49 protein-coding genes, 1 rRNA gene and 1 pseudogene are annotated in these 50949 nt (G+C 71.5%); 20 read left to right on the top strand and 31 right to left on the bottom strand.

Translation table 11 applies throughout. The features are described from left to right. The 14 genes from VKV23_04315 to trpC all read right to left on the bottom strand — a co-directional run. A 16S ribosomal RNA gene (locus VKV23_04315) occupies nt 1-1170 on the bottom strand; the annotation flags it as partial. Between the two features lie 504 nt (nt 1171-1674). Continuing rightward, complete coding sequence (locus VKV23_04320; GenBank protein HLI15261.1) at nt 1675-2301, bottom strand: DNA-3-methyladenine glycosylase; 627 nt, start codon at nt 2299-2301, stop codon at nt 1675-1677. Further along, nucleotides 2285-3667, bottom strand: a complete 1383-nt coding sequence (gene argH / locus VKV23_04325; GenBank protein HLI15262.1) for an argininosuccinate lyase — start codon at nt 3665-3667, stop codon at nt 2285-2287. Before argH ends, VKV23_04320 begins: the two co-directional genes overlap by 17 nt. Next, nucleotides 3664-4863 (bottom strand): argininosuccinate synthase, encoded by a 1200-nt coding sequence (locus VKV23_04330; protein HLI15263.1) that lies wholly within the window; start codon nt 4861-4863, stop codon nt 3664-3666. Before VKV23_04330 ends, argH begins: the two co-directional genes overlap by 4 nt. Nucleotides 4864-4897: 34 nt before the next feature. After that, nucleotides 4898-5371: an arginine repressor gene (gene argR, locus VKV23_04335; GenBank protein HLI15264.1), complete on the bottom strand. Its 474-nt coding sequence runs from the start codon at nt 5369-5371 to the stop codon at nt 4898-4900. Next, nucleotides 5368-6291 carry an ornithine carbamoyltransferase gene (gene argF, locus VKV23_04340; protein ID HLI15265.1) on the bottom strand — a complete coding sequence of 308 codons (924 nt, stop codon included), beginning with the start codon at nt 6289-6291 and terminating at the stop codon, nt 5368-5370. Before argF ends, argR begins: the two co-directional genes overlap by 4 nt. Then, nucleotides 6288-7460: an acetylornithine/succinylornithine family transaminase gene (locus VKV23_04345; protein ID HLI15266.1), complete on the bottom strand. Its 1173-nt coding sequence runs from the start codon at nt 7458-7460 to the stop codon at nt 6288-6290. The genes argF and VKV23_04345 overlap by 4 nt, the downstream gene beginning before the upstream one ends. 8 nt (nt 7461-7468) lie before the next feature. Beyond that, nucleotides 7469-8341 carry an acetylglutamate kinase gene (argB, locus tag VKV23_04350; GenBank protein HLI15267.1) on the bottom strand — a complete coding sequence of 291 codons (873 nt, stop codon included), beginning with the start codon at nt 8339-8341 and terminating at the stop codon, nt 7469-7471. Further along, entirely contained in the window at nt 8338-9501 is a 1164-nt protein-coding gene (gene argJ, locus VKV23_04355) for a bifunctional glutamate N-acetyltransferase/amino-acid acetyltransferase ArgJ (protein ID HLI15268.1), read from the bottom strand. Before argJ ends, argB begins: the two co-directional genes overlap by 4 nt. Further along, entirely contained in the window at nt 9498-10511 is a 1014-nt protein-coding gene (argC, locus tag VKV23_04360; GenBank protein HLI15269.1) for an N-acetyl-gamma-glutamyl-phosphate reductase, read from the bottom strand. The genes argJ and argC overlap by 4 nt, the downstream gene beginning before the upstream one ends. Nucleotides 10512-10566: 55 nt before the next feature. Continuing rightward, nucleotides 10567-11346 (bottom strand): tryptophan synthase subunit alpha, encoded by a 780-nt coding sequence (trpA, locus tag VKV23_04365; GenBank protein HLI15270.1) that lies wholly within the window; start codon nt 11344-11346, stop codon nt 10567-10569. Nucleotides 11347-11351: 5 nt separating this feature from the next. Beyond that, the gene (trpB, locus tag VKV23_04370) at nt 11352-12512 is read right to left on the bottom strand and encodes a tryptophan synthase subunit beta (GenBank protein ID HLI15271.1); all 1161 of its coding nucleotides are present in this window, start codon (nt 12510-12512) and stop codon (nt 11352-11354) included. Further along, nucleotides 12509-13165, bottom strand: coding sequence for a phosphoribosylanthranilate isomerase (locus VKV23_04375; protein HLI15272.1), 657 nt, complete (start codon nt 13163-13165; stop codon nt 12509-12511). The genes trpB and VKV23_04375 overlap by 4 nt, the downstream gene beginning before the upstream one ends. Further along, nucleotides 13156-13974: an indole-3-glycerol phosphate synthase TrpC gene (gene trpC / locus VKV23_04380; GenBank protein HLI15273.1), complete on the bottom strand. Its 819-nt coding sequence runs from the start codon at nt 13972-13974 to the stop codon at nt 13156-13158. The genes VKV23_04375 and trpC overlap by 10 nt, the downstream gene beginning before the upstream one ends. 89 nt (nt 13975-14063) lie before the next feature. On the opposite strand from trpC, the gene VKV23_04385 reads away from it, so the two are divergent. Together VKV23_04385 and VKV23_04390 are read left to right on the top strand one after the other, a co-directional pair. Then, nucleotides 14064-14771: a response regulator transcription factor gene (locus VKV23_04385; GenBank protein HLI15274.1), complete on the top strand. Its 708-nt coding sequence runs from the start codon at nt 14064-14066 to the stop codon at nt 14769-14771. 44 nt (nt 14772-14815) lie between these two features. Continuing rightward, nucleotides 14816-16198: a HAMP domain-containing sensor histidine kinase gene (locus VKV23_04390; GenBank protein ID HLI15275.1), complete on the top strand. Its 1383-nt coding sequence runs from the start codon at nt 14816-14818 to the stop codon at nt 16196-16198. An 18-nt stretch (nt 16199-16216) separates the two neighbouring features. Here VKV23_04390 and VKV23_04395 read toward each other — a convergent pair whose 3' ends face one another. Genes VKV23_04395 through hisD form a run of 10 tightly spaced genes read right to left on the bottom strand, consistent with a single transcriptional unit; the run spans nt 16217 to nt 24599 of the window. Beyond that, nucleotides 16217-17236 (bottom strand): glycine cleavage T C-terminal barrel domain-containing protein, encoded by a 1020-nt coding sequence (locus VKV23_04395; protein ID HLI15276.1) that lies wholly within the window; start codon nt 17234-17236, stop codon nt 16217-16219. After that, a complete protein-coding gene (gene trpE / locus VKV23_04400) occupies nt 17119-18684 on the bottom strand; it encodes an anthranilate synthase component I (protein HLI15277.1) in 1566 nt (521 codons plus the stop codon). The genes VKV23_04395 and trpE overlap by 118 nt, the downstream gene beginning before the upstream one ends. Nucleotides 18685-18688: 4 nt before the next feature. Then, nucleotides 18689-19051 carry a phosphoribosyl-AMP cyclohydrolase gene (gene hisI, locus VKV23_04405; GenBank protein HLI15278.1) on the bottom strand — a complete coding sequence of 121 codons (363 nt, stop codon included), beginning with the start codon at nt 19049-19051 and terminating at the stop codon, nt 18689-18691. Beyond that, a complete protein-coding gene (locus VKV23_04410) occupies nt 19048-19398 on the bottom strand; it encodes a co-chaperone GroES (protein HLI15279.1) in 351 nt (116 codons plus the stop codon). The genes hisI and VKV23_04410 overlap by 4 nt, the downstream gene beginning before the upstream one ends. Then, nucleotides 19395-20195 (bottom strand): imidazole glycerol phosphate synthase subunit HisF, encoded by an 801-nt coding sequence (gene hisF / locus VKV23_04415; GenBank protein ID HLI15280.1) that lies wholly within the window; start codon nt 20193-20195, stop codon nt 19395-19397. The genes VKV23_04410 and hisF overlap by 4 nt, the downstream gene beginning before the upstream one ends. Continuing rightward, nucleotides 20183-20923 (bottom strand): HisA/HisF-related TIM barrel protein, encoded by a 741-nt coding sequence (locus VKV23_04420; protein HLI15281.1) that lies wholly within the window; start codon nt 20921-20923, stop codon nt 20183-20185. The genes hisF and VKV23_04420 overlap by 13 nt, the downstream gene beginning before the upstream one ends. A gap of 9 nt (nt 20924-20932) precedes the next feature. Then, nucleotides 20933-21553: an imidazole glycerol phosphate synthase subunit HisH gene (gene hisH / locus VKV23_04425; protein ID HLI15282.1), complete on the bottom strand. Its 621-nt coding sequence runs from the start codon at nt 21551-21553 to the stop codon at nt 20933-20935. Continuing rightward, on the bottom strand, nt 21550-22194 hold the full coding sequence (hisB, locus tag VKV23_04430) for an imidazoleglycerol-phosphate dehydratase HisB (GenBank protein ID HLI15283.1): 645 nt from the start codon (nt 22192-22194) through the stop codon (nt 21550-21552). The genes hisH and hisB overlap by 4 nt, the downstream gene beginning before the upstream one ends. 33 nt (nt 22195-22227) lie before the next feature. Continuing rightward, nucleotides 22228-23301, bottom strand: coding sequence for a histidinol-phosphate transaminase (gene hisC / locus VKV23_04435; protein ID HLI15284.1), 1074 nt, complete (start codon nt 23299-23301; stop codon nt 22228-22230). Then, nucleotides 23298-24599, bottom strand: coding sequence for a histidinol dehydrogenase (gene hisD / locus VKV23_04440; GenBank protein ID HLI15285.1), 1302 nt, complete (start codon nt 24597-24599; stop codon nt 23298-23300). The genes hisC and hisD overlap by 4 nt, the downstream gene beginning before the upstream one ends. Before the next feature lie 60 nt (nt 24600-24659). Between hisD and VKV23_04445 the strand changes: the two genes are divergently transcribed. Then, nucleotides 24660-24851, top strand: a complete 192-nt coding sequence (locus VKV23_04445; protein ID HLI15286.1) for a hypothetical protein — start codon at nt 24660-24662, stop codon at nt 24849-24851. On the opposite strand, the gene nth is transcribed toward VKV23_04445, so the two are convergent. Next, entirely contained in the window at nt 24835-25533 is a 699-nt protein-coding gene (gene nth, locus VKV23_04450; protein HLI15287.1) for an endonuclease III, read from the bottom strand. The genes VKV23_04445 and nth overlap by 17 nt on opposite strands. A 53-nt stretch (nt 25534-25586) precedes the next feature. Here nth and mshD point away from each other — a divergent pair, with 53 nt between their 5' ends. Together mshD and rlmN are read left to right on the top strand one after the other, a co-directional pair. Next, entirely contained in the window at nt 25587-26507 is a 921-nt protein-coding gene (gene mshD, locus VKV23_04455; protein HLI15288.1) for a mycothiol synthase, read from the top strand. Then, nucleotides 26504-27601: a 23S rRNA (adenine(2503)-C(2))-methyltransferase RlmN gene (gene rlmN, locus VKV23_04460; protein ID HLI15289.1), complete on the top strand. Its 1098-nt coding sequence runs from the start codon at nt 26504-26506 to the stop codon at nt 27599-27601. The genes mshD and rlmN overlap by 4 nt, the downstream gene beginning before the upstream one ends. Before the next feature lie 110 nt (nt 27602-27711). Here rlmN and VKV23_04465 read toward each other — a convergent pair whose 3' ends face one another. After that, nucleotides 27712-28047, bottom strand: a complete 336-nt coding sequence (locus VKV23_04465; protein HLI15290.1) for a hypothetical protein — start codon at nt 28045-28047, stop codon at nt 27712-27714. Between the two features lie 214 nt (nt 28048-28261). Here VKV23_04465 and VKV23_04470 point away from each other — a divergent pair, with 214 nt between their 5' ends. The 6 genes from VKV23_04470 to VKV23_04495 all read left to right on the top strand — a co-directional run bounded on the left by VKV23_04470 (nt 28262) and on the right by VKV23_04495 (nt 34682). Then, on the top strand, nt 28262-29053 hold the full coding sequence (locus VKV23_04470; protein HLI15291.1) for a M48 family metallopeptidase: 792 nt from the start codon (nt 28262-28264) through the stop codon (nt 29051-29053). 48 nt (nt 29054-29101) lie between these two features. Next, complete coding sequence (locus tag VKV23_04475; GenBank protein ID HLI15292.1) at nt 29102-29464, top strand: hypothetical protein; 363 nt, start codon at nt 29102-29104, stop codon at nt 29462-29464. An 11-nt stretch (nt 29465-29475) separates the two neighbouring features. Continuing rightward, complete coding sequence (locus tag VKV23_04480; protein ID HLI15293.1) at nt 29476-30222, top strand: ubiquinone/menaquinone biosynthesis methyltransferase; 747 nt, start codon at nt 29476-29478, stop codon at nt 30220-30222. Next, nucleotides 30219-31538 (top strand): isochorismate synthase, encoded by a 1320-nt coding sequence (locus tag VKV23_04485; GenBank protein ID HLI15294.1) that lies wholly within the window; start codon nt 30219-30221, stop codon nt 31536-31538. Before VKV23_04480 ends, VKV23_04485 begins: the two co-directional genes overlap by 4 nt. A 213-nt stretch (nt 31539-31751) precedes the next feature. Further along, the gene (locus VKV23_04490) at nt 31752-32966 is read left to right on the top strand and encodes an IS110 family transposase (GenBank protein ID HLI15295.1); all 1215 of its coding nucleotides are present in this window, start codon (nt 31752-31754) and stop codon (nt 32964-32966) included. A gap of 489 nt (nt 32967-33455) precedes the next feature. After that, nucleotides 33456-34682 (top strand): anaerobic sulfatase maturase, encoded by a 1227-nt coding sequence (locus VKV23_04495; protein HLI15296.1) that lies wholly within the window; start codon nt 33456-33458, stop codon nt 34680-34682. A gap of 270 nt (nt 34683-34952) precedes the next feature. Here VKV23_04495 and VKV23_04500 read toward each other — a convergent pair whose 3' ends face one another. The 3 genes from VKV23_04500 to VKV23_04510 are packed head-to-tail and all read right to left on the bottom strand — an operon-like array spanning nt 34953 to nt 38892. Further along, nucleotides 34953-35837: a ribokinase gene (locus VKV23_04500; GenBank protein HLI15297.1), complete on the bottom strand. Its 885-nt coding sequence runs from the start codon at nt 35835-35837 to the stop codon at nt 34953-34955. Between the two features lie 50 nt (nt 35838-35887). Then, on the bottom strand, nt 35888-37474 hold the full coding sequence (locus VKV23_04505; protein HLI15298.1) for a sulfatase-like hydrolase/transferase: 1587 nt from the start codon (nt 37472-37474) through the stop codon (nt 35888-35890). Next, a complete protein-coding gene (locus VKV23_04510; GenBank protein HLI15299.1) occupies nt 37471-38892 on the bottom strand; it encodes a sulfatase-like hydrolase/transferase in 1422 nt (473 codons plus the stop codon). Before VKV23_04510 ends, VKV23_04505 begins: the two co-directional genes overlap by 4 nt. Nucleotides 38893-39001: 109 nt before the next feature. Here VKV23_04510 and VKV23_04515 point away from each other — a divergent pair, with 109 nt between their 5' ends. From VKV23_04515 to VKV23_04545, 7 genes are all read left to right on the top strand, one after another. After that, nucleotides 39002-39775 (top strand): GntR family transcriptional regulator, encoded by a 774-nt coding sequence (locus VKV23_04515; protein ID HLI15300.1) that lies wholly within the window; start codon nt 39002-39004, stop codon nt 39773-39775. After that, a complete protein-coding gene (locus VKV23_04520) occupies nt 39772-42003 on the top strand; it encodes an arylsulfatase (GenBank protein ID HLI15301.1) in 2232 nt (743 codons plus the stop codon). The genes VKV23_04515 and VKV23_04520 overlap by 4 nt, the downstream gene beginning before the upstream one ends. Next, the gene (locus VKV23_04525) at nt 42000-42860 is read left to right on the top strand and encodes an ABC transporter ATP-binding protein (GenBank protein HLI15302.1); all 861 of its coding nucleotides are present in this window, start codon (nt 42000-42002) and stop codon (nt 42858-42860) included. The genes VKV23_04520 and VKV23_04525 overlap by 4 nt, the downstream gene beginning before the upstream one ends. Then, nucleotides 42857-43606: an ABC transporter permease subunit gene (locus VKV23_04530; protein HLI15303.1), complete on the top strand. Its 750-nt coding sequence runs from the start codon at nt 42857-42859 to the stop codon at nt 43604-43606. The genes VKV23_04525 and VKV23_04530 overlap by 4 nt, the downstream gene beginning before the upstream one ends. Nucleotides 43607-43647: 41 nt before the next feature. Further along, nucleotides 43648-44358: an ABC transporter permease subunit gene (locus tag VKV23_04535; protein ID HLI15304.1), complete on the top strand. Its 711-nt coding sequence runs from the start codon at nt 43648-43650 to the stop codon at nt 44356-44358. Between the two features lie 198 nt (nt 44359-44556). Continuing rightward, nucleotides 44557-45516 carry an ABC transporter substrate-binding protein gene (locus VKV23_04540; GenBank protein HLI15305.1) on the top strand — a complete coding sequence of 320 codons (960 nt, stop codon included), beginning with the start codon at nt 44557-44559 and terminating at the stop codon, nt 45514-45516. Beyond that, the gene (locus VKV23_04545) at nt 45500-46498 is read left to right on the top strand and encodes a nucleoside hydrolase (GenBank protein ID HLI15306.1); all 999 of its coding nucleotides are present in this window, start codon (nt 45500-45502) and stop codon (nt 46496-46498) included. The genes VKV23_04540 and VKV23_04545 overlap by 17 nt, the downstream gene beginning before the upstream one ends. A gap of 548 nt (nt 46499-47046) precedes the next feature. Here VKV23_04545 and VKV23_04550 read toward each other — a convergent pair. Together VKV23_04550 and VKV23_04555 are read right to left on the bottom strand one after the other, a co-directional pair. Beyond that, nucleotides 47047-47298: pseudogene (locus VKV23_04550) on the bottom strand (transposase). 165 nt (nt 47299-47463) lie between these two features. Next, the gene (locus tag VKV23_04555; protein ID HLI15307.1) at nt 47464-48243 is read right to left on the bottom strand and encodes an FAD-binding oxidoreductase; all 780 of its coding nucleotides are present in this window, start codon (nt 48241-48243) and stop codon (nt 47464-47466) included. Nucleotides 48244-49223: 980 nt separating this feature from the next. On the opposite strand from VKV23_04555, the gene VKV23_04560 reads away from it, so the two are divergent. Further along, the gene (locus tag VKV23_04560; GenBank protein ID HLI15308.1) at nt 49224-49664 is read left to right on the top strand and encodes a riboflavin kinase; all 441 of its coding nucleotides are present in this window, start codon (nt 49224-49226) and stop codon (nt 49662-49664) included. A gap of 233 nt (nt 49665-49897) precedes the next feature. Next, complete coding sequence (locus VKV23_04565) at nt 49898-50806, top strand: trypsin-like peptidase domain-containing protein (protein HLI15309.1); 909 nt, start codon at nt 49898-49900, stop codon at nt 50804-50806. Nucleotides 50807-50949 lie beyond the last annotated feature (143 nt).

Genomic DNA, 50949 nt, shown 5'->3' on the forward strand with positions numbered 1-50949 from the left:
TCATCCCCACCTTCCTCCGAGTTGACCCCGGCAGTCTCCTACGAGTCCCCGGCATTACCCGCTGGCAACATAGGACAAGGGTTGCGCTCGTTGCGGGACTTAACCCAACATCTCACGACACGAGCTGACGACAGCCATGCACCACCTGTGTGGGACCCGAAGGTCAGCGTGTCTCCACGCCTTAACCCACATGTCAAGCCCAGGTAAGGTTCTTCGCGTTGCATCGAATTAAGCCACATGCTCCTCCGCTTGTGCGGGCCCCCGTCAATTCCTTTGAGTTTTAGCCTTGCGGCCGTACTCCCCAGGCGGGGCACTTAATGCGTTAGCTGCGGCACGGAATCCGTCGATAGGACCCCACACCTAGTGCCCAACGTTTACGGCGTGGACTACCAGGGTATCTAATCCTGTTCGCTCCCCACGCTTTCGCTCCTCAGCGTCAGTACCGGCCCAGACCACCGCCTTCGCTACTGGTGTTCCTCCTGATATCTGCGCATTTCACCGCTACACCAGGAATTCCATGGTCCCCTACCGGACTCTAGTCATGGCAGTATCGAGTGGCGTCTCCAGGTTGAGCCTGGAGGTTTCACACCCGACTTACCAAACCGCCTACGAGCTCTTTACGCCCAATAAATCCGGACAACGCTCGCCCCCTACGTATCACCGCGGCTGCTGGCACGTAGTTGGCCGGGGCTTCTTCTGTGGGTACCGTCAGATTCGTTCCCACTGAAAGGGGTTTACAACCCGAAGGCCTTCATCCCCCACGCGGCGTTGCTGCGTCAGGCTTTCGCCCATTGCGCAAGATTCCCTACTGCTGCCTCCCGTAGGAGTCTGGGCCGTGTCTCAGTCCCAGTGTGGCTGATCGTCCTCTCAGACCAGCTACCCGTCGTCGCCTTGGTGAGCCGTTACCCCACCAACAAGCTGATAGGCCGCGAGCCCCTCCCGGAGCGGAAACCCATTTCCTCACGGGCCCATGCGGGCCCGTGGGGGCATCCGGTATTAGCACCGGTTTCCCGATGTTATCCCGGTCTCCGGGGCAGGTTGCTCACGTGTTACGCACCCGTTCGCCACTAGGTCTTCCCCGGTGTTGCCACCGGATGGACCCCGTTCGACTTGCATGTATTAGGCACGCCGCCAGCGTTCGTCCTGAGCCAGGATCAAACTCTCCATCGAGACCAAGCCACGACGAGGTCGCGGCGTGATCCAGAGAGCCGGCTCGGGCGATGCCCGTGCCGACTGGCAGGACGGACGTTGTCCGTCCACTGCAATGACGTGGCGACCGCGACGCCGTCTCGACGCGCGGCCTCCCGCACTAGCTTTTGGCTGTTCCTCTTCCGTTCTCAAGGAGCGACGACGGGGCACGCTTCCTCTCGGAAGGAGGTGCCACGCGCTCTGGGGACGGCTCCGCCTCTCCCGAGGCGAAGGGTCCCGCTGCGCCGCCGCCAGGCGGTCACCCGCCCCCGGCGCGTCCGGAGCGGCGGGGCCGCCCCGAGCGGAGACCTACCTTAGCACCTGGCCGCGCTCTGTCAATCCGTCGACCCGGCTCCCGCAGGCGACGCCGGGGCCGAAAGCGTCCGAAGGCGGGCCCCCGCGGGGGCCTCCCGTCGGCCTGCAGCCTCGCTCCGAGCCCTCGATCGCTCCCGCCGTCTCCCTCGTGGGTCGAGCGAGGTGCTCCTCTCAGGCGGGCGCCGGTCGCGACACGCACGGCTCCCCTCGCAGCGCGAACCGCCACGGCAGCGCCGCCGACTCGCCGGCGCGCCGGGACAGCCCGACGCGCGGGCCCACGGCGATCGCCTCGGGCGGTGGCGTACCGTCGTCGAGGAGCGCGACCGGGCCGTCCGACGCGACGAGGTCTGCCCCGTCGAGGCGCCGGTCGATGCCGAGCGCCTGGCACAGCTTGGCCGGGCCCGAGCACAGGTCGTGCGCGGCGCGGGTGCTCCCGCGCCGTCGCCGCATCTCCTCGAGGCCGGCGAGCGGGGCGAGCGCCCGCAGGAGCACCGCCATCGCCTCCCCCTCCTCGCCGCAGACGACGTTCGCGCAGAAGTGCATGCCGTAGGTGAAGTACACGTAGAGGTGCCCGGGCGGACCGAACATCGTGGCGTTGCGCGCCGTGCGTCCTCCGAAGGCGTGGCTCGCACGGTCCGCCTCGCCCCGGTACGCCTCCACCTCCACGATGCGGCCGGCGACCGCACCGTGCGCGAGGACCTTGTTCAGCAGCTGCGGCGCCACCTCGAGCGAGTCTCGCCGGTAGAAGGAGCGATCGAGGCGCTCGCCGAGGCGGGGGTGCTCAGCGACCCCCGACACGGGACCGCTCGGCGGCGCACTGCTGCTTGAAGCGCTCGAGCTGCTCGGCCACCGCCGCGGCACCTGACCCGCCCGGGCTCGAGCGCCGCTCGATCGCGGCGCCCGGCTCGAGCAGCCTCGCTGCCGCCGGTCCGAGCACCTCGCTCGCCGCGACGAGGTCCTCGAAGGGCACGCCCTCGTCGAACGAGCGCCGGACCAGCTCGCCGACCACCCCGTGCGCCTCCCGAAAGGGCATGCCGGAGGAGACGAGCCACTCGGCGAGGTCCACGGCGGCGAGCGTCGGGTCGTCGGCAGCCCGTGCCATCGCCGCGGTGTCGAAGCGCAGCGTCGCGACGAGGCCGCGCAGGGCCGGCAGCGCCAGGCTCACCTGGTCGAGCGCGTCGAAGAGCGGCTCCTTGTCCTCCTGCAGGTCCCGGTTGTAGGCGAGCGGGAGCCCCTTCAGCGTCGCGAGGAAGCCTGCGAGGTGGCCGATGAGCCGCCCCGCCTTGCCGCGAGCGAGCTCGGCGATGTCGGGGTTCTTCTTCTGCGGCAGCATCGAGCTCCCCGTCGCCCACGCGTCGTCCAGGCGGAAGAAGCCGAACTCCTCGCTCGCGAAGATGACGACCTCTTCGCCGAGGCGCGAGAGGTGCACGCCGAGGAGCGCGCAGGCGAAGAGCGTCTCGGCCACGAAGTCGCGGTCGGAGACCGCGTCCATGGAGTTCTCGAAGCGCCGCGCGAAGCCGAGCTCGTTCGCCGTCGCGTCCGGATCGAGCGGCAGCGACGAGCCGCCGAGGGCGCCGGCGCCGAGCGGCGAGACGTCGAGGCGGCCGCGCACCTCGGCGAGACGCGCCACGTCGCGCAGCAGCGCCCAGCCGTGGGCGAGCAGGAGGTGGGCGACGAGGACGGGCTGGGCTCGCTGGAGGTGCGTGTAGCCGGGACAGTAGGCCGCGCCGGCTTCCTCGGCGCGCTGCGCGAGCGTCTCTGCCAGGTCGAGCACGAGCGCCTCCACCTCGCCGACACGCCGGCGCGTGTACAGGCGCAGCGCGGTCGCCACCTGGTCGTTGCGGCTCCTGCCGGTGTGCAGCTTCGCGCCGAGGGGCCCCGCGAGCTGCGTGACGCGCCGCTCGATGGCGGTGTGGACGTCCTCGTCGGCGTCGTCGAAGACGAACGAGCCCCCCTCGATCTCCGCGCGCACCGTCTCGAGCGCGGCGACGAGCGCGGCGACCTCTGCCTCCTCGAGGATGCCGGCGCGGCCGAGCCCGTGCACGTGCGCGATCGAGGCAGCCACGTCGTCAGCGGCGAGGCGCCGGTCGAACGGCAGGCTCGCGCTGAAGGCCATCATCGCCGGCGCGGGCGGCACCCCGGTCCGCTTGGCCCACAGCGTCACTCGCCGTCGGCCCCCTGGTGGCTGGCCCAGGTCTGGATGCCGAGGCCGAAGATCCGCACGAACCCCTCGGCGTCTTCGTGGCGGAACGCGTCCGCTGCGTCGTAGGTCGCGAGGCGGTAGTCGTAGAGCCCGACGTCGCTGCGTCGGCCGGTCACCGCCAGTGCGCCGCCCGGTGCGAACCGCAGTCGCACCTCGCCGGTCACGTGGCGCTGGGTCTCGGCGACGAACGCGGAGAGCGCCCGGCGCAGCGGCGAGAACCACAGACCGTCGTAGACGAGCTCGGCGAAGCGTGGCTCGAGGCGCGCCTTCTCGTGGGCGACGTCGCGCTCGAGCGTGAGCGCCTCGAGGTCGAGGTGCGCCATCGTCAGCGCGAGCGCGGCGGGACACTCGTAGACCTCGCGGCTCTTGATGCCGACGCGCCGGTTCTCGACCATGTCGAGGCGGCCGAACCCTCTCGAGCCCGCGACACGCTCGAGCTCGCGCACGAGGGCAACGAGATCGAGGGGGCGCCCGTCGAGGGAGGTGGGGACGCCGTGCTCGAAGCCGACCACCACCTCGACCGGCTCTCGGGCCGTCTCGCGCGTGATGGCGTACACGTCCTCGGGCGGCGCCGCCCAGGGGTCCTCGATCGCGCCGCACTCGATCGCCCGGCCCCACAGGTTCTCGTCGATCGAGTAGAGCCGCTCCCTCGACGCCGCCACCGGAAGGCCGTGGCGTGCCGCGTACTCGATCTCGTCCTCACGGGTCATGCCCCAGGTCCGCACCGGCGCGAGGATCTCGAGGTCGGGCGCGAGGGCCCGTGTCCCGACCTCGAAGCGCACCTGGTCGTTGCCCTTGCCCGTGCACCCGTGCGCGACCGCGCCCGCCCCGTGGCGTCGCGCCTCGGCGACGAGGTGGCGCACGATGAGCGGCCGGCTGAGCGCCGAGACGAGCGGGTAGCGCCCCTCGTAGAGCGCATTCGCCTGGAGCGAGGGCAGGACGAAGTCCTCAGCCAGCTCCGCGCGGGCGTCGACGACGACGGCCTCGACGGCACCCGCGGCCAGGGCGCGCTCCCGGATCGCCTCGAGGTCGGCGCCCGACTGGCCCACGTCGAGGGTGACCGCGACCACCTCGTAGCCGTGCTGCGCCCCGAGCCAGTGCACCGCCACGGAGGTATCGAGACCCCCGGAGTACGCGAGGACCACCCGCTTCGTCACCGTCAACCCTTCCTGCCGAACGGAACCACCCGGCTCAGCGCCCTGCGAGCGCCGCGAGGCGCGCCGCGAGGCGCGCGCCGCCGACCTCCTCGGCGGCCACGACGAGCACGGTATCGTCGCCCGCGACGGTGCCGACGACGCCGTCGAGGCGCGCGCGGTCGAGTGCCGACGCGACGACGTGCGCCGAGCCCGGCGGCGTGCGCACCACGACGAGGTTGGCGGACGGCGCGACCTCCACGACCCACTCGCCGAGGACGCGCCGGACGTGATCGAGCGGCGCCACCTGGTCCTTCGGCAGCTGCGCGAGGGCGTAGACCTGCCGGCCGGCCCCGGGGAGGCGCACCTTCAGCGCGCCGAGCTCCTCGAGGTCGCGCGACACCGTCGCCTGCGTCGCCACCACCCCGTTCGCCGCGAGCAGCTCGACGAGCTGCGGCTGGCTCGTCACCTCGTGCTCGGCCAGCAGCCGAGCAATGAGGTGCTGGCGGCGGGCCTTCGGGCTCCGGGTCACGTCGGCGCCCCCCGGCCGCGTCCGGCGAGGAAGGCGAGGAGGCCTCGCATCGCGTGCATGCGGTTCTCCGCCTGGAGCCAGATCCGACTGGCCGGTCCGTCGAGGACCGACGCGCTCACCTCCTCGCCGCGATGCGCCGGCAGGCAGTGCAGCACGATCGCCCCGGGCGCCGCCTCGGCGAGGACCGCCTCGTCGATGGCGTAGCCGGCGAAGGCCTCCCGCTTGGCGCCGGCGGCCGCCTCCTCGCCCATCGACACCCACACGTCGGTGTAGAGGACGTCCGCGCCACGCGCCGCCTCGGCGGCCGACGCGCAGCGAGTCACCGACCCGCCGAGACGCGCCGCCCACTCGAACGCCGAGGCGGGCAGCTCGAAGCCGGGCGGCGAGGCGATGCGGAAGGCCACCCCCGTCAGCACGCAGCCGGCGAGCAGGGAGCGAGCGACGTTGTTGCCGTCACCGACGAACGCGAGCGTCCGCCCGACGAGCGAGCCGAAGCACTGGCGGATGGTGAGCAGGTCGGCGAGGACCTGCGTGGGGTGCTCGAGGTCGGAGAGCAGGTTGACGACCGGGACCGGTGCTCCGCGTCCGTCGAGCGCGGCAGCCATCCGCTCGAGCGTGGCGTGCGACGCGACCCGGGCGCAGACGAGCCCGTGGTAGCAGCCGAGGGTGCGGGCCACGTCCTCCACCGACTCGCGGCGGTCGAAGCCCACCTCGTCTGCCCGGATGGTGACCGGGTGGCCGCCGAGCTGGGCGACGGCCAGCTCCGAGGCGTTGCGCGTCCGCGCCGAGGGGTGCTCGAAGACGAGCGCCACCCCGGTCCCCTCGAGCAGGCGCGGGAGCCTCGCCTCGGCGAGGTCGAGGACCTCGGCCACCTCGGCGCCCGAGAGGTCCGCGAGGCGCAGGACGTGGCGCGCCCTCACGGCCGTGACGCCTGCGGCGCGCCGACCCGCTCGAGCGCGGTGGCGAGGATGTCGAGCGCGAGGTCGCACTCGTCGGGGGAGACGATGAGCGGCGGCGCGAGGCGGATCACGCCAGGCACCGGGCAGTTGACGAGGAGACCGAGCTCGAGCGCGGCTGCCACCGCCGCCCTGGCGTCCAGCCCCTCCGCGAGGACCGCTCCGAGGAGGAGGCCCGCGCCGCGCACGGCGCGCACCCCTGCGATGCGCGCGAGCCCGGCGGCGAGGCGCTCGCCGGCCGCCGCTGCCAGCCGGGGGGCGTCGAGGGCGACCATCGTCTCCAAGGTGGCGCGCGCTGCCGCCATCGCGAGCGGTTGACCGCCGAAGGTCGAGCCGTGGTCGCCGGGCCGGAACGCCTGCGCGACCTCGGCGCGCGCCCAGCACGCGCCGACCGGGACGCCGTTGCCGAGCGCCTTGGCGATCGTGACGATGTCGGGGAGGATGCCGGCTTCCTGGAAGGCGAACCAGCGGCCGGTCCGGCCGAGGCCGGTCTGGATCTCGTCGATCGCGAGCAGCAGGCCGCGCTCGTCGCACAGCGCTCGCACCTCGGCGAGGAAGCCAGGAGGTGCTGGCAGCACGCCCCCCTCGCCCTGGATCACCTCGAGGAGGACCGCAGCGACTCGCGTCGGGTCCGCCGCGCGCGCCAGCGCGTCGATGTCCCCGAGCGCCACGTGGGTGAAGCCGGGCGGCAGCGGTGCGAACGGCTCGTGCTTGGCCGGCTGGCCCGTCGCATGCAAGGTGGCGAGCGTGCGGCCGTGGAACGACCCGTAGGCCGAGACGACGCCGTGGCGTCCCGGGCCCCCGAAGCGGCGCGCCAGCTTGATCGCGCACTCGTTCGCCTCCGCACCGGAGTTCGCGAAGAAGACCTTCCCCCCGGCGGGCGAGCCGTCGCCGATCAGGCGGTCGATGAGGGCAGCGACCTCCTCGGCGAGGGCGTTGCCGTAGAGGTTCGACACGTGCAGCAGCGTCCGCGCCTGCGTGCACAGCGCCTCGGCCACCGCGGGGTGCGCGTGCCCGAGCGAGGTGACGGCGATCCCCGAGATGAAGTCGAGGTAGTCCCGCCCCTGCTCGTCGACGAGGTGCGCACCCGAGCCCGAGACGAAGCGCACCGGCGCGGGTGCGTACGTGGGCATCAGGCCGCTCATCCCGCCACCACCATCGTCCCGATCCCCTCCTCGGTGAACAGCTCGAGCAGCGCCGCGTGCGGGACCCGACCGTCGAGGACGTGGGCGCTGCCCACGCCGGCGCGAACCGCCCGGGTGCAGGCGCGCACCTTGGGGATCATCCCGCCCGCGACCGCGCCGGTCTCGACGAGCTCGTCGAGCGCGTCGGCGCTCAGCCTCGAGATGCGGCTGGACGGGTCTCGTACGTCGGCGAGCACGCCCGGGACGTCCGAGAGGAACAGGACCTTCTCGGCTCCGAGCGCCTCGGCGACGGCGCCCGCGACGACGTCGGCGTTGATGTTGTAGGCCTGACCGGACCGGCTCGACCCGATCGTCGCGATGACCGGGACGAGGCCGCCGGCGACGAGGCGGTCGAGGATCGTCCGGTCCACCGCGGCCACGTCGCCGACGAAGCCGAGCGCCGGGTCGCGCTCGGACGCGGTGATGAGCCCGGCGTCCTCCCCCGACAGCCCGACGGCGAGCGGCCCGTGGCGGTTGAGGGCGTTGACGATGTCGCGGTTCACCTTGCCGACGAGCACCATCCTCGCGATCTCGAGCGTCTCGGCGTCCGTGACGCGCTGGCCGTCACGGAAGGTTGGCTGCTTGCCGAGCCGCTCCATCAGTGCGCCGATCTGCGGGCCGCCGCCGTGCACGACCACCGGGCGCATCCCGAGGGAAGCCATGAGCACGACGTCCTGCGCGAACAGCTCGAGGGCGCTCGCGCCGCCCTCGGAGTCGCCGAGCGCGCTCCCGCCGTGCTTCACGACCACGACCTTGTCCCGGAAGCGCCGGATGTAGGGGATGGCCTCGATGAGGACCGCGGTCACGAGCTCGGGGGCGAGCGCGCTCACGACGTCCTCATGTTCTCGTCGATGTAGCCGTGCCCGAGGTCGGTCGTGAGCACCGCGGCGGCCCCGGAGCCGAGCGCGAGGTCGCAGGTGATCTCGACCCGCTCGCCGCGGAGGTGGGCCGCGACCGCCTCGGCGTCGTGCGCCACGCCGATCCCGCCGCGACAGACGACCGTGCCGCCGTAGGCGACGCTGACGTGGTCGAGGTGGAAGGTGGCACCCGACGCGCCGAGCTCGCTCACGATGCGCCCCCAGTACGGGTCGGCACCGTAGAGCGAGGTCTTCACGAGCAAGCTGGAGGCGACCGCGCGCGCGGCCTGACGGGCTTCCGCGTCGCTCAGCGCCCCGACGACGCGCACCGTCGCGACGCGCGTCGTCCCCTCCGCGTCCTCGGCGAGCTGCGAGGCGAGGTCGGCGCAGGCGGCCTCGAGCGCCTCGGCGAGCTCGCCGAAGGCGGCCCGTCCGGCCTGGCCGGAGGCGAGCGCCACGACCGTGTCGTTCGTCGAGGTGCACCCGTCGACGATGAGCTCGTTGAAGGTGCGCGCCACGGCCTCGCGCAGCGCGCCCGCGAGCGCGTCGGGCTCCGCGACCGCGTCGGTCGTGAGCACGGCGAGCATCGTGGCCATGCGCGGCGCGATCATGCCGGCGCCCTTCGCCATGCCGCCGACCCGGAAGCGCGAGTGCTCGACGAGGGTCTGCTTGGGGTGCGTGTCCGTGGTCATGATGGCCTCCGCAGCGGCGCGGCCGTCCGCTGGCGTAGCCCCGAGGCGGTCGACGAGCCCCGGCACCGCCGCCTCGACGCGCTCGACCGGCAGCTGCCGCCCGATGAGCCCGGTCGAGCACACGAGGACTGCCTCGGGCGCGACGCCGAGCGCCTCGGCGACGGCCACGCAGCTCGCCTCGGCGGCGCGCTGCCCGCTCGCCCCGGTCGCCGCGTTCGCGCACCCGCTGTTGATGAGGACCGCCGCAGCCCTCCCGCCGGTCGCGAGCAGGTGCGCTCGGCTCACGACGACAGGCGCCGCCGCCGCACGATTCGTCGTGAAGGTCGCCGCAGCGGGAACGGCTGCCTCGGCGGCGACGAGGGCGAGGTCCTTCGCGCCACCCTCCTTGATCCCGCACGCGACACCTGCGGCCCGGAACCCCTGCGGCGCGACGACGCTCACGGCGCCATCCCGAGCGCGCTGAGCCCGAGGGTCTCGTCGAGGCCGCAGGCGAGGTTCGCCGCCTGGATCGCCTGCCCGGCACCACCTTTCACCAGGTTGTCGAGGGCTGCGAGGACGAGCACGCGGCCCGTGCGGCGGTCGTAGCGCGCGCTGAGCAGGCAGGTGTTCGCGCCGTAGGCGTCGCGCGTGGCGGGCGGGCGCTCGGCGACCTGGACGAAGGGCTCGCCGGCGTAGGAACGCTCGAGCAGCGCGAGCACCTCGTCCGTCGAGGTCGGCGCGCTCGCCGTCGCGTAGCAGGTGGCGAGGATCCCACGCGTCATCGGCGCGAGGTGCGGCGTGAAGAGCAGCTCGGCCCCGAGCACCTGCTCCATCTCGGGCGTGTGCCGATGGTTGACGAGGCCGTAGGCGCAGAAGCTCTCGTTCGCCGCGGCGTGGTGCGTGGCCGCCGTCAGCGACCGTCCGGCCCCGGAGGTGCCGCTCGCCGCGTCGACGACGATGCCGGCCCGATCGATCGCTCCGGCGCTGAGCAGGGGTGCGAGTGCGAGGCAGGCCGCGGTCGGGTAGCAGCCCGGTGCAGCGACGAGGTCGGCACCTCGCAGCGCCGGCCGGAACAGCTCGGGCAGCCCGTAGACGGCGCGCCCGAGCAGGTCGGGTGCGCCGTGGGTGAACCCGTACCAGCGCTCGTAGGCGGACGCGTCGCGCAGCCGGAAGTCGGCGCCGAGGTCGACGACGCAGCGAACCTCGCCGAGGAGCGGCGGGACGATCGCGTGCGAGCGGCCCGCCGGGACCGCGACGAAGACGACGTCGAGGCCGACGAGGGCGGCGGGGTCGAGGGCCTCGAGGACGCGCCCGGCGTAGGCGGGCGCGAGCCCGGGGTGGAGCTCACCGAGGGGCGCTCCCGCCGAGCTGTCCGCCTGCACGGCCTCGACCTCGAAGGCGGGGTGGCCCGCCAGCAGGCGCAGCAGCTCGCCGCCGAGGTAGCCCGACGCTCCGACGACGCCAGCCTTCATGGAATGATCATACGCGTTTCAGCATCGATATGCGCCCGGGGGTCGATCGGCCGCCTCAGGCGTCCAGCGCGGCACGCAGCTCGGCGACGAACGCCGCTGCGCCCGAGGGGCCGGCCCCCTCGAGGAGGCGTCGCACGAGCGCGGAGCCGACGACGGCGCCGTCGGCCACCTCGCTGATCTCGCGCGCCTGGCCCGGCGTCGAGATGCCGACGCCGACGAGGACGGGCAGGTCCGTGCGCGCCTTGCAGCGCAGCGCCAGCTGCGCCGCCGAGCGCGCCAGCGCCTCGCGCTCGCCGGTGACGCCGAGGAGGCCGACGGCGTAGACGAAGCCGCGCGAGCGCGCGCAGATGCGTGCCAGGCGCTCGTCCGGCGTCGTCGGCGCCGCGAGCAGGACCGTGGCAACACCGGCCTCGTCCGCGACGGCAGCCCACTCGTCGATCTCGTCGACCGGCAGGTCGGGGAGGATGGCGCCGGCGACGCCCGCCTCGGCGAGGGCCTCGGCGCAGCGCCGGTAGCCCATGCGCGCCACGACGTTGGCGTAGGTCATGACGACGAGCGGCACCTCGAGCCCGGCACCGGCCAGCTCGGCGAGGATGGCGCGGGGCGTCGCCCCCGCGGCGAGGGCGAGCTCCGAGGCCCGCTGGATGACCGGGCCGTCCATCACCGGGTCCGAGAACGGGATCCCCACCTCGACGGCGTCCGCCCCGGCCGACGCGACGGCCCGCACGACCTCCAGCCAGTCCCGCCCGAGCCCGCCCGTGACGTACGGCACGAGGAGGCGCCGCCCCGCTCGCCGCCTGGCCCGCAGCGCCCCCTCGAGGCGCCCGGTGGCCACCACGCTCACGAGAGCCGTTCCATGACCTGGGCGACGTCCTTGTCCCCTCGCCCCGAGAGCGTGAGGACGACGGTGGCACCGCTCGGGACCTCGCCGCTCGCCGCGGCCCGCACGAGCCAGGCGAGCGCGTGCGCCGGCTCGAGCGCGGGGATGATGCCCTCCGTGCGCGACAGCAGCTCGAAGGCCTCGAGGACCTCGTCGTCGCCGACCGACACATAGCGGGCGCGGCCGTGGTCGCCGAGGTAGGCGTGCTCGGGACCCACCCCTGGGTAGTCGAGGCCCGCCGAGATCGAGTGCGCCTCGAGCACCTGGCCCGCGTCGTCCTGGAGGAAGCGCGACCGCATGCCGTGGACGATCCCCGGAAGGCCGTGCTCCATCGCCGCGCCGCCGCTGGCCTCGACCCCGACGAGGGCCGCGCCCGTCTCGAGGAAGCCCGCGAAGGTCCCCGCGGCGTTCGAACCGCCGCCGACGCACGCGACGACGAGATCCGGATCGGACCCCGTGAGCGCCCGGCACTGCTGGCGCGCCTCCTCGCCGACGACGCGCTGGAACTCCCGGACCATGTAGGGGTAGGGGTGGGGGCCCACCACCGAGCCGATGCAGTAGTGGGTCGTCTCGACCGACGCGACCCAGTCCCGCAGCGCCTCGTTGATGGCGTCCTTCAGCGTCCTGCTGCCTGCCGCCACGGGGCGCACCTCTGCGCCGAGCAGGCGCATCCGGAAGGCGTTGAGCTCCTGGCGGGCGACGTCGAGCTCGCCCATGTAGATCGTGCACTCGAGGCCGAAGAGCGCGGCAGCCGTCGCCGTCGCCACACCGTGCTGGCCGGCTCCGGTCTCCGCGATGAGACGCTCCTTGCCCATGCGCCGCGCGAGCAGCGCCTGGCCGAGGACGTTGTTGATCTTGTGCGAGCCGGTGTGGGCGAGGTCCTCCCGCTTCGCGAGGACCCGCACGCCCAGCCGCTCCGAGAGCCGCCGGCACTCGGTGAGCGGCGTCGGGCGCCCCGCGTAGCGGGTGAGCAGCTCGTCGAGCTCGGCTCTGAAGCTCGGGTCCGCCCAGGCCTCGCCGAAGGCGGCGTCGAGCTCGATGCACGCTGGCACGAGCGACTCGGGGACGAAGCGTCCCCCGAACTCGCCGAAACGGCCGCGGGCGTCGGGCAGCGCGCTCACCAGTCGTCCCGCCAGTCGTAGGGCCCCGCGCCGGACGGCGCGAGGCGACCGGGCTCGGCGGCGCGCGCCGCCTGGACGAAGGCGCGCACCTTGGCCGCGTCCTTGCGGCCCGGCGCCGACTCGACGCCCGACGAGACGTCGACCCCCCAGGGGTGCACCCGCCGGATCGCCTCGCCGACGTTCTCGGCGGTGAGGCCCCCGGCGAGGATGAGGCGCCGGTGGCGCGGCGCGCCCTCGGCGAGCCGCCAGTCGAAGACCCTTCCCGACCCGGGCGACGGGGTATCGACGAGCACGGCGTGCGCCCCGTAGTCGCCGGCCTCGTCGAGCGCCGCCGAGGTCGCCGGGAAGGCCTTGATCGTGAAGGGCACGTACCGAGCCACGTGGGCGACGTCCTCCTTCGTCTCCTGCCCGTGCAGCTGCGCGCCCTTGAGCCCGGCCTCGCCCACCACCTCGACGACGCGGCTCGCCAGCTCGTCACGGAACACGCCGATCGTGAGGACCGCCGGCGGCAGGCGCCGCACGATGTCCGCGACGGCGGCGACGCTCACCTTGCGGGGGGAGGGGGCGAAGACGAAGCCGAGGGCGTCGGCGCCCATCGCGAGGGCGAGGAGCGCGTCCTCCTCCGAGGTGATCCCGCAGATCTTCACGAACACGCGAGGACCTCCGTCGTGCCGGCGCGCCCGGCGCGCAGCGCCAGCAGCTCGCGGACCGGGTCCTCGGCCCGCACGAGGTGCTCGCCGACGAGGACGGCGTGGTAGCCGGCCGCCGCGAGGCGCTCGACGTCGCTCGGATCCCGGATGCCCGACTCGGCGACGGCGACGACGTCGGGCGGGAGGCAGCGAGCGAGGCGCAGGGCACGCGCCGTGTCGACCTGGAAGGAGCGCAGGTCCCGCTGGTTGACGCCGATCAGCTGGGCCCCGGCCCGCAGCGCGGCCGCGACCTCGCCCTCCTCGTGGACCTCGACGAGCGCGGCGAGCCCGAGGGAGGTGGCGAGGGCGAGGAGCCGGCGCAGCTCCTCTTCCGCCAGGGCAGCGACGATGAGGAGCACGGCGTCGGCTCCCATGGCTCGCGCGTCGTAGACGTCGCCGGGGGCGACGGTGAAGTCCTTGCGCAGGACCGGGAGCGCGACGGCGGCCCGGGCCCGCTGCAGGTCCTCGCGACTGCCACCGAAGTGCGGACCGTCCGTGAGCACCGACAGGCAGGCCGCCCCGCCGCGCGCGTAGGCACGCGCCAGCGCGGCCGGGTCGAGGTCCGGCGCGAGCGCTCCGGCCGAGGGCGAGCGGCGCTTCACCTCGGCGACGACCGCCACCTGCTCGGCGCGGGCCCGCTCGCGAAGCGCCGCCTCGAACGGGCGCGCCGGCGGGAGCCCCGCGACGAGGGCCTCGAGCTCGCCGTCGCGACGCGTGTCCGCCGCGGCGCGCGCCCGGTGGTAGGCCAGGATGGCGTCGAGGTAGGTGGCCACCACCCGAGACTACCTGGCCGGCGGCGGCCGCCTCGGCGCGAGCTGCCGCTTCGCGCGCTCGCGGCGCGCCCGCGCGCGACGCTAGGGGTATGCCAGCAGAGGCGTCACGCCCGGGGGGTCCGCTGCGCCACGGAACCGTCGTCGTCGTGGAGGACGACCGCCACATCGCGGACCTCGTCGACCTGTACCTGCGCAACGCCGGCTTTCGCGTCCTGCTCGCCGGCGACGCGTCGCGAGCCCTCGAGCTCATCGGCCACGAGCGGCCGTCGGCCGTCCTCGTCGACATCGGCCTTCCCGGGCCGATGGACGGCCTCGAGCTGTGCCGAGAGCTGCGCCGCACCTCCGACATCCCCGTCGTCATCATCACCGCGCGCGACGACGAGGTCGACCGGGTGCTCGGTCTCGAGCTCGGCGCCGACGACTACCTGACGAAGCCCTTCTCGCCACGCGAGCTCGTGGCGCGAGTGCGCGCCATCCTGCGGCGTGCCGAGGGCTCGATGGCCCCGCGCGGCCGGCCGCTCGCCGTGGGCGAGGTCCTCGTCGACGTCGTGCGACGCGAGGCGACCGCGCGCGGCGAGCCGGTCACCCTGACCGCTCGGGAGTTCGATCTGCTCGCGCACTTCGCCGAGCACCCCGGCGTCGTCTTCACCCGCCGCCAGCTACTCGACGCGGTGTGGGGCCTCGGCTGGTACGGGGACGAGCGCACGGTCGACGTGCACGTCCGCCAGCTGCGCCGCAAGCTCGGCGACGCCCTCCCGCTCACGACGGTGTGGGGCGTCGGCTACCGGTGCAGCTGACCCCGGCGGTCGAGCGCCGACCCGGGTGACGGTCCTCTGCGGCGATGCGCGCCCGCATCACCCTCGCCTTCGTCGCCATCCTCGCCGTGGCGCTCCTCCTCGCCGGCGCCGTGAGCCTCCTCCTCGTTCGCGCGGCCGCCCGCCGAAGCGCCGAGGCGACGGTCCTGCGCCAGGCCGAGGCGCTCGTCGCCGCGGCGAGCAGGCTGCCGACGGTCTCCAACCCGACGAGCGCGAGCGCCTTCGCCGCGCTCCTCCCCCTCCTCCACTCGATCACGGGCCTGTCCAACCCGGTCGTGCTCGTGCTCCAGCCGAGCGGGCGGTTCGTCGGGGCCCCGCCGCCCGGTCTGCCGAGCGGCCTCGACACGGTCGCGCTCGCCGCCGGCCACCCGGTCGCGGGCACCGTCGGGACCACCGCCTGGGCTGCCGCACCGCTCGTGCGCGAGCCGCGCTCGCTCGGCGGTTCCACGATCGCCCTCTACCTCGCGAGCGCGATCAACTTCTCGTCGTCGAGCGTCTCCTACTTCCTCGTCGCCGGCGGCATCTCCCTCCTCGTCGCCGCTGGCCTCGCGGTGGCGATCAGCGCCCGCATCTCGCGCCGCGTCGTCGCCGCGGCCGGCGCGGCCGAGCGCATCGCCGGGGGCGACCTCGCCGCACGGGTCCCCGGGGAGGGGCGCGACTACCCCGAGCTTCGGGCGCTCCGGTCGTCGATCAATACGATGGCCGCCCACCTCGAGCGCGCCCGGCGCGCCGAGCGCCAGTTCCTCCTCTCCGTCTCGCACGACCTGCGCACGCCGCTCACCTCCATCCGCGGCTACGCCGAGGCGATCGCGGAGGGCGCCGCGACGGACGCCGCCGGCGCGGCAGCGGTGATCGTCACCGAGGCTCGCCGCCTCGAGCGCCTGATCGGCGACCTGCTCGACCTGGCGCGCCTCGACGCCTCCACCTTCTCCCTCGACCTCGTCCCCCTCGACCTGGCCGAGACGGTTGCCTCCGCTGCGGAGGCGCTGCGCTACGAGTTCGACGCCGCGGGCGTCGCCCTCGACGTCGACGTGCCCGAGCTCGCCCTCGGCGTGGCGGACGAGGACCGCCTGCGCCAGGTCGTCGCCAACCTCCTCGAGAACGCCCTCAAGTTCGCGCGGGCCCGCGTCACGGTGACGCTGGCGCGCGCGCCGGGCGACGAGGTCGTCCTCAGGGTCGTCGACGACGGCCCGGGCATCGCCGCCGAGGACCTCCCCCACGTCTTCGAGCGCCACTTCTCCTCGAGCCGCTACCCGGCGCGCGCCGCGGGCAGCGGCCTCGGCCTGACGATCGTCGCCGAGCTCACCGCGGCGATGGGCGGGACGATCGAGGTCACGTCCCCCCTCGGACCGGCGGGCGGGACGGCCATCGCGGTCACCCTCCCCGGCTGCGAGCCGGCCCGCCGGTAGTCCGCGATCCCGCCCCCGCTACAGGGGGAGGTCCCGCACGCTCGCCCGGCCCACCACCGCCTCGGCGCGCACCACCTCGAGCTCGCAGGGGGTCAAGACGGCGCGCCGGAGGTAGGCGAGCCCGATCGCGCCGGCGAGCCGTGGCGAGAAGCTCGCGCTCGTGACCTCCCCGACGACGCGGCCGGCGTCGCGGAGGCCGTCTCCCGGCGCGAGCGCTCCCGCGGGCGCGCCCGGGGCCACGACGCCGACGAGGCGGCGCGCCACGTGCGCTCCCCGGGCGTCGAGGCGGGCGACGAGCTCCTGGCCCGTGTAGCAGCCCTTCGTGAAGCTGACCGCGCGCTCGACGATCCCGGTCTCGTGGGGGATGGTGTCCGGCGTGAGCTCGCGGCCCATGGCCGGCACCCCCGCCTCGATGCGTGCGGCCTCGAAGGCCTGCGGGTCGCCTGCGAGCACCCCCGGGGGGAGCGACACCGTCTCGCCCAGGAGATCCACGCCTCGGTAGCCAGGCCAGTCGACCGCGAGGCGCGCCAGCGAGCCGGCGTGGGTCGCGACGGCGTCGGCGAGCGGGCCGCGCACCTCGACGAGCGCGAGGCGCGTCGGCCGGAGGGTCGCCTTCACGCGAACCTTGAAGCGCGCGAGGCGGTCGTGGACCGCGCCGCCGAAGCCCTCCTCCACCTCGACGACGAACCGGGACCCCTCGAGGCGGACCACCCGGACGAGCGCGTCGACCTTGCCACGCGGCGAGAGCAGGAACGACAGGAGCGACTCGCCCGTGGCGAGGCCGGACAGGTCCTGGCTGCACTGGCCCTGCAGGTAGGAGGCCGCGTCCTCGCCCTCGACCACGACGGCGTCGCGCCCGACGAGGCGAGCTGCCGCCGCCTCGCGGATCGCGGCGTAGGTCTCCTCGAAGCCCGCCGCGCTCAGCGCGCCACCACCCCCGCCTCGCGCCCCGCGTGCACCGTCCCCGGTCGATCGGCTGCCGCGATCCGCGTCGCCTCCGCCACCGCGGCGAGCATCGCCGCGGCCTTGGACTGGCACTCCGCGTCCTCGGCCTTCGGGTCGCTGTCGGCGACGATCCCCGCGCCGGCCTGGACGCACGCCCGCCCGTCGGCCGCGACGACGAGGGTGCGGATGGCGATCGCGGTGTCGAGGTTGCCGGAGAAGTCGAGGTACCCCACCGTCCCGGCGTACGGCCCCCGCTTCGTCGGCTCGAGCTCGTCGATGATCTCCATCGCCCGCACCTTCGGCGCACCCGACACCGTCCCCGCCGGCAGCGTGGCGCGCAGGACGTCGATCGGTCCCTTCCCCGGCGCGAGCTCGCCGGAGACCTGGGAGGTGAGGTGCATGACGTGGCTGTAGCGCTCGAGGGTCATGAGCTCGTCGACGTGCTCGGTCCCGAAGCGCACCACCCGTCCGACGTCGTTGCGGGCCAGGTCGACGAGCATGACGTGCTCGGCCACCTCCTTCGGGTCCTCGGCGAGCTGCGCGGCGAGGAGGCGGTCCTCCGCCTCGGTCGCGCCGCGCGGTCGCGTGCCGGCGATCGGCCGTGACACGACCCGTCCGTCGAGGAGCTTGGCCATCGGCTCGGGCGACGCCCCGACGACCGAGACGCCGCCTTGGCGGAGGAAGAACATGTACGGGCTCGGGTTGACCTGACGCAGCACCCGGTAGACCTCGAAGGGGTCGACCTCGAGGACGACGTCGAAGCGCTGCGACAGCACCACCTGGAAGGCGTCGCCCGCCCGGATGTAGGCCTTCGCGGCCTCGACGGCGCGCTCGTAGGCCTCCGAGGAGACGACCCGACGCACGGCCTCGGGCGCGAGCCGGGCGGAGCGCTCGGGCGGGCTGACGAGCTTCGGTCGCAGCGGGCGCTCGAGGTCGGCGCGCAGCGCGGCGAGGCGCGCTCGGGCCGCCTCGTAGCCGCGGCGCAGCATCGCCTCGCTGGCGCGAGCGCGCTCGGGGAGCACGACGTTCGCGATGAGCACGGCGCGGCTGCGCCAGTGGTCGAAGGCGACCAGGTCGCCGATCACCGACACGACGGCGTCGGGGAAGCCGAGGTCGTCTCGGGGCGGCGGCCCGAGGCGCTCGATCTCGCGCACCACGTCGTAGCCGAGGTAGCCGACGATCCCGCCGTGCAGCGGCGGGAGGCCGTCGTCGCGCGGCGATCGGTAGCGCTCGAGCAGCGCCTCGAGGCAGTCGAGGATCCCCGAGTCGAGCGGGACGGCCGCGGGGACCTGCCCCGAGGCCACCTCGACGTGCCGACCTCGCGCGACGAGCGTGGCGAGCGGCGCGCGCCCGAGGAAGGAGAAGCGACCGAGGCGCCCCGCGTGCTCGACCGACTCGAGGAGGAAGCCCTCGCCACCGCCGACCACCTGGGCGAACGCCCCGACGGGCGTCAGCTCGTCGGCGACGAGCTCCTCGTGGACGGGGACGACGGTGTGCGCGCCGGCCTGCTCGCAGAAGCGTTCGAACCCTGAGATCGCCATCGGACTAGGCGGGCGCGAGGAAGCGGTGGAAGCAGGTCCGCTCGCCCGTGTGGCAGGCGCCCGTCCCCTCCTGGTCGACCTGCACGAGCAGCGCGTCGCCGTCGCAGTCGTAGGCGACCGACCGTACCCGCTGGCGGTTCCCCGAGGTCTCCCCCTTGCACCACAGCGTCGAGCGCGAGCGGGACCAGAACCACGTGCGGCCGCTCTCCAGCGTGCGTCGCAGCGCCTCCTCGTTCATGTACGCCACCATGAGGACCTCGCCGGTCCCGGCCTCCTGCACGACGGCGACGACGAGGCCCGCGGCGTCGAAGCGCACGGCGTCGAGGCCGCTCGCCGGTGCCTGCTCCTGCTGGGGGGCCTCCGTCACAGGTACAGCCCCGTGCCGCCGTCCATGCGCGTGCTGGCGACGGCGTGGATGTCCCGTTCGCGCAGGATCAGGTACTCCTCGCCCTGCACCTCGACCTCGAAGCACTCCTCGGGGTTGAAGAGCACCTTGTCACCGGGCTTGATGGACCGGACGTGCGGGCCCACCCCCGCGACGCCGGCCCAGGCGAGCCGGCGCGCCACGTGCGCGGTGGCGGGGATGAGGATGCCGGCGCGTGAGCGGCGCTCGCCCTCGCTCTGGGGCACGTGCACGAGGACGCGATCGTTCAGCATCGTGATCGCCTCCTTGGCGTCGACGCCGTCGCGCTCGCTGCGTCCCTCCGCGCTCACTGCCTTGACGGTACTCCCCCGCCGGCCCCTCCCGGTACGGGCTCGGCCGGGCGCACGCGCACCCCCCGCTGCGCGAGGAAGGCCTTCACCTCGCCGACCCGCAGGGTGCCGTAGTGGAACACCGAGGCCGCGAGGAGCGCGTCGGCACCCGCCGCGGCCCCCTCGGCGAAGTGCTCGAGCCGCCCCACGCCGCCCGAGGCGACGACCGGGACGTCGACCGCGCCGCTCACCGCGGCGACGAGCTCGAGGTCGTAGCCCGCCTCCGTACCGTCCCGGTCCATCGAGGTCAGCAGGATCTCGCCAGCGCCGAGGCGACTGGCGAGCACCGCCCAGGTGGTCGCGTCGAGGCCCGTGGGTCGCCGCCCGCCGTGGGTGTACACCTCGAACCCGCCGGGGCGGCGGCGCGCGTCGATCGCGACGACGATGCACTGGGCGCCGAAGACCGCGGCGAGCTCCGAGACGAGGCGCGGCCGGGCGATGGCCGCCGAGTTGAGCGCGACCTTGTCCGCGCCGGCGCGCAGCAGGGCGGTGGCGTCCTCGAGGGAGCGCACGCCGCCGCCGACGGTGAGGGGGATGAAGACCTCGTCGGCCGTGCGCGCGACGACGTCGACCATCGTCGAGCGCCCGTCGCTCGAGGCGGTGATGTCGAGGAAGACGAGCTCGTCCGCCCCCTCCTCGTCGTAGCGGCGAGCGAGCTCGACCGGGTCGCCCGCGTCCCGGATCCCGACGAAGTTCACGCCCTTCACGACGCGCCCGGCGTCGACGTCGAGGCAGGGCACGACCCTCACGCTCCGCACGCCGCCACCGCCTCGGCCACCGAGATCGCGCCGGTGAGGATGGCCCGCCCGACGATCGCTCCCGCCAGGCCACGCCCCCCCGCCCGCAGTGCAGCGAGGGCCTCGAGATCCGCGCGGGTCGCGATGCCGCCGGACGCGACGATCGGCAGCTCGCTCAGCGCGAGGGCGAGCCGGTAGCCCTCGAGGTCGGGGCCGCCGAGCGTGCCGTCCCGGGTGATGTCGGTCACGACCACCGCCCCGAGCGGCGCCGCGGCGAAGGCGGCGAGGGCCTCCTCGAGGGTCGTGGTCGTCGGCGTCTCCCACCCGTGCACGGCGAGCTCGCGCCGCCCGTCGCGGCGCCGGTGGTCGAGGCCGACGGCGATCCGCCCCGGCCAGCGCCGTGCGAGGTCCCAGACGAGCGCCGGGTCCTCGAGCGCGGCGCTCCCGAGCACCACCCGCCAGGCCCCGCCGCCGAGCAGCTCGGCCACGTCCCTGCGGCGACGTGCGCCGCCCGCGACCTGGACCGGCACCCCTGCCCGCGCGACGATCGCCTGCACGACCTCGCGGTTCACCGGCTCGCCGGTGCGGGCCGCGTCGAGGTCGACGACGTGCAGCGCCCGGGCGCCGGCGGCGACGAGGTCGAGCGCCCGCTCCAGCGGGTCGCCGAAGACCGTCTCGCGCGCGAACTCGCCCTGCTGCAGCCGCACCGCGCGGCCGCCGCGGATGTCGATCGCCGGCAGGCAGTCCATCGATCGCCGCTAGGCGCCGCACGCGGCGACGAAGGCCGCGAGGAGCGCGAGCCCGGCCCTGCCGGACTTCTCGGGGTGGAACTGGGTGCCCCACAGCATCCCGTCCTCGATCGCGGCGACGACCTCGCCGCCGTACTCGCACGTGCCCGCCACGGCCGCCGCCGCGCGTCCCTCGGGGACGGGGGCGTAGGAGTGCACGAAGTAGAACCACGGCGGCGACGCGAACGGCCGGAACATCGCGGGGGACGTCCCCGGCGCCACGACGACCTCGTTCCACTGCATCTGGGGCAGCTTCTCGCGCCCGTCGAGCCGCCGGACGACCCCCTCGAGGAGGCCGAGGCCGGGGGTGGCCGGGCTCTCCTCGGAGCCTTCGAAGAGGAGCTGGAAGCCGACGCACACGCCGAGGAAGGGCCGTCCGGACCCGACGGCGTGCCGGACGGCCGCGTCGAGGCCGCTGCGCCGCATCGCCGCGGCGCAGGCACCGAAGTCCCCCACCCCGGGCAGGACCACGCCGGCCGCTCCCTCGACCTCCTCCGGGGTCGTGACGAGGCGCGCCGGCGCGCCGAGGTGGACGAGGGCCTTGTGGGCCGAGCGGAGGTTGCCGATGCCGTAGTCGAGCACGGCGATCACGGCGAGAGCACCCCCTTCGTCGACGGCACGTCCTCCCCCTCGAGGGCGACGGCGTCGCGCAGCGCCCGCGCGACCCCCTTGAAGCTCGCCTCGAGGATGTGGTGCGCGTTGCGCCCGTGGCGCAGGCCGAGGTGCAGCGTGACGCCCGCCGCCGTGACGAAGGCGCGCCAGAACTCCTCGGCGAGCTGGGGCTCGAAGCCCGGCGAGCCGAGCGGCGCGGCGTCGGGGGGGACGGGCACGTCGTAGCGGAGGTACGGCCGCCCCGACACGTCGAGCGCCACGTCGACGAGGGCCTCGTCGAGGGGCACCGAGATCGACGCGAAGCGCCGGATGCCGGCCTTCGCGCCGAGCGCGCGCCCGACGGCGGTCCCGAGGGCGATCCCGGTGTCCTCCACGCTGTGGTGGGCGTCGACCTCGAGGTCGCCACGCGCCTCGACGCGCAGGTCGAAGCCGGCGTGGCGCGCGAGCTGGCTCAGCATGTGGTCGAAGAACGGCAGACCGGTGCGGACCTCGGCGCGCCCGGAACCGTCGAGCACAACCTCGGCTCGCACCTCGGTCTCCTTCGTCGCACGCTGCTCGGACCCTCGTCGGGCCGCCTGCGCCGCGCCTCGATCCACCGCCCGGACCTCCTCCTCGCCCACGTAAGCCTCCCAGATCCGCGGGGCGCGGCACGTTCAGGCGAGCGCGGCCGCGAGCCCCGCGAGGAACGCGTCGTTCTCGGCCGGCGTGCCGACCGTGACGCGCAGGAAGCCCGCGAGCCGGGGCCAGCTCGAGACGTCGCGCACGAGGATCGACCGGTCCACGAGGGCCTGCCAGACGCTGCGGGCGTCCCGGTCGCGCACCCGGAAGAGGATGAAGTTGGCGTCCGACGGCACCACCTCGAGCCCGAGGTCGACGAGCCTCGCGGCGAGCCTGCCGCGCTCGTCGACGAGCCGGGCGACGCGCGCGTGCATCTCCTGCTCGAAGTCGAGCGCCAGCCGGCCGGCGACCTGCTTGACGGCGTCGAGGTGGTACGGGAGGGCCACCTGCTCCAAGGCGGCCACGACCGACTCGTCGGCGAGCGCGTAGCCGAGGCGGAGCCCGGCGAGGGACCAGGTCTTCGAGAACGTGCGCACCACGACGAGGTGCGGGTTCGATGCGAGCAGGTCGACCGCCGACCAGGGCGCGAACTGACCGTAGGCCTCGTCGACGACGACGAGGCCCGGTGCCGCGGCGAGCGCCGCCTCCACGGTCGCGCGCGGCTCCAGGCGGCCGGTCGGATTGTTCGGCGAGCAGAGGAAGGTGACCGCCGGGGCCGGCTCGGCCCCGAGGACCCGGGCGAGCTCCCGCTCGGTGACGAGGAAGTCCTCCCCTCGCTCCCCCGTCGCGAGGGCGGTCCCCGTGATGCGGGCGATGTGCGAGTGCAGGGCGTAGGTCGGCTCGAAGACGGCCGCGCAGCGCCCGGCGCCCGCGTACGCGAGGAGGATCGACTGGATCACCTCGTTCGAGCCGTTGGCGCAGAAGACCTGTCCTGGCTCGAGACCGTGCGCAGCTGCCAGCCGGGCGCGCAGGGCGCGCGCGCCTCGGTCCGGGTACCGGTGGAGCTCGAGGCGCCCGAGCTCGGCCGCGAGCGCCGCGACGAAGGCTCGCGGCGGCGGCTCGGGCGCCTCGTTCGTGTTCAGGCGCACCGCCACCTCGAGCTGGGGCGAGTGGTACCCGGGCAGCAGGGCGAGGTCCGGGCGCGGAGCGCCGCGTCGGGTCTCGCTCAACGAGCACCCCAGGTCGCCCTGCCCGCGCGCAGGCGGACCGACTCGGCGTGCGCGGGCAGCCCCTCGGCCGTGGCGAGCGCGGCGACGTGGCGCCACGCACCCTCCATCCCCTCCGTCGAGACCTCGATCACGTGGGCGCGCCGCACGAAGTCCTCCACCCCGAGCGCGCTCGCGAAGCGCGCCGTCGCGAAGGTGGGCAGCACGTGGCTCGGCCCGGCGAGGTAGTCGCCGATCGAGGCCGGCGCGAGCGGGCCGAGGAAGACGGCCCCCGCGTGGCGCACGAGCGGCACGAGGGCCTCCGGGTCGGCCGTCAGCAGCTCGAGGTGCTCCGGCGCGATCGCGTTCGCCACGGCGAGCGCCTCCTCCGGGCCGTCGACGAGGACGGCGTAGCCCCCCTGGGCGAGGGTGGCGCTCGTCTCCTCGCCACGCGGCGAGGCGGCGACGAGGCGGGCGACGGCGTCGCGCACGGCTGCCGCCACCGCCGGCGACCAGGTGACGAGCCACGCCAGCCCGTCGGGACCGTGCTCTGCCTGCACGACGAGGTCGATCGCCGCGTAGTCGACCGGCGTCGATGCGTCCGCCACGACGACGACCTCCGAGGGACCGGCGAAGGCGGCGGGCACGCCGACCACCCCGCGTACCTCCCGCTGCGCGATCGAGACCCAGCGCGACCCCGGACCGACGACGACGTCGACCTTCGCGATCGACTCCGTGCCGTACGCCATCGCCCCGATGGCCTGGGCGCCGCCGACACGGTAGACCTCGTCGACGCCCGCGATCGCGGCGGCGGCGAGCAGCTCGTCCGCGACGCTGCCGTCGGGCGAGGGGGGCACGCAGCACGCGATGGCGCCCACGCCCGCGACTCTCGCCGGCACCGCGGTCATGAGCACGCTCGAGGGGTACTTCGCCCGGCCGCCCGGCGCGTAGACGCCGACGCGCTCGACGGGCAGGTCGAGCCGCCGGACCGTGATGCCGGCGCGGCGGAACGGGGGCGGCGGCGACGGCCGGTGCTCGTGGAAGGAGGCCACGGCGTCGCGCGCCGCTTCGAGCGCGAGGCGGAGGTCCGGGTCGATCCGGGACGGCGCCGCGGCGACGGCGGCGTCGTCGACGCGCAGCTCGTCGAGGCGCACGCCGTCGAAGGCGAGCGTGTACTCGCGCAGCGCGGCGTCACCGCGCGCCCGCACGCCGGCGAGGATCTCGCGCACCGCGGCCACCGGCTCCGCCCCGCCGAGGTCCGGACGCGGCAGCTCGATGGCCGATCCGGGTGGCCTGCCCCGCAGGTCCAGCGTGCGCAGCATGGCCGGCAGCGTAGCGAAGGCGAGCGGCGCGCCCGGCCCGAGCTCGGCAAGGATGGTGGCGTGGCGACCGACCGCTCCGAGCTCTCCTCCCTCGCTGCCCTCCTCGACCAGGTCACGACGAGGATCGCGGCCATCGCGCAGGACGCGGCCGGCCGCCGGGACGACAGCCTCGCGGGGGAGCTCTTCGTCATCGAGCGCTCCCTCTCGGCGGCCGGCCGCCGCCTCGAGCGCCTCGTCAGCCCGAGACGCTGACGCGCCGGGCGGCGGGAGGGGGTCGCGGGTCGACCCGGCCGGCCGACGGGCACAGGTCCGCCAGGACGCACGCGTCGCAGCGAGGGCGCCGCGCGCTGCAGACGCGCCGGCCGTGGAGGATGAGCCGGAGGCTGAAGGCGCCCCACTGCGCCTCCGGCAGCAGGCCGCACAGGTCGGACTCGATGCGCTCGGGGTCCTCCGACGTCGTGAGCCCGAGCCGGCGTGCCAGCCTCCTGACGTGCGTGTCGACGGGCAGGCCGGGCAGGCCGAAGGCGACCGACCGCACGACGTTGCCGGTCTTGCGCCCGACGCCCGGCAGCGTGACGAGGTCGGCGAGGTCGGTCGGCACCTCGCCCCCGAAGCGCTCGACGAGGCCGCGCGCCATGCCGGTGAGGCTCGCCGCCTTCGCCCGGTAGAAGCCCGTCGGCCGGATGATCGCCTCGAGCGCCTCGGGCGGCGCGCCGGCGAGGTCAGCCGGCTCGGGGTAGCGAGCGAGCAGCTCGGGGAGGACTGCGTTCACCCGCTCATCCGTGCACTGCGCCGAGAGGATCGTCGCGACGAGCAGCTCGTAGGCGTTCGCGTGGCGCAGGGCGCACAGCTGCGTCGCGCTGCCCGGGTACTCCTTCTCCAGCCGAGCGGCGATCTCGAGCGCGCGCCGCTCGAGCGAGCCGGGGGACGCCACCTCCACAGCCTACGGCCGCTCGCCCACGTCGCGCTCGTGCCTAGCCTCTTGCCATGCACCACGTCGAGGTGAAGCGCCGGATGGGCGAGGACGATCTCGCGGCGATCGCCGCCCTGGCGAACGCGGCCGAGCGGTTCGACCACCACGCCGCCCTCGGCGAGCACAAGTGGCTCGACCTCGTCCACGGCGGGCGCGAGGGCTTCGCGGGATTCGTCGCGCGCGAGCAGGACCACGGCCAGCTCGTCGGCTACGCCCAGCTCTCCCGAGGCACGGCCACCTGGGGGCTCGAGGTGGTCGTCCACCCCGCCTGGCGGGACCCGAAGGGCGAGGTCCAGCGCGCCCTCGTCGCGGAGGCGCTCGCCGAGGTCGCGCGGCAGGGGGGCGGCCACGTCCACCTGTGGGTCCCCAAGCCCACCGAGGCCGACGACCTCGTCGCGGCCGAGCTCGGGCTCGCGCGGGGCCGGGAGCTCCTCCAGCTGCGACGGCGCCTCCCCCTCGAGGGAGCCATCGCCGCGATCCCCCCCGTCGCGACCCGGCCCTTCCGGCCCGGCGTGGACGACGTCGCGTGGCTGGCGCTGAACAACCGCGCCTTTCGCGCCCACCCCGAGCAGGGTGCCTGGGACGCGTCGACCCTGGCACGCCGCATGGCCCAGCCCTGGTTCGACCCCGCCGGCTTCCTGCTGCACGAGGAGGCGGGCGAGCTCGTCGCCTTCTGCTGGACCAAGGTGCACCCGGGCGACCCCCCGGCAGGGGAGATCTACGTGATCGGCGTCGACCCCGCACACGCCGGCCGCGGCCTGGGCACCGGCGTGCTTCGCGCCGGACTCGCCCACCTCGAGGCGCTCGGCCTCCCCCAGGCGATGCTCTACGTCGACGCCGACAACGTCGCCGCGCTCGGCCTCTACCGCCGGTTCGGGTTCCGCGTCCACCACCACGACCGGGCCTACGTCGTCGACGTGGCGCGGGGACCGTGAGCCGCTACGACCTCGACGAGCGGGAGCTCGCTCGCCTCCTCGACGGCGAGCCGCCCTATCGCGTCGCCCAGGTCGTCCACGGCCTGTACCGGCGACTTGCCGAGCCGGCCGAGCTCACCGACCTCCCGAAGTCGCTGCGCGCTCGCCTCGCGGCGGCACCCGAGCTCGCTCCCGCGCTGGCCGTCGTGCGCGAGGCTCGCGCCGAGGGTGGCCAGACGCTCAAGTGGCTCTTCTCGCTCGCCGACGGCGCCCGGATCGAGACGGTGCTCCTCCACGCGCCGTCGCGTTCCACGGTCTGCGTCTCGTCCCAGGCGGGCTGCGCCATGGCGTGCACCTTCTGCGCGACCGGCCAGGCCGGCTACGAGCGCCAGCTGACGGCAGGCGAGATCCTCGAGCAGATCGTCCGCGCCGCCCGAGCGGCCGCCGCGGGAGGCAGGCGCCTCGACCACGTCGTCTTCATGGGGATGGGCGAGCCGCTCGCCAACTTCGATGCCGTCTGGGACGCGACGAGCCGCGCCGTCCGGCACCTCGGCCTCAGCGCGCGCCACATCACGATCTCGACCGTGGGTGTCGTCCCGGGCATCCGACGTCTCGCCGAGGCGGCGCTGCCCGTCAACCTCGCCGTGTCCCTCCACGCCGCGAACGACGAGCTTCGCGACCGGCTCGTGCCTCTGAACCGGCGCTACCCGCTCGCCGCGCTGCGAGCTGCCTGCGAGGAGTACCTCGCTCGGCGCAGGCGGCGGATCTCCTTCGAGTGGGCGCTCATCGACGGCGTCAACGACGCTGGGGCGGACGCCGCGCAGCTCGCGCGCCTCGCGGGGCCGCTGCGCGCCCACGTCAACCTGATCCCGTTGAACCCGACCGCCTCGGGCGCGGCCGGCGGCCTCGCCCCGAGCCCGCCCGCTCGGGTGCGGGCCTTTCGCCGCGCCCTCGAGGAACTCGGCGTCAACGCGACCATCCGGCGCACGCGCGGCCGCGAGATCGATGCGGCGTGCGGGCAGCTCGCTGCCCGCGCGCCGACGCCGCGTCGCGATGCGCCCGGCGCGCGCACGGGCGGGAGGTCACGCCCCGCTCGCACCGAAGCGTCCGGGTGACGCGTCACCCGGAGGCCCAGCCGAGCGCTCGTCCCTCGGGACCCGCCCGAGCCACCGACGCCGAGCGCTCTCGCCGGGGAGGCCGCGAGGCGGCCTCCCGTGCGCTCCGGTCAGGCGACCCGTCGCAGCTCGGTCCGCTCGAGCTGCTCGGCCTGGTCGTCGAACTTCCGGTGCAGCCCGAAGAAGAACCCGAGCAGCGAGTAGGCGAGCAGGGCAGCGCCGCCGAGCGCGACGCCCGTCAGCGTGACGCCGACCCACGCGTAGCGCAGGTGTGCGATGTCCCAGCCCGTCCACATGTTGAAGTTCGCGAGCCAAGCCAGGGCCACGCCCCAGCCGCCGGCGACGAACGCACGGCCCTCGCGTACCCGGCGGTAGAGGCGCTCGCCGAGCATCGTCAGGGCCATGACGCCGAAGGCGAGGAACAGGAATCCTGCGAAGAAGTGCATAGCCCTCCTTCCTGCAGAGCCAGTTCGTCCAACTGACCTACCTGCATGGTACCGAGCGGTTGCCGAGAACCGATCGGACGCGCCGGCCCCGCCACCGGCGTCGCGACGGTCGGCGCTGCCGACGCCCGCGCTCGCGACCGGCCAGTGCCCGCGCCGGCGCGCCGGCGCCGCTCGGGTGCTTGACCGGCACGCGCCGGTACGCGACGGTCGGGCGATGCACGCCGTCCACGGCCGCGCCGCGCCACGGCGCGAGCGCTCGGCGCCCGCAGGCTGCACGGCGCCGGTCACGCCTGCCGTGCCCTACTCGGTGCGCGTCAGCCCGCGGGCCAAGCACGTGCGCCTCACCCTGAGCCCGCACGACGGCCTCACGGTCGTCCTCCCGCGAGGCGTCGATCCCACGACGGCCCCCGGGGCGATCGAGAGCCGGCTCGCCTGGCTGCGCCGAGCGCAGGCTCGCCTCGGGCTCGACGACGCCGCGCTGCGCGAGCTGCAGGTGCGCCACGAGCGGCCCACGCAGCTGGCGCTGCGCGCCCTCGGCGAGACCGTCGTGATCGAGTACGCGACCCCGTCGCACCGAGCCGCGCAGGCTCGCTGCATCGGGCACGGGCCCGGGCGCCTGCTGGTCACCGGGCGCAGCGCCGACCCGGACGCCATCGCGGCTGCGCTGCGCCGCTACCTCGCGCGCCGCGCCCGCGCTGCGCTCGAACCCTGGCTCCGCCGGCTCGCGGCGGCACGCGACATCGCGGTGCCGGCGGTGGTCGTGCGCGCCCAGCGGACCCGGTGGGCCAGCTGCTCGGCGCGCGGGGTCATCAGCCTCAACCGCAACCTGCTCTTCCTGCCGGAACCGCTGGTCACCTGCGTCTTGCTCCACGAGCTGTGCCACCGTCTCGAGCTCAACCACTCCCCGCGCTTCTGGCGCCTGCTCGCCGAGCAGGTGCCCGATCTCGCCGAGCGCGACGCCGAGCTCGCCACCGCCTGGAAGCTCGTCCCGCGCTGGGCGCGCTGACCGTGCCCCGGCGCGCGCGCCGGTGCCGGGAGCTGGCAGACTGAGGTAATGGCACGTGCTCATCCGGTCGAGCGGCGGTGGTTCCCGACCGGCGCCCCCCAGACCCTCCAGATCGCCGCGGCGCTCCTCTACTGGAACGCCGCGCTCGGTCTCATCCTCGGGATCGCCGGCGGCGGCGTGGCGGAGGTCCTCCTCGTCGTCGTCGATGCCGCGGGCGCCTTCGGGATCGCCAACGCGCGCAGGTGGGGCTACTACCTGGCGCTCCTCGGCGCCGTCGTGCCGATCGTGCTCCTCGTCGCGTTCGGTGCCCTCCTGTCGAGCGGCATCCTGAGCCTCCTGTTCGAGGTGGCCCTCGTCGCCCTGCTCCTGCATCCCCAGAGCCGCTCCTACTACAAGACCTGGTTCCGCTGAGCAAGCGAGCGGTGACCGATCCTCCGGCTGCCGCCTCGCCACCGGGCAACCTCCCCACCGGCGACGAGAAGGCTGCGATGGTGGCCGCGCTCTTCGACACCATCGCCCCCCGCTACGACCTCCTCAACCGCCTCATGAGCCTCGGGATGGACAGCGGGTGGCGCCGGCGCGCACTCGACGAGCTGGGCCTCGCGCCGGGGGCGCTCGTCCTCGACCTCGCCTGCGGGACCGGCGACCTCGCGCGCGAGCTGGCGCGCCGGCACTACCGGGCCGTCGGCGCGGACCTCTCCGCCGCGATGCTCGCCGCCGCCGGGGCCCTCGGCGTGCCGCTCGTACGGGCGGACGCGGCGGCGCTGCCCCTGCCGACCGGCCGGTTCGACGGCGTGGTGAGCGGCTTCTCCGTGCGGAACTTCGCGGCGCTCGAGGCGGTCCTCGCCGAGGCGGCGCGCGTCCTGCGGCCGGGCGGGCGCCTCGTCCTGCTCGAGGTCGACGTGCCGCGCTCGGCGCCGCTCCGGCTCGCGCACGGCCTCTGGATGGCCTGGGTGGTGCCAGCCCTCGGCGCGCTCTTGTCCGACGCCGCCGCCTACCGCTACCTCCCCCGCTCCCTCGCCTACCTGCCTGCTCCCGAGGTCCTCGCCGCCCGCCTCGAGTCCGCCGGCTTCACGGACGTCGCCCGGCGCCGCCTGGCCGGCGGCCTCGCCCAGGTGGTACGGGCGACGCGCGCCGGTCCGGCCCTGCTCGCCGACCCACGGCCGTGAGCTCGCCGGCGCGTCTCGTGCGCGGCGGCGAGCGCAGCGAGATCCCCCCCGGCGCGCTCAGGTGGTACGCGGGCGAGGTCGAGGAGGACGCGCTCGCGCCGGCCCGTGCGCACGCCTACGCGACGGGCCGGGTGCTCGAGGGCGAGTGGCTCTCGGTGCTCACCTGGGGCGAGGCGGCGCGCCTCGAGCTTCGCGCCGGCCTCGCCCGACCCGGCGCCGCACGCAGCGCCGTCGAGCTCCTCGCCGCCATCCCGGGCGCTCCCGGCGGCCTCGGCGAGCGCAGCGGCGGGCCGATCGCGCTCGGGGCGCTGCCCTTCAGCGGCGAGGCCCCGGGCGAGCTCGTCCTCCCCGCTGTCGCCCTGGTCGCGCGCGCCGGGGCGGCGCCGTTCGCGATCGTCGTCGCACCGCCGGACGCGCTCGGCGAGGCGCGTGCGCGCTTCCCCCTCGCCCCGGGCGCCGCGCCGCCCTCGGTACCGGACGCCAACGAGGCGCCGGACGCCTTCCGTCTCGCCTCGGCTCGTCCCCACGCCGACTTCCGTCGTCGCGTCCTCGAGGCCGTCCGGGCGGTCGAAGCCGGGGAGCTCGCCAAGGTGGTTCTCGCCCGCGAGGTCGTCGTACGGGCCAACCGGCCCTTCCGCCAGGCCGCGCTCCTCGAGCGCCTCCGAGCGCTCCACCCCTCCTGCCTGGGCTTCGCCGTCGACGGCTTCGTGGGGGCGAGTCCCGAGCTGCTCTGCCGCGTCGACGGCGCGACGGTGACCTCGCAGCCCCTCGCGGGGACGACGCCGCGAAGCGGCGACCCCGACGAGGACGCACGCCTCGCTCGGGCCCTCCGGGACTCGGCCAAGGAGCGTCGCGAGCACGCCTTCGTGGTCGAGGCCATCGCCGCCGGCCTGGCGCCGTTCTGCCGCACGGTTCGAGCCGAGGAGCGTCCGCACCTGCTCGAGCTGCGCAACGTCGCCCACCTCGCGACGCGCGTCGAGGGCGAGCTGGCGAGCAGCCCGCGCCCGAGCGCGCTCGAGATCGCCGCCGCGCTCCACCCGACGCCCGCGGTCGGCGGCACGCCGCGCGACGCCGCGCTCGAGTACCTCGCGAAGCACGAGGACCTCGAGCGCGATCGGTTCGCCGGGCCCGTCGGCTTCGTCCAGGCGTCCGGCGACGGGGAGTTCTGGATCGGCATCCGCTCCGCGCTCGTGCGAGGCACGACGGCTCGCCTGTTCGCCGGCGTCGGCATCGTCGCCGGTTCCGACCCCGACGCCGAGCTCGCCGAGACGCAGCTCAAGCTGCAGGCGCTCCTCGCCGTCGCCGTGCGCCCCTAATGGGAGCGGAACGGCCTCCGGTGGGAGGCTGGTCTCCGAGCCACCTGGCGGTGAGCACTGCGTGCTCCCGAGCTTCGAGCTCTACTGCTAGAGCGTGCCCCGCCAGGCGGTGAGGAGTTGGACGGCTGGTGGGGTGTCGTGCCTCGAGCACTGATCCATTAGGTCGCCGCATCACTCCTCGGGCTCGTCGATGGTCGAGAGAGAGGAGGAGCGGTGCTCTTTGTCGGAGTGGACTGGGCCGAGGACCACCACGAGTGCTGCGTGCTCGCCGAGGACGGAGCGGTGCTCGCCAAGCGCCGGGTCGCCGACAGCGTGGTCGGGATCTCGGAGCTCCACGAGCTCGTCGCCGAGCACGCTGCAGACGAGGAGGAGATCGTGGTCGGCATCGAGACCGACCGCGGCCTGCTCGTGAACGCGCTGGTCGCTGCCGGCTATCAGCTCTATGCGATCAACCCGATGGCGGCTGCCCGCTATCGCGAGCGTCACGCCGTCTCGGGCGCGAAGTCCGACGCCGGCGATGCGAAGATGCTCGCCGACCTGGTCAGGACGGACCGCCACAACCACCGCCCGATCGCCGGGGACTCCGAGCTCGCCGAGGCCGTGAAGCTGCTGGCGCGGGCGCACCAGTCGGCGATCTGGGGCCGCCAGCGTCAGGTGAACGCGCTCCGCAGCGCGCTGCGCGAGTACTACCCCGGTGCACTCGTCGCCTTCGGCACCGACCTGTCGAGCCGAGACGCGCTGGCGGTGCTCGAGATCGCTCCGACCCCCGAGCTCGGACGCCAGCTGTCGCGCTCGAAGATCGCCGCAGCACTGCGCAGAGGCGGCAGGACGCGCAACCTCGAGCGTCGCGCCGCAGCGATCCAAGCGGCGCTGCGGGCCGAGCACCTCGAAGCTCCGGCGACGCTCACCATGGCCTCTGGCACGATCGCCCGCTCGGCCGTCGCCCTCATCAAGGCGTTCAACGCTGAGATCGACGCCCTCGAGCACGCGCTGTCAGAGCATTTTGACAAGCACCCGGACGCCAAGGTCGTCCGCTCCCAGCCAGGACTCGGGACGGTCCTCGGCGCCCGGGTGCTCGGCGAGTTCGGTGATGACCGGACTCGGTTCGCCAGCGCCAAGTCTCGCAAGAACTACGCCGCCACGTCGCCGATCACCAAGGCGTCTGGCCGCAGCTTCGTCGTCCTCGCGCGCCATGCGAAGAACCGACGCCTTGCCAGCGCGTGCGACCAGTGGGCGTTCTGCGCCCTCACCCACTCGCCCGGAGCCCGCGCCTACTACGACAAGCTCCGCAGACGCGGCAAGGGCCATCGCCAAGCGCTCCGCCAGCTCGGCAATCGCCTCGTCGGCATCTTGCACCACTGCCTCGAGCACGGTGAGCTCTACGACGAGAGCCGTGCGTGGCCACCCTCCATCGCGGCGGCCGCTTGACGGCTTCGGGCCGTGGGGTGTCTAGGAGGGATTGGCGAGACTCATCGCCGCTGGTGGGCGCGCTGATCGTTTCGGTGAGTGCAAGGCGACGCTCGCCTCCCTGGCTCGCTGTGCGCACGCGCTCAGCTCAGCTGTCCGGAACCCTCCGGAGCGCTGTCCGGACTCCTCCGGATTCGGTATCCGCTTTCGGCAGGATCGCGCACCGTGGTCGACCAGGCGCTCGACATCGACACGTCGAAGGAGCTGAACCGGGGAGACTTCCAACCTCGGACTGTTGCAGGCCGGCTGTCCAGTTCGTCTGCAAGGAGATCGAGCTCTCTGAGCTGTGATTGCCGGAACGAGCAACTACGATTCGCGCGTGTTCTCGTACTGCGTGCAGCGTGAGTCAGGGGGTCGGCGCCTTTGACGGAAGTGACGCTTCGCCGGCGGTCCGGCTTCCCGCCCCTGCCATCGCCGCGGCCGGAGGGCGCGCCTGCGGCCTTTCATGTGATGGCCAAGCCCACAGGGGCAATCTGCAATCTCGACTGCAGCTATTGCTTTTATCTCGAGAAGGAGGCGCTCTACCCCGGCGCACGCTTTCGCATGCAAGAAGACACCATGGAGGCGTACGTCCGCCAGGTACTCGAGTCCCAGAATGGTCCGCGAGTGACGATTGCCTGGCAGGGCGGCGAGCCAACGCTGATGGGGCTTGCGTTCTTCCGCCGAATGGTCGAAACCGTCGAGCGTTACCGTCGCCCAGGGCAGCGGATTCAGCACACGTTGCAGACCAACGCTACCCTTCTCAACGAAGACTGGGCAATCTTCCTCGCCGAGCACGGATTCCTGGTCGGCGTCAGCATTGACGGTCCACCGGATCTACACGACCGCTTTCGGGTCGATAAGCGCGGCAAGCCGACTTCGAATCGTGTCCTCGCAGGCCTCTTGGCGCTTCGTCGCCACGACGTCGAATACAATGTACTCTGCACCGTGCATGCCGGCAATGTCGGTGAGCCACTGCGGGTCTATCGATACCTTCGCGATGAGTGCGGAGCGCTCGTCATCCAATTCATCCCGATCGTCGAGCACCGGCCGACGGCAGCAGACGGAAGCGCTGTGAGCGAGCGCAGCGTCTCGCCGATTGCCTGGGGGGACTTCCTGATTGCAGTCTTCGACGAGTGGGTCGGTCGTGACGTCGGCGACGTCTTCGTCCAGACATTCGATGCCATACTCGGACCTGTTCTCGGCTTACCGGCTGGGCTCTGCGTGTTTGCCGAGACCTGTGGCGCCGCCGTCGCCCTTGAGCACAACGGCGACGTCTATTCCTGTGACCACTTCGTCGACCCCAAGCACCGGCTTGGCAACCTGCACGAGACGCATCTTGTTGAACTCGTAGGCAGTGATCGTCAACGGCGCTTCGGCAGGGCTAAAAGCGACAGTCTGCCTCGGTACTGCAGGGAGTGCGAGGTTCTCTCCGCATGCTGGGGGGAGTGCCCGAAGAACCGGTTCGCGCTTTCTCCTGATGGAGAGGAGGGTCTCAACTACCTCTGTGCCGGCTATAAGGCATTCTTTCGCCGCGTCGATGCTCCGTTGCGGACCATGGCCGACCTCATCCGCGCTGGCCGTCCCGCTTCCGATATCAAGAGGCAGATCGCTGAGGCAAAGCGCAACGATGACTGCCCGTGTGGCAGTAGGCGGAAGGCGAAGCATTGCCACCAACGCGCCTCTTCCTCGGCCTAGGCCGACCAGCCGCTTCATCACCGTGGCCAGGCGGCGACGTCTCCGTGAGCGAACCCCTACCCGGGCATCTGGCGAGCCTTAAGAAGAAGTGATACGGGGGCTTGGAGCGTGGATTAGGACTTGAAGGTGTGGCTTAGGCTGGCGAGCACGGGCGCGCGAATGCATCTCGACAGGACATCATCGATAACAGACGAGGCTGCAGCGCTGCGTCGTGTGCTGTCCTGCTTCCCCCATCGTGGGGGCTCGGACTCGCGCAACGGGTGGAGCAGTTCACGGGGATTCGGTCATGGGCAACGGGGGAATATTCGGGAGCGCGCCGGGATGTTCGGAGGTGAGCGAACCGGCGGCCACTGCGAAATTCAGCGCTTCGGCCATTGACGCATGAGCAGCGAGGCGGGCACTGAATGCACCTACGAAGGCGTCACCGGCACCGGTCGTGTCGACGACGAGCGTGGGCGGAGCAGGTACCTGCACGATTCCGCGGTCGGTCGCCGCTAGGGCGCCCTCGGCCCCACGAGTGATCACGACGATCGGTGGACCGAGGTCGCGCAACCGTTCGGCCACTCGGGCCGGATCGAGATCGCTGGTCGTGGGTTCACCGAGAAGTTGGAGCGCTTCGACGGCGTTGACGATCAAGACGTCGACGAGTTCGAGGAGCTCGGGGGCAAGCGGGATGTAGGGGGCGCAGTTAAGAACGCGGATGGTGTCGGGGCCAACGAGCTCTGCTGCTCGCTGAATCGCCGATAGTGGCACCTCGGTTTGCATGACGAGCAGCGTGGCGTCGATGAGGAGGGCAGCGGCCCGTTCGATGTCGCCCACATCGAGACACTGATTGGCGCCAGGGGAGACGACGATCGCGTTCTCGCCGTCGGCGGCGACGAGCACGACAGCCGTTCCGGTTGCCTTGCCCTCTGTAGTCGCGACGAACGTCGTCCCGACGCCCTCGTTCTTGAGTTGGGCGATACGGGCAACGCCGGCGTCATCAGTGCCGACACGAGCGATGAGTTCCACCTGGGCCCCACTGCGCGCCGCGGCGACTGCCTGGTTCGCTCCCTTGCCTCCGGGATGAACGGACTGGCGCCCGCCGGTGACCGTCTCGCCCGGTGTCGGAAGGTGCGCGACCTCGACCACGTAGTCGACGTTGATCGAGCCCACGACAACGACGAGTCCTGACGTGGCTGGCGCGTCGTGACCTGCGGCTGGGTTCAAACCGGTGCCTCGACCTGGGGCCATGGATCGCGCCGCGGCGGGAGCACGCGGTACAAGGTGGCGATGAGTTCCGCTCGAACTGTGGCCATCGCGGGGTCGTTCCAGCGATTGTCCCACTCCCTCGGGTCCTCGCTTAGGTCGTAGAGTTCGCCCTCGGTGCCGCGATACGAGACCGTGCTCGCGTTGGCGATGGTGTATCCCGCCAGCCGGGGAGGATGGCCCGTCGGGATGCCGATTGTGCTCGGCTCGTAGACCGTGCAGGTGAACGGGTCAAGGCGGATCGTTCTCAAATGCATGCCGACGGCAGAGCTCGGGCTGTCATAGGTAATGATGATCGGACGTACGGCTGCGGTTGCCTCGGTGCAGGGCAGCGGCAGCCCCTCGATCCACGCCGGTGGCGCGGTGTCGCAAGCCGCTGCGATCGTCGCGGTCACGTCGATCAATGGCACTGACGTGGACACTACGGCCGGGGCGATACCCATTGCCGGAGCCGGTCGCCACAGCAACGGGACGCGCATCAAAGCGTCGCAATGGAAGCCGCCTTTGAAAAGCAAGCCGAACTCGCCCTGAAAGTCGCCGTGGTCTGCCGTCACGATGATGTCGGTATTCGCGCCCCAGCCGCGCCGTTCGAGTTCCTTGAGCACGGTACCGATTGCGTCGTCAATGAGCTCTACTTCGACGTCGATCGTAGCGGAGATCTCGCGCAGCTGATCTGCGGTGAGCTGGTTCGCCGCCCAGTCGCCACGACTGCACTCACCGGTGAATGTGCCTTCGAAGAAGCCGAGCCAGTGGTCGGGCTTTCGCGCCAGGATCTCCCTGCAGCGCGCAAGGTTTCCCGGGTAGTACTCGGGCAGCGGTCGCTCACGCCACGGGACACGGTGGCGTTCTTCGTCAGGCGGATCCCACGGATGATGCGGGTCTGGGAAGCTCATCCATACGAACCACGGCTCACCGTCGGGTAGGCCCGCGAGGTACTCCACAGTCTGCTGCGCCACCCACGAGGTGTGATAGAGCTCGGTCGGGACGGGATTGTTGACGAGATCGGGCGCGCCGGTGTCGCCTCCGAAGCCGTTGGTTGGATGGGCAGCGCGTCGGCGCAGGTTGAGGAATCCTCCGACCCACTCGGGGTGCTCGCGCTGAAGGAAGCGACCGTAATGCCCGTCGAAGGGGCCGTGTCCGGCAAAGCTCACGGTGTCGAAGCCGCGATACGGACCGTGCGCGTCCTCATGTGCGAGACGTTCCTCGTCGTAGCGCAGCTCGGGATCGTATGACGGTTCAAAGTGCCCCTTGCCGATCAGCGCAGTGTGGTAACCCGCAGCGTTGAGGTACGAAGCCACCGACGGCGCGTCGGTTGGAAGCGGCACCCCGACGGCCCAGGCGCCATGCGTATGAGGTAGCTGTCCCGTCAACAAGCTCGATCGCGACGGGGTGCAGGTGACATTCGGTACGTACGCCCGCTCATAGCGCACGCCGCTTCGAGCGATGGAATCGAGGTTCGGCGTCCGAACGACGGGATTACCGGTGCAGTGCAGGGCGTCATGCCGGAGCTGATCGGCCGTGATGAGCAGGACATTCCGCTTCATGCTCGATCCTCGTCGGCAACGCCCTTCAAGAACCAGGGCTCGTCATACAGTGCGTACGGTCCATCGAAGCGCCACGCCTCGTCGCCGTTGTGTCGGGGTAACTCGCGGACGCGAAGGCCTGAGTGCGCAGGGTCCTCGTAGCGCTCGAAGTACTCGGCGATAGCGGACGCGAGGTGATCGCGAATCCGATCAAGCATCGGATCGTTGATGCGGTTCGTCGTCTCGCGTGGATCGACCATGAGGTCGAATAGTTCGTCGGCACCATGCCCCGCCCGCAGGATCAGCTTGTGGTTGCGGCTTCGTGCCATACGCAGATCTCCGTACTCGCCGAACGCGATATCTGGCCAGTCTGGGATTGGCTTGCCGACGAGCAAGTCGACGAAGGAGCGGCCGGGGAGGTCGACATCGGTGGGCGCTGGTAAGGCCGCGAACTCTGCCAGGGTCAGGTGGAGATCGCAGTGGCCGACGAATTCGGAACGCACCTGACCGCCGAGGATCTGACCCGGAGCATTGACGATCATCGGGATGCGGATTGACTCTTCGAGCATGTTATAGGGATGAGTCGCGTTTCCCTTTCCCCACAACCCGTGGTGGCTAGCATTGAGGCCGTGGTCGCTGGTATAGACGACGAGAGTGTGCTCTCGGAGCCCCTGGTCGTCGAGTTCGTCGAGGACGCGCCCGAGCTGCTCGTCAATCTCCGACACCGCTGCGTAGTACTGGGCGAGCGCCTCGCGCGGGTGCTCCCGGGTTCGATAGAGCGACTCGGAAGTAGGGCGACCGAAAGGATGAGTGACGTCGGCGGGGATGTCGTCAAACGAGCAGGAGCGGTACTGCTCGACAAGTCGTTCCGGGTGCCCGCTCCACGGGCTGTGGGTCGCGAAGTGGCCGATGAAGAGGAAGAACGGCTGCTCAGGGGGCCTACGGCGGAGGAACTCGATGGCATGATCGGTGATGGCGTGGCGTTCGAAGTACTTCGGAGGCGCTGCGCTCGGCCACGGGGAGTACATTCCCTCGGGTTCGAGTGGAGCGGACTGTGCGAACCAGTAGTCGAATCCGGGAGCGGGTCTCGACGCGTCACCGAGGTGCCACTTGCCGCTGAAGCCGGTTGCGTATCCGGCAGCGTGCAGTGAGACCGCCAAGGTGCGGTGCCCGGCAATTCCCGGGTGCTCGCCGCTCTTCACCACCGGATCGGCGAGGTAATCGTGCACGCCGTGCTGGGAGGGGATCTTCCCTGTCCAGAACGAGGCGCGCGCCGGCGAGCACACCGGGGTGGCACAGAAGGCGTTGTCGAATCGAACCCCGGTGCGCGCGAGATAGTCGAGGGTTGGCGTACGGATCTCTCGATTGCCCGAGCATCCGAGCGCCCACTGCGCGTGGTCGTCAGTCATGACGACGACGATGTTCGGCCTCGATGCCATCCGCCCTCCTCGCTGTAGGTCCAGCGAACCTTGACTCGCGCTCTCGCCAGGTGCTCTACTACCTACCCTAGACGTCCGAAGTCCAGACGTCCAACCTCTTAGGGGAGAGATGCGGGAGAGAAGCCGGCTGGCAGTCGACGTGGCCGCCGAGTTGCGCGCGCTCATCGCTCGCAACTCGAGTCCCGGTGAGCGGATCCCGGCGGAGAGCGAGCTCGCCGAACAGCTCGGCGTGAGCCGCAATACGCTGCGCGAGGCCCTCTGGCTGCTGTGGAGTGAGGGGCTGCTCGTGCGGCGCTGGGGAGTCGGTACGTTCGTGCGCGATCGGACGCCTCCGTCGCCGTCGCAGCTGCTGGAGTTCGTACCGGTTCGGGACATGATCCGTGGGTCGGGCCGCGAACCCACGCTCACCGTCGCAGTGGTCGAGCGTCGCCCCTGCGTTCGGGAGGCCGCGGTTGCGCTGGGCCTCCGGGAAGGCGAGGAGGCGTGGTGGCTCGACCGCACTTTCGCCGCCGACGGGGTGCCAGCGGTCACCCTGCAGGACTGGGTGCCCAGTCGCGTCAACGGTCGGGAGCTCGACCTCACCCCGTTGAAGGATGTCGACCAAGGGCTGCTGGGCCTGCTGTACGACGCGGCTCGGTGTCGAGTGGTGCGAATGGAAGCACATCTCACCGCGGAATTAGCGAGTGATGAAATGGCCGAGCGCATGCGTCAGCGCCAGCCGTTCCCGGTGATGGTTGGTGTCCAAGTGTCCTACGACGACACGGACCGGCCAGTCATCTTCTCACGCAACTACTACGCGACCGGAGTCTTCGATGTCCGAGTGTTGCGTACGGTCCATCGCTGGCAGCGCCCGTCGGTCAGTGGGGCTGGGACACCCCTATGAACGACCAACCGACTTTTGGCGGCGTTGTGGGCACGACGGTGGACCGGTCGACACCGTATTGGCCGGAGCCACAACGCCGCAACGGCGCACCGAATGTCGTGATCGTCGTCTTCGACGATACGGGCTGGGCCGATTTCGGATGCTTCGGCTCAGAGATCGCAACGCCCACCGTCGATCGCCTGGCGGCTAGTGGCACGAAGCTCACGAACTTTCACGTGACGCCGCTGTGCTCGCCGACGCGAGCCTGTCTGCTGACGGGCCGGAACCATCACAGCGTCGGAATGCGCTTCCTGGCGGTGGCCGACACCGGCTTCCCAAACGCTCGGGCACGACTCCCGCTCGGGGTTCCGACGCTTCCTGGGGTGCTGCGTGAGCGCGGGTATGGCACGTATCTCTCGGGCAAGTGGCACCTCGCGCCCCAGGAGGAGCTCACGCCGGCGGGACCCTTCGGGAATTGGCCGCTGGCACGCGGATTTGACCGCTTCTACGGCTTCCTGAGCGGTGCAAGCGACCAGTTCGCGCCCGAGCTGATCAGCGACAATTCTCCCGCGGTGCACCCAGGTGGAGACGACTACCACCTGAGCGCTGATCTCGTTGACCACGCCATCGGCTTTCTCAGCGACCACGTGGCCTTTCGGCCGAACAACCCGTTCTTCCTCCAACTTGCCTTCGGCGCGACGCACGCGCCGTTCCAGGCGCCGCGGCAGTATCGTGAGCGCTACCGGGGCACCTTCGACGCGGGCTGGGAGGCCACTCGGGCCGCGCGCTTAGAGCGCCAAATAGCGCTCGGCGTGGTTCCGCCGGGTACCGAGCTGACCGAGCACGACGCCGAGGTGCCCCGCTGGGCGGCGCTGAGCGAGGAGGAGCGCCGCCGCTCGGTGGCGTGTCAGGAGGCTTACGCCGGATACCTCGAGCACGCCGACGCAGAGCTCGGCAGGCTTGTGGACTGGCTGGAGCAGCAAGACCTGCTGGGGGAGACCATCGTCATCGTCTTCTCCGACAACGGCGCTGCCGGGGACGGTGGCAGAACAGGCGCCGCGAGTGTGATCGCGCTCTATAACAATCTCGGTCACGACCCGACCGCAAGCGCCATCCCGATCGCCGAGATCGGCTCTCGTACTGGACCGGCACACTACGCCACAGGCTGGGCGATGGCCTCCAACACGCCATTTCGGCTCTACAAGCAGTACGTGGATCTTGGCGGGGTGCGTTCGCCGTGCATTGTGCGCTGGCCGGGCGTGACCGAGTCTCAGGCGGTCAGCCGAGCTTTTGCGCACGTGATCGACATCGCGCCGACGATCCTTGAGGCTGCGGGTTGCATGGACAGCGACGCCGGCCGCGCGATGCATGGTCGCTCACTTCGTTCGGCGCTGTGCGGCGCGCCGCCGAGGGAGACACGGACGCAGTACTTCGAGATGCTCGGTCACCGTGCAATCTGGCACGACGGATGGAAGGCGGTTGCTCGTCATCGGCCGGGATCGCCCTTTGAACAGGACCGCTGGCGCCTCTATGACACACGCGTCGACTTCGCAGAGTGTCACGATCTGGCGGAGCGGGAACCGGAGCTTCTGGCGTCGCTACAACGGCGTTGGCACGAGGAGGCGTTGCGCTTCGACGTCTATCCTCTTGATGACCGTCCGCTCAGACAGATGCTGATGATGCGGGATCCCCGCCGAGCGCGGTGGCGCCGCTGCTGGCGATTTTTGCCGACCCAGAGCCACCTCTCGTTCACGAGCGGGATCTGCGGCAGCGCGCGACCCGTGCGGATCACGCTGCGCCTTGCCGACCGTCGCCCGGGCGACGATGGTGTTCTGCTCGCAAGCGGTACGTGTTATGGCGGTTACGTGCTCTACGTGCTCGACGAGGAATTGGTCTTCGAGCACGTGCTCATCGGCGAGCGCGTTACCTGCCAGGCGGCTGGCAAGCTGCCACTTGGCGAGGTGGACATCGCGATGGAGTTCCGCCCCGCCGAACCCCCCGGGGGTTCGGTCATTCTTGAGGTCTCCGGCCAACAGGTCGCCGCTCAGTACCTACCCGCCGTAGCGCGCCAACCTGCCTTCTACGGCATGGACATCGGTTGTGACCGCGCGTCGCAGATCTCAGCCGCGTACGCCGGTCGCGGCGAGTTCGCCTACCGGAGAGACGGAATCGTTGACGTCACGTTGGAATTCCTTGACGTCGATCGCGACGCCGCTGAGGTCACCGAGCAGCTGGAGCGGACCCAATGAGCGACAGCGGTCTGCGAGTCGACGTATGGGAGAAGGGCGTGACCAGTCACGCGCAGACCGCCTTGAATCCACCAGGATCCCGCGGCGGCCACATCGTGCTGCGCGGAGTTGACAAGGAGTTCTCCATCCGCCGCCGTCAGCGGTTCGTCGCGCTGCATGACATTGATCTCGAGATTCCCGCTGGCTCCTTCGTGTCGTTGATCGGGCCTTCGGGGTGCGGGAAATCTACATTGCTTCGCATTCTCGTCGGGCTCGAGGCGCCGACGAGGGGGTCGGTGCTCATCGACGGTGCTGCACCGCGCGAGCTGGTGCAAGGGCACCGTGTCGGCTTCGCCTTCCAGGAGCACGCGTTGCTGCCGTGGGCGAACGTCGTAGAGAACATCGCCCTTCCCTTCCATCTCGCCAAGCGCCCGATCGATCAGCACCGTGTCGCCGATCTCGTCGCAATGATCGGACTCAACGGCTTCGAGGGATCTCGTCCCAAGCAGTTGTCGGGAGGCATGCGTCAACGGGTCGCGCTTGCCCGGGCCCTCGCCCTTGCCCCAGACGTGCTCTTGCTGGACGAACCGTTCGGCGCACTTGACGCGATTACGAGGCGGCACCTCAACGTCGAGCTCGGTCGCATATGGGATGAAACTCGCGTCACCACGGTTCTCGTCACCCATGCGGTAGATGAGGCGGTGCTTCTGAGCAATGAGGTCGTCGTCATGAGTCGCGGTCCAGGTCGGATCCTGCGCCGGGTGCCGATCTCGCTCGATCGGCCACGCACGCGAGACATGATTGCGTCTCCGGTCTTCCAGAGGCTCCAGGTCGAACTCGAGGAAGCGCTCGACGAAGCGGAGTCAGCCGCGCGATGAGCACGCGTGTCTCGATGGCGCTGCAGTACGCCCTCGGAACCGCGCTTCTGCTCGGGCTCTGGCAGATGCTTGGCGCGACCGCAGCGTTCGGCCAGACGCTTCCGTCGCTCTCCTCGGTGCTCGCCACGATCGGGAGTGCGACCGAGCGACCGATATTGGCCCCCGCTGTGGGGGCGACTGCGCTCTCCGCGCTGGCTGGGCTCGCGATCGGGGGTGGCTGTGCCGTGGTTGCGGCAGCATTGCGCTACAGCCTCCAATTCGCTCGAGAAGGAATCGATCGGAGCGCGGCGACGGTGCACTCGATCCCGGGGATCGGTATCGCGCCGGTGCTGACCCTGGCGCTCGGACGCGCGACGACCCCGATTGCTCTTGCCGCGCTCGCCACCTTCTTTCCTGTCTACATCACTGCATCGGCAGCGCTTGGCGCTGCGCAGAGCACCCACCAGGATCTCTTTAGCGTCCTCGGCGCCAGCAGGCTGCAACGTCTACGGCGCCTGCAGATCCCTGCCGCAGTCCCAGGGTTGCTCGACGCCCTTCGACTCGGCGCGCCGGGCGCGGTGCTTGGAGCCGTCCTCGGCGAGTGGTTCGGCGCACCGCGCGGCCTTGGCCTCGTGATCATCAGCTCGGCCCAGAACTACCAGATCGTGCAGATGTGGGCGGCATCATTGTTAACCACGCTGCTCTCAGTATTGGCGTTCGCAGTTGCCTCGGCACTGCAATTCGCCACCAGGCGGCGGTTCCGTTGAATCTGGGATCGCTCGCTCTGGGCGTTCTGCGACGGTGGTGGGTGGTCGCTCTGGTCGTCGTGCTCTGGGAGGTCGTCGTGGTGGCCGGACGCGTGAACTCGGTCATCGTGCCCGGGCCGGCTCCGGTGGTTGGGGAGTTCTTCTCTCAGCCGATCTTCTACCTCGCGCCGCTCGGCGACACCCTCGCGACCGCTGCCGTGGGCCTCGTCTGTGGCGTGTGCGCCGGATACGCGATGGCGGCGTGCGGTTGGTACTTGCCGCTGCTCGGCGGGCTCCTCACGCCGCTCGCGCTGGTGCTCCGCTCGATGCCATTCGTCACGTTGGTGCCGGTACTGGCGTTGGTGCTGGGCTACGGCACGACGAGTGCCCTCGTGATCTGCTCAGTAGTCTGCTTCTTCCCGACCTACGTGCTCGTCTCGACGGGAATGCGAACGCTTCCAGGTGGTGCCGAAGCGCTCTTCGAGGTCGCGGGAGCGAGCAGGCGCGTGGCTTTCCGGCGGCTTGTGATACCGGCATCGCTCCCGTCGCTCGCAACGTCGATCCGCATCTCGGCGGCAACGTCGATCCTCGCGGCCCTCGTCGCCGAATACCTAATGGGTACGCCCGGGCTGGCGTCGCTTCTGTATGTCGCGCTGGATGATTTGCTCGTGATCAAAGTCTGGACAATCTGTCTGGTAGTTGTAGTCGTGGCGATTGCCGTCTTCGTAGCCACTACTCGCCTTGAGGAGTTCGTACGTACGCGTTGGCAGTAGGCGCCGCGACTGAACCGAATCATAGGTATCAAGTACTGGGGGAATGCGACCATGAGTGAGATCCATCAGCGCACGTTTTCGCGGCGGTCATTTCTTGGGGGAATCGCAGTCATCGGCGGCGCGGGCCTCTTGACGAGGGCTGGGCACGGCCTTCGCCCACAAGGAGGGGAACACCGGATCGCGAGAAAGGCGGTCCCAATGACGATTGCCTTCAGCTTCCTACCCAACGTAGAGTACGCCGGTTGGATCCTTGCACAGCAGAACGGCTGGTACCGCGATTACGATCTCGATATCACCTTGGTTGGCGGCGGCCCGAACGCGCCAACGCCCGAGGCGCAGCTGACAGCTGGGACGGCGCAGGTTGCAACCGAGGCAAATACCGTCCGCCTGTTCTCGGCGCTCGCTCAGGGTCAACCCCTCGTCATCTTCGCCCAGGACTACCAGCAGTCGCCGAACGGCCTACTGTCCCTGAGGCGTCGGCCAGTGACCACTCCGGCCGAGCTCGAGGGCGCACGGATCATCGCCTCCGCGCCGAACGCTCCGAGCATCGCCGCGCTGATGAAGATCAACCATGTGAAGAACTACACCTTTGTTCCGGGCGGTATCACCGTGGATGGGCTGCTCGCCGGCCAAGGCGATGCGCTGCTCGCCTTCGCGTATAACCAACCGCTCACCCTCGAGCTCCATTACGGGATGCGGGAAGGAAAAGACTTCTTCTTTACGCCGTTCAGTAAGCTCAATTATGACATCCTGTCCGATGTCAGCATCACGACGCGCTCGTACCGCGACCACCACCGTGAAGCCCTCGTCAAGCTGGTCGCCGCCAATATCCGCGGGTGGACCGAGGACATCAAGTTCCCACTGAACGGGACGAACGCCACAATGCGGGAGTTCGGCGCCAGCCAGGGCTTGAACCGCGCTCAGCAGGAGAAGGCAAACAAGATCCAGGCCTCCTATGTGGTCTCGCGCTGGTCGCAGGCGCATGGGCTGCTGTCGCTCAACCCCGGCTACATCCAGGACAGCGTCTACCGTACGCTGCGAGCCTCGGGTATCACCAACCTGCCCGCACTCGAGCACGTGATCGACACGTCGATCGTGGCCGACGCATGGAAGCTCGTAGGGAAGGCGAACCGAGGCGTACGTGGACGCGGACGATGATGCCAAGCGCACGATGATCGACGTCGTTCTGGACGTCGATACCGGTGTTGACGACGCACTGGCGCTTCTCTTGGCATGCCGCCACCCGCTCGTAGCGCTCAAAGCCGTGACTTGCGTTGCCGGAAACGCGGCGATCGACCAGGTGGTGGCCAATACGCGAGCAGTGCTCGCAACGGCGGGGCGACTCGAGATCCCCCTCGGCAGAGGGGCAGCGGGCCCGCTTATCGGTAATCACCGCAACGCCTCGCACTTCCATGGTAGCGACGGCCTCGGTGATCTCGGCCTGTCGGTGGCATCGGCGGCCGACGCGACCGCCCCAGCAGTCGAATTGCTGCGCAGGACGATCCTGATGGCCGAACGACCGCTCTCACTCGTTTGTCTTGGTCCGATGACCAACCTGGCGCTGCTCGTACGGCAGCATCCGGACATTGCCGCGCGTTGCGAGCGCATCATCTGCATGGCAGGCTCGCTCGGACGCGGCATGGCTACTCCAGTTGCCGAGTTCAACGTGTGGCACGATCCGGAAGCAGCGGCGATCTGCCTGTCAGCCGGCCTGCCGATCACGATGTATGGCCTGGAGGTCTTCATGGAGGTCACTGTTACCTCTGAGACGGTTGCCGATCTTCTTGAAGACCCATCACCCTCGGCGGTACTTGCCGGTCGGCTCTTGGGTTACCTCGCCGATGCAAGCCATCGGCTCGGCGACATGGCGTCCGGCGATGACATCTGTATCGGCGATGCCGGGGCACTCTGCGCACTCATCGAGCCAGCCGGGCTGACGACCGGGCGTTATCCGGTCGAGGTCGAGCTTGCTGGCACCTGGACGCGCGGCCAGACCGTCGTAGACCGGCGACGACGCATTGGCGAAGGAGAGCTGCACGGGGGCGCGCCGCGGCACCGCAACCTTGTCGATGTGGCCGTCGCAGTCGATGCAAAGCGATATAGTGCGCTCTTTTTGGACGCGCTTCGGTCGACGAATTGAGCACAGTGCTAGCGAGCGCGGCGGGGGTCTTCGGAGTGCTGATGGGGCTGGCGCCGCGCCGATCCTTCAGATTGTACGAATTGTCCAGCATCGGTCGTCGGTTGACGTCTCAGTATCCTACGTGGCTCTACTCGCCGCAGGCTTCGGTTTTTTTCTCGCTTACAGCGTGGCGCTGCACAACATCGTGCTGATCGTCTCGTATTCAGTGTCGCTCGTCATTGGTTGTGCCAACTTGGTCGTAATCGCATACTTCCGTGGGCGTGCTGCACATCACTGCGTAGACCGTGCGAGACACGGGGTCGGCGGCGACCTCGGCCCACCGATCACCGAGTGCGTGAATGCGCGTCTGTCTGATCGGGCGGCTGGTCAATAGGGAGTTGCTCGGTCAGCTCAGGACCGTGTGGGCAATCCGGCTCAAGGGAGCAGCGGCGTCGTCACGGAGCGCCCGCCGGTTGGCAGGTCGTGCGCCTCGAGCAGGGTCTCGAAGACCGGGATGTTCAAGAACTCAGCGGCCTTCCGGCGGCGGTCCCGGGCTAGAGGTTTCGCTGTTTCAGCTCTCGCAGCATGTCGATGTCGAGCGCCTGGTTGGTCACGATCTTCTTCAGGCGGACGTTCTCGCGCTCCAAGTCCTCCAGGCGCTTCGCGTCGTCGGCCAACATGGCGCCGTACTGGTTGCGCGAGCGGTACCAGGTCGACTCGGTGATCACGAGGTCGCGACAGACGTCCTCGATCGACCGTCCCTGACCGAGCAGCTTGTCACCCTCCGCGAGCTTGCGGACATGCGGTCCTCCTTCCCCCATCTTGGGGGTTCGGACTCGCTCAGCGGGTGGATCAGTTCAGCGGGACCGGATCAATGCCTACGAACTTCGTAAGTCCGGTCGGCGCGTGGCTCGCGAAGAGGAGCATTGGCAGCCTACACGCAGCGCTCAACTGGGGAACTGCCGGGCGAGGTGGCGTTCCCTCGTTCAGTCGTACTTCTCGGTGCGGATCTGGTCGGGGGCGAGGCCAAGATCGGCGAGGGAATCGGCTGCCATTTCTACCATGGCAGGCGGGCCGCAGAGGTAGGCGAGCCGAGGGGAGAGGTCGGCCATCACGTCGGCGAGCATCTCCTTGTCGATTCGCCGATGGTAGGTGACGCGAGTTTCCGCCGGATCTCGGGTCACCGTGTGCACGACCTTGAGCCAGCTGGTGGCCTCCTGGATCTCGGCCAGCTCTGCCCGGTAGAGCGCGTGCTCGTAGTCCATCGCCGAGCACAGCATGGCCATCGGCACCTCGAGGCCGCGCGCCAAGTTGTAGCGGATGATGCACATCAGCGGAACGAGGCCGCTACCGGCGCCGACGAGCAGTACCGGGCCGCCCATCTCCTCGTTCCACACGAAGCGCCCGTAGGGACCGCGCACCTCGAGCTTGTCGCCGATGGCGTAGTCCTTCACGAGTCGAGGCGACACGAGCCCGCCGGGCACCTCGCGGACGCCGATCTCGATGACGGACGAGTCCGGGTAGGGGGAGGAGGCAACCGAGTACGCCCGTTGGACGGGCCGCGGCTTGCCGGGGATAGGCATCCGCACGTTGTAGTACTGGCCCGGGAGGAAGCCGGCGTCGACCTGCAAGCGCAGCTGGAGCGACACGGTGTCGGGCGCCTCGTCGATCAGGCCGACGACCTCCGCCTCCTGCCAAGGGATGGGAGCGCGCCGCCCAGCGGCTCCAGCGGACGGTTCGGACTCGTCGACGTCAGCGACAGCCACGGTCACAGTCTACGGGCCTCACATCGCTCGCGCCGGCTGGCGGAACCGGTGGAGCATGGTGTGGTCGCGCGCCTGCCCGTCTCGAAGCTGAGCGACACGGCCTCTGACCACCCTTCGACCAGGTCGGCGCCACTGCCGGAGCGCGGCACGGACGGGCGCCGGGGCCCGGGTTGCCCTGCACGGTGCATAGCCAGGAGGGTCCGGCCTGCAGGCGCCACCCCGGTCGGGGGCCCGGTCAGCCTGGCACCGGAGGATCCGGTGGGCTCGCCCGCGCCGGGGAGGCTCGCGGGCGATCGCCAGCCGCGTGCTCCTAACGCTTGATCAGCGTGGCGCCATTCCCACACCGAGGTACTCGGGGCCGTGGCGCCTGCCGTCGATTGGACCGGTGCCCTCGCGGCTCGCGCCGCTCGCGGCGCTCAGGTTCGGCCGGGCCTCGGTTCGTCGAGCGGTCCTCGAGTGACGGGTACGTCGCGACGAACGGCTTCGGCGAGCGCAGGGACGGGTAGGCACCGGTTCGACCACGTCGTCCCCGCGGTGCGGAACGCTGATCACGAGGTGCGGGCGCGTGCGTACGGCGCTGCTGACGTGGTTCAATCTGCCAACCGGCCCGCCTCCAGCGGTCGGGCGTCGCTGCGGCATCGTCCGCTACGCGGCGCCGATGCTCGCCACGCAGTTGCGGGCTGCACCAGCCGAGTGAACACTCGGGCCAACGCCGCGGTCGAGGTGACCGGCGCCGCCAGCGCGTGAACTGCAGCGGTAGCCCAACGGTCCACGGCCGTCGAGGACTCTGCGGCGCGTTGTTCGGGGGGCCGAGGCGGTCGTGTTGCTAGGCTCGGAGCACTGCGCTTGGGGCCCTTGCGCATCGGCTCTGGCAGGCGCAGGGTACGGCTGCGGTTCGTGGCTCCCGGTCCGTCCTCAGCGTGCCGGCCTGCTCAGGTCTGCGAGGGTGTCTCGGGTCCGGCCTGGCCGGCTGGGCATCATTGCGCCGCGAGGAGAGGGAGTATCGGGCCGTGGTCGAAGCACGGAATCCGCTGCCGATGGAGGTAGTCGTCGAAGGAATCGTCGTCCCCGGGGATCGGCGCGGGCGGCTGCTCGGATTTCCGACGGCGAACATCGTTCCGGGCGGAGACGCGGAGCTCCCGGAGGACGGGGTCTTCGCGGGCCGTGTCCAGCGTGCCGACGGGTCGTGGTACGGCGCTGCGGTCTCGATTGGGACGCGTCCGACATTCCACGGCGAGGACGCCGAGCGACTCGTCGAGGCCTTCCTGCTCGACTTTGACGGCGATCTCTACGGCGAGCGACTACGTGTGTACGTCGGCGAGCGCGTGCGCGGGCAGCAGCGCTTCGAGTCCATCGACGCGCTCATCGCGCAGATGAAGAGGGATGTCGAGGTGATACGGCGCCTGCTGGACGACATCTAAGGCGTGAGGGTCGTGGTGTGGCGCAGCCCCCGTCGGTGCCACGCCAGCTCCCCGCGCCGGCCAGCTTCTCCGCGAGTCGTGGCTCAGCAATCGTGCCGCTCCGTGCGCCTCGGCAGGGTGGTTCAGACATCCGCTCGTCGGGCGCGGTGGAGATCGGCAGACGCGACGCTCCGTCGTGGTAACGGTGACGTTCGACCCTGCTCGATCGGCGGGCGCGGTCCGACGATGGAGGCATGAGCCTCCCCGACGTCCCTCTCGAAGGTGACAGGACGCCGAGCGGATCGAACAGGCACGAGCTCGACGCTCGACGCCCGAGAAGTGGCGCCACGAGGCGTCTGCTCGCCTCCCTCGTCGCTGCTGCTGTGGTCGGTGGGCTGAGCGGCGGTGTCGTGGCCCGTGCGATGGCGCCGAGTAGCTCGGGCACGATCGAGGGGGCACCGACCACCGCGAGCGGGCCGCCCGGCCAGCGCGAGCCCGCGAACAGCGTCGGCAGCGTCGCGTTCCCCGATGTGCCTGCCCTGGTCAGCCGTGTGTCGACGTCGATCGTCTCGATCGACGTCACGTCCACCACTGTCGGCTTCGCGGGTCAAACGCTGCGCGAGACTTCCGCGGGCACGGGGTTCGTCATCGCGGCAGACGGGCTCATCGCAACGAACGCGCACGTCATCACGAATGCTCGGGCGATCACCGTCACGATGCCGGGAGGGTTGCGAGTGCCAGGGACGGTCGTCGGCGTCGACGTCGCGAACGACCTCGCTGTGCTGCGAACTGCACAGACGAAGCTCGTGCCGCTGCGGTTCGCTCGAGCCGCCGAGATGCGCGTTGGGGCGCCCGTCGTCGCGATAGGCAACGCCTTCGCTCTCGAGGGCGGCCCGACTGCCAGCTTCGGTATCATCTCGGCCGTCGATCGCACCATTACGACGCAGGACGGCAGGACCTATACGGGACTCCTCCAGACCGACGCGGCAATCAACGCCGGCGATTCCGGTGGGCCACTCGTCGATGAGCGCGGCGAGGTTGTCGGCGTGAACACGGCAGCGCTGAGCGGCGCGGAGAGCATCGGGTTCGCGATCGCAGCGACGCGGGCATCGACCGGAGTTCCGCAGCACGTAGATACGCGGATGGGCAGAAAGGGCGCGTGAGCAGGGACTTCGTCTCGCAGGCCTCGAGAGCGCGTGTTACTACGCGGCCCGGTTCGTCTCAGCTGGCCTCGCCGAGCTCCGGGGCGGGGGTGAAGTCGTAGAAGCGGGGCGGCTCGGCCACCTCGAGCGCCGAGAGGATGGAC

Source organism: Acidimicrobiales bacterium (assembly GCA_035294085.1).
Lineage (GTDB): Bacteria > Actinomycetota > Acidimicrobiia > Acidimicrobiales > Bog-793 > DATGLP01.

What these genes read in the sequence shown, in the direction of transcription:
- VKV23_04515 (HLI15300.1), top strand. Translation starts at nt 39,002, where the DNA reads ATGCGGGAGAGAAGCCGGCTGGCAGTCGACGTGGCCGCCGAGTTGCGC.
- VKV23_04465 (HLI15290.1), bottom strand. Translation starts at nt 28,047, where the DNA reads ATGCACTTCTTCGCAGGATTCCTGTTCCTCGCCTTCGGCGTCATGGCC.
- VKV23_04530 (HLI15303.1), top strand. Translation starts at nt 42,857, where the DNA reads ATGAGCACGCGTGTCTCGATGGCGCTGCAGTACGCCCTCGGAACCGCG.
- hisD (HLI15285.1), bottom strand. Translation starts at nt 24,599, where the DNA reads ATGCTGCGCACGCTGGACCTGCGGGGCAGGCCACCCGGATCGGCCATC.
- VKV23_04495 (HLI15296.1), top strand. Translation starts at nt 33,456, where the DNA reads ATGGCCAAGCCCACAGGGGCAATCTGCAATCTCGACTGCAGCTATTGC.
- VKV23_04390 (HLI15275.1), top strand. Translation starts at nt 14,816, where the DNA reads ATGCGCGCCCGCATCACCCTCGCCTTCGTCGCCATCCTCGCCGTGGCG.
- VKV23_04385 (HLI15274.1), top strand. Translation starts at nt 14,064, where the DNA reads ATGCCAGCAGAGGCGTCACGCCCGGGGGGTCCGCTGCGCCACGGAACC.
- VKV23_04525 (HLI15302.1), top strand. Translation starts at nt 42,000, where the DNA reads ATGAGCGACAGCGGTCTGCGAGTCGACGTATGGGAGAAGGGCGTGACC.
- VKV23_04505 (HLI15298.1), bottom strand. Translation starts at nt 37,474, where the DNA reads ATGAAGCGGAATGTCCTGCTCATCACGGCCGATCAGCTCCGGCATGAC.
- VKV23_04520 (HLI15301.1), top strand. Translation starts at nt 39,772, where the DNA reads ATGAACGACCAACCGACTTTTGGCGGCGTTGTGGGCACGACGGTGGAC.
- VKV23_04475 (HLI15292.1), top strand. Translation starts at nt 29,102, where the DNA reads ATGGCACGTGCTCATCCGGTCGAGCGGCGGTGGTTCCCGACCGGCGCC.
- VKV23_04470 (HLI15291.1), top strand. Translation starts at nt 28,262, where the DNA reads ATGCACGCCGTCCACGGCCGCGCCGCGCCACGGCGCGAGCGCTCGGCG.
- VKV23_04540 (HLI15305.1), top strand. Translation starts at nt 44,557, where the DNA reads ATGACGATTGCCTTCAGCTTCCTACCCAACGTAGAGTACGCCGGTTGG.
- VKV23_04420 (HLI15281.1), bottom strand. Translation starts at nt 20,923, where the DNA reads ATGGACTGCCTGCCGGCGATCGACATCCGCGGCGGCCGCGCGGTGCGG.
- VKV23_04565 (HLI15309.1), top strand. Translation starts at nt 49,898, where the DNA reads ATGAGCCTCCCCGACGTCCCTCTCGAAGGTGACAGGACGCCGAGCGGA.
- argC (HLI15269.1), bottom strand. Translation starts at nt 10,511, where the DNA reads ATGAAGGCTGGCGTCGTCGGAGCGTCGGGCTACCTCGGCGGCGAGCTG.
- mshD (HLI15288.1), top strand. Translation starts at nt 25,587, where the DNA reads ATGCACCACGTCGAGGTGAAGCGCCGGATGGGCGAGGACGATCTCGCG.
- VKV23_04345 (HLI15266.1), bottom strand. Translation starts at nt 7,460, where the DNA reads ATGCCCACGTACGCACCCGCGCCGGTGCGCTTCGTCTCGGGCTCGGGT.
- VKV23_04510 (HLI15299.1), bottom strand. Translation starts at nt 38,892, where the DNA reads ATGGCATCGAGGCCGAACATCGTCGTCGTCATGACTGACGACCACGCG.
- trpE (HLI15277.1), bottom strand. Translation starts at nt 18,684, where the DNA reads ATGGCGATCTCAGGGTTCGAACGCTTCTGCGAGCAGGCCGGCGCGCAC.